This window comes from Pseudomonas sp. HP_08 (assembly GCF_055284095.1).
On sequence record NZ_JBTOQC010000003.1, the window covers coordinates 1 to 57,215 of the forward strand.

At 63.3% G+C, this 57,215-nt stretch carries 49 protein-coding genes (1 of these 49 running past the window's edge); 23 read left to right on the top strand and 26 right to left on the bottom strand.

Annotated features, from left to right (window positions below; translation table 11 throughout):
• Positions 1-277 precede the first annotated feature (277 nt).
• Complete coding sequence (locus ACYAS9_RS04055) at positions 278-2,551, bottom strand: molybdopterin guanine dinucleotide-containing S/N-oxide reductase (protein WP_463567035.1); 2,274 nt, start codon at positions 2,549-2,551, stop codon at positions 278-280.
• 194 nt (positions 2,552-2,745) lie between these two features.
• Between ACYAS9_RS04055 and ACYAS9_RS04060 the strand changes: the two genes are divergently transcribed.
• Positions 2,746-3,981: an OprD family outer membrane porin gene (locus ACYAS9_RS04060; protein WP_463567036.1), complete on the top strand. Its 1,236-nt coding sequence runs from the start codon at positions 2,746-2,748 to the stop codon at positions 3,979-3,981.
• A gap of 8 nt (positions 3,982-3,989) precedes the next feature.
• Here the strand turns inward: ACYAS9_RS04060 and ACYAS9_RS04065 are convergent, their stop codons facing one another.
• Complete coding sequence (locus ACYAS9_RS04065) at positions 3,990-4,889, bottom strand: LysR family transcriptional regulator (RefSeq protein ID WP_463567037.1); 900 nt, start codon at positions 4,887-4,889, stop codon at positions 3,990-3,992.
• A 148-nt stretch (positions 4,890-5,037) separates the two neighbouring features.
• Between ACYAS9_RS04065 and ACYAS9_RS04070 the strand changes: the two genes are divergently transcribed.
• The 4 genes from ACYAS9_RS04070 to ACYAS9_RS04085 all read left to right on the top strand — a co-directional run bounded on the left by ACYAS9_RS04070 (position 5,038) and on the right by ACYAS9_RS04085 (position 11,095).
• Positions 5,038-6,057, top strand: a complete 1,020-nt coding sequence (locus ACYAS9_RS04070; protein WP_463567038.1) for an alpha/beta hydrolase — start codon at positions 5,038-5,040, stop codon at positions 6,055-6,057.
• A 76-nt stretch (positions 6,058-6,133) separates the two neighbouring features.
• Positions 6,134-7,564: a mechanosensitive ion channel domain-containing protein gene (locus tag ACYAS9_RS04075; RefSeq protein ID WP_463567039.1), complete on the top strand. Its 1,431-nt coding sequence runs from the start codon at positions 6,134-6,136 to the stop codon at positions 7,562-7,564.
• A 207-nt stretch (positions 7,565-7,771) separates the two neighbouring features.
• Positions 7,772-8,227 (top strand): helix-turn-helix domain-containing protein, encoded by a 456-nt coding sequence (locus ACYAS9_RS04080; protein WP_463567040.1) that lies wholly within the window; start codon positions 7,772-7,774, stop codon positions 8,225-8,227.
• Between the two features lie 36 nt (positions 8,228-8,263).
• Positions 8,264-11,095 carry an ATP-binding protein gene (locus tag ACYAS9_RS04085; RefSeq protein WP_463567041.1) on the top strand — a complete coding sequence of 944 codons (2,832 nt, stop codon included), beginning with the start codon at positions 8,264-8,266 and terminating at the stop codon, positions 11,093-11,095.
• Here the strand turns inward: ACYAS9_RS04085 and ACYAS9_RS04090 are convergent.
• From ACYAS9_RS04090 to ACYAS9_RS04105, 4 genes are all read right to left on the bottom strand, one after another.
• Positions 11,012-12,403 (bottom strand): ATP-binding protein, encoded by a 1,392-nt coding sequence (locus ACYAS9_RS04090; protein ID WP_463567042.1) that lies wholly within the window; start codon positions 12,401-12,403, stop codon positions 11,012-11,014. The genes ACYAS9_RS04085 and ACYAS9_RS04090 overlap by 84 nt on opposite strands.
• Positions 12,404-12,552: 149 nt before the next feature.
• Positions 12,553-13,212 carry a hypothetical protein gene (locus ACYAS9_RS04095; RefSeq protein WP_463567043.1) on the bottom strand — a complete coding sequence of 220 codons (660 nt, stop codon included), beginning with the start codon at positions 13,210-13,212 and terminating at the stop codon, positions 12,553-12,555.
• On the bottom strand, positions 13,209-14,528 hold the full coding sequence (locus tag ACYAS9_RS04100) for an AAA family ATPase (protein ID WP_463567044.1): 1,320 nt from the start codon (positions 14,526-14,528) through the stop codon (positions 13,209-13,211). The genes ACYAS9_RS04095 and ACYAS9_RS04100 overlap by 4 nt, the downstream gene beginning before the upstream one ends.
• A gap of 124 nt (positions 14,529-14,652) precedes the next feature.
• On the bottom strand, positions 14,653-15,603 hold the full coding sequence (locus ACYAS9_RS04105; protein WP_463567045.1) for a GlxA family transcriptional regulator: 951 nt from the start codon (positions 15,601-15,603) through the stop codon (positions 14,653-14,655).
• A gap of 207 nt (positions 15,604-15,810) precedes the next feature.
• Here ACYAS9_RS04105 and ACYAS9_RS04110 point away from each other — a divergent pair, with 207 nt between their 5' ends.
• The 3 genes from ACYAS9_RS04110 to ACYAS9_RS04120 all read left to right on the top strand — a co-directional run bounded on the left by ACYAS9_RS04110 (position 15,811) and on the right by ACYAS9_RS04120 (position 21,259).
• A complete protein-coding gene (locus tag ACYAS9_RS04110; protein ID WP_463567046.1) occupies positions 15,811-16,533 on the top strand; it encodes a pirin family protein in 723 nt (240 codons plus the stop codon).
• A 176-nt stretch (positions 16,534-16,709) separates the two neighbouring features.
• Positions 16,710-18,761 (top strand): hybrid sensor histidine kinase/response regulator, encoded by a 2,052-nt coding sequence (locus ACYAS9_RS04115; RefSeq protein WP_463567047.1) that lies wholly within the window; start codon positions 16,710-16,712, stop codon positions 18,759-18,761.
• 95 nt (positions 18,762-18,856) lie between these two features.
• Positions 18,857-21,259, top strand: a complete 2,403-nt coding sequence (locus ACYAS9_RS04120; RefSeq protein WP_463567048.1) for a DUF3772 domain-containing protein — start codon at positions 18,857-18,859, stop codon at positions 21,257-21,259.
• On the opposite strand, the gene ACYAS9_RS04125 is transcribed toward ACYAS9_RS04120, so the two are convergent.
• A complete protein-coding gene (locus ACYAS9_RS04125) occupies positions 21,222-22,067 on the bottom strand; it encodes an alpha/beta fold hydrolase (RefSeq protein ID WP_463567049.1) in 846 nt (281 codons plus the stop codon). The two genes, ACYAS9_RS04120 and ACYAS9_RS04125, sit on opposite strands and share 38 nt — an antisense overlap.
• A gap of 78 nt (positions 22,068-22,145) precedes the next feature.
• Here ACYAS9_RS04125 and ACYAS9_RS04130 point away from each other — a divergent pair, with 78 nt between their 5' ends.
• Genes ACYAS9_RS04130 through ACYAS9_RS04140 form a run of 3 tightly spaced genes read left to right on the top strand, consistent with a single transcriptional unit; the run spans position 22,146 to position 23,677 of the window.
• Positions 22,146-22,442, top strand: a complete 297-nt coding sequence (locus ACYAS9_RS04130; RefSeq protein WP_463567050.1) for an ArsR/SmtB family transcription factor — start codon at positions 22,146-22,148, stop codon at positions 22,440-22,442.
• The gene (locus ACYAS9_RS04135) at positions 22,439-22,954 is read left to right on the top strand and encodes an SUKH-4 family immunity protein (RefSeq protein ID WP_463567051.1); all 516 of its coding nucleotides are present in this window, start codon (positions 22,439-22,441) and stop codon (positions 22,952-22,954) included. Before ACYAS9_RS04130 ends, ACYAS9_RS04135 begins: the two co-directional genes overlap by 4 nt.
• A gap of 42 nt (positions 22,955-22,996) precedes the next feature.
• Positions 22,997-23,677: a phytanoyl-CoA dioxygenase family protein gene (locus ACYAS9_RS04140; protein ID WP_463567231.1), complete on the top strand. Its 681-nt coding sequence runs from the start codon at positions 22,997-22,999 to the stop codon at positions 23,675-23,677.
• Here the strand turns inward: ACYAS9_RS04140 and ACYAS9_RS04145 are convergent.
• From ACYAS9_RS04145 to ACYAS9_RS04155, 3 genes are all read right to left on the bottom strand, one after another.
• A complete protein-coding gene (locus ACYAS9_RS04145; RefSeq protein ID WP_463567052.1) occupies positions 23,674-24,420 on the bottom strand; it encodes a substrate-binding periplasmic protein in 747 nt (248 codons plus the stop codon). The two genes, ACYAS9_RS04140 and ACYAS9_RS04145, sit on opposite strands and share 4 nt — an antisense overlap.
• Positions 24,421-24,515: 95 nt before the next feature.
• Entirely contained in the window at positions 24,516-25,982 is a 1,467-nt protein-coding gene (locus tag ACYAS9_RS04150) for an ATP-binding protein (protein ID WP_463567053.1), read from the bottom strand.
• The gene (locus tag ACYAS9_RS04155) at positions 25,982-26,698 is read right to left on the bottom strand and encodes a response regulator transcription factor (protein WP_463567054.1); all 717 of its coding nucleotides are present in this window, start codon (positions 26,696-26,698) and stop codon (positions 25,982-25,984) included. Before ACYAS9_RS04155 ends, ACYAS9_RS04150 begins: the two co-directional genes overlap by 1 nt.
• 191 nt (positions 26,699-26,889) lie before the next feature.
• On the opposite strand from ACYAS9_RS04155, the gene msrB reads away from it, so the two are divergent.
• The 6 genes from msrB to ACYAS9_RS04185 all read left to right on the top strand — a co-directional run bounded on the left by msrB (position 26,890) and on the right by ACYAS9_RS04185 (position 34,811).
• On the top strand, positions 26,890-27,408 hold the full coding sequence (gene msrB / locus ACYAS9_RS04160) for a peptide-methionine (R)-S-oxide reductase MsrB (protein WP_463567055.1): 519 nt from the start codon (positions 26,890-26,892) through the stop codon (positions 27,406-27,408).
• A gap of 11 nt (positions 27,409-27,419) precedes the next feature.
• The gene (locus ACYAS9_RS04165; RefSeq protein ID WP_463567056.1) at positions 27,420-29,159 is read left to right on the top strand and encodes a cytochrome c biogenesis protein DipZ; all 1,740 of its coding nucleotides are present in this window, start codon (positions 27,420-27,422) and stop codon (positions 29,157-29,159) included.
• Positions 29,160-29,177: 18 nt separating this feature from the next.
• Positions 29,178-29,885, top strand: a complete 708-nt coding sequence (gene msrA, locus ACYAS9_RS04170; protein ID WP_463567057.1) for a peptide-methionine (S)-S-oxide reductase MsrA — start codon at positions 29,178-29,180, stop codon at positions 29,883-29,885.
• A gap of 905 nt (positions 29,886-30,790) precedes the next feature.
• Complete coding sequence (locus ACYAS9_RS04175; protein ID WP_463567058.1) at positions 30,791-31,309, top strand: sigma-70 family RNA polymerase sigma factor; 519 nt, start codon at positions 30,791-30,793, stop codon at positions 31,307-31,309.
• Entirely contained in the window at positions 31,306-32,247 is a 942-nt protein-coding gene (locus ACYAS9_RS04180) for a FecR domain-containing protein (protein WP_463567059.1), read from the top strand. The genes ACYAS9_RS04175 and ACYAS9_RS04180 overlap by 4 nt, the downstream gene beginning before the upstream one ends.
• A 215-nt stretch (positions 32,248-32,462) precedes the next feature.
• A complete protein-coding gene (locus ACYAS9_RS04185; RefSeq protein WP_463567060.1) occupies positions 32,463-34,811 on the top strand; it encodes a TonB-dependent siderophore receptor in 2,349 nt (782 codons plus the stop codon).
• Positions 34,812-34,829: 18 nt separating this feature from the next.
• Here ACYAS9_RS04185 and ACYAS9_RS04190 read toward each other — a convergent pair whose 3' ends face one another.
• Complete coding sequence (locus tag ACYAS9_RS04190) at positions 34,830-35,606, bottom strand: substrate-binding periplasmic protein (RefSeq protein ID WP_463567061.1); 777 nt, start codon at positions 35,604-35,606, stop codon at positions 34,830-34,832.
• Positions 35,607-35,727: 121 nt separating this feature from the next.
• Here ACYAS9_RS04190 and ACYAS9_RS04195 point away from each other — a divergent pair, with 121 nt between their 5' ends.
• Both ACYAS9_RS04195 and ACYAS9_RS04200 read left to right on the top strand, forming a co-directional pair.
• Positions 35,728-36,204, top strand: coding sequence for a cysteine hydrolase family protein (locus ACYAS9_RS04195; RefSeq protein ID WP_463567062.1), 477 nt, complete (start codon positions 35,728-35,730; stop codon positions 36,202-36,204).
• A 127-nt stretch (positions 36,205-36,331) separates the two neighbouring features.
• Positions 36,332-36,586, top strand: a complete 255-nt coding sequence (locus tag ACYAS9_RS04200) for a hypothetical protein (protein WP_463567063.1) — start codon at positions 36,332-36,334, stop codon at positions 36,584-36,586.
• Between the two features lie 3 nt (positions 36,587-36,589).
• Here ACYAS9_RS04200 and ACYAS9_RS04205 read toward each other — a convergent pair whose 3' ends face one another.
• From ACYAS9_RS04205 to ACYAS9_RS04270, 14 genes are all read right to left on the bottom strand, one after another.
• Positions 36,590-37,558 carry a Bug family tripartite tricarboxylate transporter substrate binding protein gene (locus ACYAS9_RS04205; protein ID WP_463567064.1) on the bottom strand — a complete coding sequence of 323 codons (969 nt, stop codon included), beginning with the start codon at positions 37,556-37,558 and terminating at the stop codon, positions 36,590-36,592.
• A gap of 52 nt (positions 37,559-37,610) precedes the next feature.
• Complete coding sequence (locus ACYAS9_RS04210) at positions 37,611-39,113, bottom strand: tripartite tricarboxylate transporter permease (protein ID WP_463567066.1); 1,503 nt, start codon at positions 39,111-39,113, stop codon at positions 37,611-37,613.
• Positions 39,114-39,122: 9 nt separating this feature from the next.
• Positions 39,123-39,590: a tripartite tricarboxylate transporter TctB family protein gene (locus ACYAS9_RS04215; RefSeq protein ID WP_463567067.1), complete on the bottom strand. Its 468-nt coding sequence runs from the start codon at positions 39,588-39,590 to the stop codon at positions 39,123-39,125.
• Positions 39,587-40,561, bottom strand: a complete 975-nt coding sequence (locus ACYAS9_RS04220; RefSeq protein ID WP_463567068.1) for an ABC transporter substrate-binding protein — start codon at positions 40,559-40,561, stop codon at positions 39,587-39,589. Before ACYAS9_RS04220 ends, ACYAS9_RS04215 begins: the two co-directional genes overlap by 4 nt.
• A gap of 96 nt (positions 40,562-40,657) precedes the next feature.
• Positions 40,658-41,728, bottom strand: coding sequence for an LLM class flavin-dependent oxidoreductase (locus tag ACYAS9_RS04225; RefSeq protein ID WP_463567069.1), 1,071 nt, complete (start codon positions 41,726-41,728; stop codon positions 40,658-40,660).
• 304 nt (positions 41,729-42,032) lie between these two features.
• Entirely contained in the window at positions 42,033-44,732 is a 2,700-nt protein-coding gene (gene metC / locus ACYAS9_RS04230) for a cystathionine beta-lyase (RefSeq protein WP_463567070.1), read from the bottom strand.
• A gap of 212 nt (positions 44,733-44,944) precedes the next feature.
• The gene (locus ACYAS9_RS04235) at positions 44,945-45,535 is read right to left on the bottom strand and encodes a cysteine dioxygenase family protein (protein WP_463567071.1); all 591 of its coding nucleotides are present in this window, start codon (positions 45,533-45,535) and stop codon (positions 44,945-44,947) included.
• 44 nt (positions 45,536-45,579) lie between these two features.
• Entirely contained in the window at positions 45,580-46,398 is an 819-nt protein-coding gene (locus tag ACYAS9_RS04240; protein WP_463567072.1) for an amino acid ABC transporter ATP-binding protein, read from the bottom strand.
• The gene (locus tag ACYAS9_RS04245; RefSeq protein WP_463567073.1) at positions 46,388-47,083 is read right to left on the bottom strand and encodes an amino acid ABC transporter permease; all 696 of its coding nucleotides are present in this window, start codon (positions 47,081-47,083) and stop codon (positions 46,388-46,390) included. The genes ACYAS9_RS04240 and ACYAS9_RS04245 overlap by 11 nt, the downstream gene beginning before the upstream one ends.
• On the bottom strand, positions 47,073-47,798 hold the full coding sequence (locus ACYAS9_RS04250; RefSeq protein ID WP_463567074.1) for an amino acid ABC transporter permease: 726 nt from the start codon (positions 47,796-47,798) through the stop codon (positions 47,073-47,075). The genes ACYAS9_RS04245 and ACYAS9_RS04250 overlap by 11 nt, the downstream gene beginning before the upstream one ends.
• A complete protein-coding gene (locus ACYAS9_RS04255; RefSeq protein WP_463567075.1) occupies positions 47,795-49,006 on the bottom strand; it encodes an aminotransferase class I/II-fold pyridoxal phosphate-dependent enzyme in 1,212 nt (403 codons plus the stop codon). Before ACYAS9_RS04255 ends, ACYAS9_RS04250 begins: the two co-directional genes overlap by 4 nt.
• A complete protein-coding gene (locus ACYAS9_RS04260) occupies positions 49,003-50,406 on the bottom strand; it encodes an FAD-binding oxidoreductase (protein ID WP_463567232.1) in 1,404 nt (467 codons plus the stop codon). Before ACYAS9_RS04260 ends, ACYAS9_RS04255 begins: the two co-directional genes overlap by 4 nt.
• A 26-nt stretch (positions 50,407-50,432) precedes the next feature.
• On the bottom strand, positions 50,433-51,281 hold the full coding sequence (locus tag ACYAS9_RS04265) for a transporter substrate-binding domain-containing protein (RefSeq protein WP_463567076.1): 849 nt from the start codon (positions 51,279-51,281) through the stop codon (positions 50,433-50,435).
• A 27-nt stretch (positions 51,282-51,308) separates the two neighbouring features.
• Positions 51,309-52,148 (bottom strand): transporter substrate-binding domain-containing protein, encoded by an 840-nt coding sequence (locus ACYAS9_RS04270; RefSeq protein ID WP_463567077.1) that lies wholly within the window; start codon positions 52,146-52,148, stop codon positions 51,309-51,311.
• A 241-nt stretch (positions 52,149-52,389) separates the two neighbouring features.
• On the opposite strand from ACYAS9_RS04270, the gene ACYAS9_RS04275 reads away from it, so the two are divergent.
• Positions 52,390-53,253 carry a LysR substrate-binding domain-containing protein gene (locus ACYAS9_RS04275; protein WP_463567078.1) on the top strand — a complete coding sequence of 288 codons (864 nt, stop codon included), beginning with the start codon at positions 52,390-52,392 and terminating at the stop codon, positions 53,251-53,253.
• Between the two features lie 24 nt (positions 53,254-53,277).
• Here ACYAS9_RS04275 and ACYAS9_RS04280 read toward each other — a convergent pair whose 3' ends face one another.
• The gene (locus ACYAS9_RS04280; protein WP_463567079.1) at positions 53,278-54,051 is read right to left on the bottom strand and encodes a PAS domain-containing protein; all 774 of its coding nucleotides are present in this window, start codon (positions 54,049-54,051) and stop codon (positions 53,278-53,280) included.
• Between the two features lie 155 nt (positions 54,052-54,206).
• On the opposite strand from ACYAS9_RS04280, the gene ACYAS9_RS04285 reads away from it, so the two are divergent.
• The 3 genes in view from ACYAS9_RS04285 to ACYAS9_RS04295 are tightly spaced (at most 40 nt apart) and all read left to right on the top strand, a layout consistent with a single transcriptional unit that may run on beyond the window.
• On the top strand, positions 54,207-55,133 hold the full coding sequence (locus tag ACYAS9_RS04285) for a 4-hydroxyproline epimerase (RefSeq protein WP_463567080.1): 927 nt from the start codon (positions 54,207-54,209) through the stop codon (positions 55,131-55,133).
• 40 nt (positions 55,134-55,173) lie between these two features.
• Positions 55,174-56,121, top strand: coding sequence for a dihydrodipicolinate synthase family protein (locus tag ACYAS9_RS04290; protein ID WP_463567081.1), 948 nt, complete (start codon positions 55,174-55,176; stop codon positions 56,119-56,121).
• Between the two features lie 30 nt (positions 56,122-56,151).
• Positions 56,152-57,215: the 5' portion of an NAD(P)/FAD-dependent oxidoreductase gene (locus ACYAS9_RS04295; protein WP_463567082.1), read on the top strand. It continues 205 nt past the right edge of the window; the window shows 1,064 of its 1,269 coding nt (coding positions 1-1,064); its start codon is at positions 56,152-56,154; its stop codon lies off the right edge, out of view.

Here is a 57,215-nt window from a genome sequence, read left to right on the forward strand (position 1 = left end):
GGCGCAAGGCCGAGTGGAGGCGACACGGAGTCGGGGAGCGAGGCATGGATGCCGAGCCAGCGCCGCTGGGCCAGGGACGGCCCATCGGCGCGGCCCGATGGAGTGGCGCCGCAAGGAGGGAACCCGAAGGGCCCAGCCAGGAGCAATGGTTTTGGTTACTTTGGCCGCGGACGCAGTGGAACCAAAGTAACCCGGCCCGAAGAGGGTCGGAACCTCTCTGACAGACCACAAAAGCAACCCCACACAACCCGATCCTGCGTGCCAGACCCAGGCACGCTCACCGGGCCTCGAACAACGGCGGCTCGAAGGCGGTGACCGGTGGCAGCTCGCCGTGCCATTTGACCACCTCCACCGACGCAGTCTGCGCCGAGCAGCCTTGCGACAGGCTGGAGGCGCCGATGTCGGCGGTGATCACATTGGGGTTGCCGTGCTTTTCCAGGCTGCCCTGCTGGCCATGCACCAACGGGTCGTACCAGGCGCCAGTGGCGATCTGCACGACACCCGCACGGATGCTGTCCGACACAATCACCCCGGCCAGAAACGCCCCGCGCTCGTTGAACACCTTGACCACATCACCGTCGCTGATACCGCGGGCCTGGGCGTCCAGTGGATTAAGGGTCAGCGGCTCGCGGCCCTGAATTTTCGAGGCGCGGCTGTAGGCGCCATGGTCGTACTGGCTGTGCAGGCGGGTGCGCGGCTGGTTGGAGAGCAAGTGCAGCGCATGGGTCGGCGCCGGCTTGTCGAGCCACACCGGATGCCCCGGACAGTCGGCATAGGCAAAGCCTGCAATGCGCTCGGAGAAAATCTCGATACGCCCCGACGGCGTGGTCAGCGGATGCGCCTCGGGGTCTTCGCGAAACTCTTTGAGCAACACGGTATCGCTGACCGGCCGCTGCACTTCGAATACACCATCGCGCCAGAACTGCTCGTAGTCGGGCAGCTGGATGTCGAACTCGCCCGCCCTGCCCCGAGATTCTTCGTAGATGTTGCGCAGCCAGGCATCGCTGTCGCGGCCTTCGGTAAAGGCCTGCTCCACACCCAGGCGCTGCGCCAGCGCGGCGAGAATCGCGTAGTCGTCGCGCGACTCGCCGACCGGGTCGATGACCTGTTGCATGGCAATCATGAAACGGTCGGACGCCGCGCTGCCGATGTCGTTGCGCTCCAGCGCCGTGGTCGCCGGCAAGACGATGTCGGCGTACTTGGCCTGGGCGGTCCAGTATTGCTCATGCACCACAATGGTCTGCGGCTTCTGCCAGGCCTCAAGCAGGCGGTTGAGGTCCTGATGGTGGTGAAAGATATTGCCGCCGGCCCAGTACACCAGGCGAATGTCCGGGTAATGACGCTGCTGGCCGTTGTAGTCGAAGGGCGCGCCGGGGTTGAGCAGCATGTCGGTGACCCGCGCCACCGGAATGAAATCCTTGACCGGGTTACTGCCTTGGGAAAAGCGCGGCCCGGAAAACGCCTTGCGCCCGCTGCCGGTGTTGTTCATGCAGCCATAGCCCAGGCCGAAGCCGCCACCGGGCAGGCCGATCTGGCCGAGCAAGGCGGCCAGGGTCACGGTCATCCAGAACGGCTGCTCGCCATGCACCGAACGCTGCAACGAATAGGCGATGTTGATCATGGTGCGCTTGCGGCCCATGCGCCGCGCCAGTTCGGTGATCTGTGCGGCCGGAATATCCGTCAGTGCCGCCGCCCATTGCGGGGTCTTGGGCTGGCCGTCGAGTTCGCCCAGCAAGTACTGACGAAAGCGCTCGAAGCCGACCGTGCAGCGCGCCAGAAAGGTTTCGTCGTGCAGGTTTTCGCTGACCAGCACCCAGGCCAGCGCCAGCATCAACGCGGTATCGCTGCCGGGGCGGATGGGCAGCCATTCGTTGTGCGCAGGCCCGGTGAGATCGTCGCGCAACGGGCTGACATTGACGAACTCGACACCGGCGGCCGACAGGTTGTGCAGCGCCTCGCTGAGCAAGTGATCGCTGGCGCCACCGGGGCTGGTCTGGGCGTTCTTGTGCGGCAGCCCGCCGAACGCGATAAACAGCTCGCAGTGCTCGGCCAGGTTGCTCCACGAGGTGTGCCGCGCCAGCAGCCAGTCCATGTTGCCGACGATGTGCGGCATCAATACCCGCCCCGCACCGAGGCTGTAACTGTCGGTGCTGAACACATAGCCGCCAATGCAATTGAGGAAGCGGTGCAGCTGGCTCTGCGCATGGTGGAAACGCCCGGCGCTGCCCCAGCCGTAACTGCCGCCGAAAATCGCCTGGTTGCCATGATCGCGGCGCACCCGTTGCAGCTCGCCCGTCACCAGGTCCAGCGCCTGTTTCCAGCTCACTTCGACGAACGGCTCCTGGCCGCGCCGCTCCGGGCGGCCCTCGCCATTCAGAAAGCTGCGGCGTACGGCCGGGCGCAGGATGCGGCTGGGTGAGGTGATGGCGTCGGCAATCGAGTCGCCGATCGGCGACGGGTCCTTGTCCCACTCCACCGGCAGCATGCCCTGTAACTTGCCATCGACCACCTGCGGTCGATAGGCGCCCCAATGCAGTGAGGTAAAGCTCATGAGTTCATGTCTCCCGAGGGATCTGGCGCGGTAGCGAATGCCAGCGACCGTAGCACGCAGGCAAAAATCAGCAAAAGTGATTTTCAGTCTAGCCTTATATGCAAATCGGTCATTAAAAGCATTGGACACAGGCTTACAAGCTATAGCGCAGTCCAGACGTCATAGTCGGCTTTTCGATGCGGGGCTGATCTGGCATGCGTGGTTTTCTTCTATTTTCCGGCCTGGCCTTGAGCACTGTGGCGCACAACGCTGTCGCCGCCGAAGCCTCGGTGCTGATGCGCAATTACTTTCTACACAACGATGACCGCAACGACCGGGTGCGTGAGCAAGGTTATAAACAGGAATGGGCGCAGGGCTTTATTGGCCGCTTCGATTCGGGCTACACGCCAGGCTGGTTCGGGGCCGGCGCCGAGGCGCACGGTTTTGTCGGCCTGCGCCTGGACAGCGGCCGAGGCACGGCCGGCACCGGGTTGCTGCCACTGGACAGCAACGGCCGCGCCGAACCCGAATACTCATCGGCGGGCGCGGCCCTGAAACTGCGGCTGGGCGAGACGCAGTTGAAAGTCGGCGAAATGGAAGTCGAGACCCCGGTGTTCGACACCGCCGATAAACGCCTGCAACCCGAATACGCCAGCGGCTGGCTGCTCGACAGCCTTGAAGTGCCCGGCGTGCGTCTGGTGGCCGGGCATTTCACTGCGTTCAAGAACCAGGACCAGTCCAGCGCTCATGATGATTTCGAAGGTTATGGGGTCAGCACCGCCGGCCACAGCGTCAGCCTGGCCGGCGTCGAAAGCCGCCGTGATGTGCCCGTCAACGGCTCGCTGTACATCGGCGAACTGAGCGACACCTGGCGCCAGTACTACGCCAACCTGCACGGCACGCACTCGCTGGGCAGCGACACCCGATTGTTGTGGGACGCCAACCTGTATCGCACCCTGGGCACCGGCCATGAGAACAGCAGCTTCAGCGGCGGCGCGATTGCGACCACGGCATCCAGCCTGATGCTCAAGCTGCGCCATCAATTGCAGACCTTCGGCCTGGGTTATCAGAAAGTGCATGGCGAGACGCCGTTCGATTTTGTCGGCGGCGATTCGATCTATCTGGCCAACTCGATCAAGTACAACGACTTCAACGGCGCCGGCGAGCAGTCCTGGCAAGTGCGCTACGACCGTGACCTGGCCCCGCTGTGGCCGGGTTTGAGCATGATGGGCCGCTATGTGCGCGGCAGCGGCATCCAGACCCGAAATGGCGAAGGCAGGCACTGGGAACGCGACCTGACCCTGGCCTATACCGCCCCGTCCGGGCCCGCCAAAGACCTGTCGCTGGAACTGTCGTACGTGACCCATCGCGGCAATGCTGCCCAAGGCAATAACGACCTGGACCGGGTGTACATCATCGTGCAGTACCCATGGGACATCACCGGGCGGTAGCCGTGTTTTTACAACCCCGCTTCGATGCTGCCTTCGAGCCGTTCGCGCAGGAATTCGATAAAGGCCTGCACAGGCCGCGAGGTCTGCCGATGCTGCGGGTACACCGCCGACAGGGTCAGCGGCGCCGGGCGCAGGTCGTCGAGCACGCGCACCAGGCTGCCGGCACGCAGCGCGGCACCGACGATAAAGGTTGGCAGGTAGGTGATGCCCAGCGCCGCAATTGCCGCGTCGCGCAGCAGGTCGCCGTTGTTGACGCGCATGCGCCCGGTGACGTTGAGGGTGGTCGGTTTGCCCGGCCCTTCAAAGCGCCATTGCACCTGGCGGCTGTGGCCGTAGGGCAGGCAGTCGTGGTCGAGCAAATCTTCCGGGCAGCCCGGATGGCCGCGCTCGGCCAGGTACACGGGGCTGGCGCAGTACACCCGTTCGATGGTCGCGATGCGCCGCGCCACCAGGGAGGAGTCTTCCAGCGTGCCGATGCGCAACACCAGGTCGTAGCCTTCGCTGATCAGGTCCACCGGGCGGTCGCTGAGGTCGATTTCCATCGACACCTCGCGATGGCGCTGCAAGAACAACGGCACCAGACACCCCAGGTGCGCGATGGCAAACGACAGCGGCGCACTGACGCGGATGGTGCCGCGCGGCTCGCTGTTCTGCCCGGCAATGCCCTGCTCGACCTGCTCCACTTCACTGAGCAGGCGCAACGACGATTCGTAATAACTCTGGCCCAGCGGCGTGACATCCAGGCGCCGCGTCGAGCGGTTGAGCAGGCGCACGCCCAGGCGCTCTTCGAGCTGCATCAGGCGCCGGCTGACGAACTGCTTCGACAGGCCAAGCTTCTCGGAAGCGGCGGTAAAGCTGCCCGACTCCATGACCTGGCAAAAGATACGCATGTCTTCAAACGGGTTCATTGTCTCGTCCAGATTGACAGTTAAACGCTTTATAACCGCTTTTTCTCATTTCAGCATCAAATTAATCTGTGTCCACGGTGCAGCTGAGGCCACAGGCCAGCAGCCCTACCGACTTTTTATTACCCCATTAATGCGTAAGGAAATGACCATGAACCTGATCCAGAAGACCCTCGCCGCCAGCCTCCTCGCCCTGTCCGTCAACAGCGCTTTCGCCGCCGGCAGCCCAGGCGTCGAACAAGACACCCAGGCGTTTCTCGAAGCACTGGCCGCAGGCGGCGGCAAGCCGCTGGAACAACTGAGCCCCAAGGACGCCCGCGCGGTGCTGACAGGTGCCCAGGCGTCGGTGAAGGTCGACCTGTCAGGCATCGAGGTCAGCCAGCGCACCATCAAGGCCGACGGCCAGGACATCAAGCTGCAAATCGTGCGCCCGGCCAAGGTCAAGGGTGACCTGCCGGTGTTCATGTTCTTCCACGGCGGCGGCTGGGTGCTGGGCGACTTTGCCACTCACCAGCGACTGATCCGCGACCTGGTGGTCGGCTCCGGTGCCGTGGCGGTGTATGTCGATTACACCCCGTCGCCGGAAGCGCAGTACCCGACCGCGATCAACCAGGCCTACGCCGCGACCCGTTGGGTGGCCGAGAACGGCAAGCAGATCGGCGTCGACGGCAAGCGCCTGGCGGTGGCCGGCAACAGCGTCGGCGGCAACATGGCGGCGGTGGTAGCGCTGATGGCCAAAGAACAGAAAACCCCGGCCCTGCGCTTCCAGTTGCTGCTGTGGCCGGTGACCGACGCGACGTTCGATGACGCCTCGTACGGCCAGTTTGCCGAAGGCCATTTCCTGACCCGCAACATGATGAAGTGGTTCTGGGACAACTACACCACCAACCCGGCCGAGCGCGCGCAGGTGCATGCCTCGCCGTTGCAGGCCACCGCCGAGCAACTGCGCGGCCTGCCGCCGGCGCTGGTGCAGACCGCCGAGTTCGATGTGCTGCGCGACGAAGGCGAAGCCTATGCCCGCAAGCTCGATGCCGCCGGCGTGCCCGTCACCAGCGTGCGCTACAACGGCATGATCCACGACTACGGCCTGCTCAACCCGCTCAGCCATGTGCCGCAAGTACGCACCGCGCTGCGCCAGGCGGCCGAAGAACTCAAGACCCACCTCAACTGATAGCAACAGCCCAGGCCAGCCGGTGACTTCGCCGCCTGGCCTTTGTCGATACGGCCCGTTCATGGAGAACCCCATCATGTCCCTGTTGCTCAATCACCCGCTGCTGTGGAGCGCCGTGCTCCTGTTCGTCGACGTCGCGTGCTGGTACCTGATCCCGCTGCACTTACGCGTGGCGCGGGTCGCCCTGCGCCTGGCGCTGTTCATGGCCTACAGCAGCCTGTTGATCAACTCGGGCATCAGCCCGCTGCTGGCACCGGCCTGGGGCGATGACAGCGTGATGCAACTGGGTGCCACGGCACTGGCGATCATCTGGTGGCTGTATGCGGCGCGGGTCATGACCGTGTTGATCGGCCTGGCGCTGATGCGCCGCATCGGCCAGAGCGGGCGCTTGCTGCAAGACGTGTTTGGCGCGCTGATCTTTCTGATCTGCGCCGTAGCGGCCGCCGGCTATGTGCTGGAATTACCGGTCAAGGGCCTGCTGGCAACTTCGGGCGCGGTGGCGATCATCGTCGGTCTGGCGTTGCAGAGCACGCTGAGCGATGTCTTCAGCGGCATCGTGCTCAACACCACCAAGCCGTATCAGGTCGATGACTGGGTCAGCATCGACGGCGTCGAAGGCAAGGTCATGGACATCGACTGGCGCGCCACGCATTTGCAGACCAGCGCCGGCACCACCGCCGTGGTGCCCAACTCGGTGGCGGCCAAGGCCAAGATCGTCAACCTCAGCCGGCCCAGCAATATGCACGGCGTGTCGATCAGTATTCAGGTGCCCAAGCACATTCGCCCGCGTCGGGTGCTCGATGCCCTGAACCGTGCCCTGCAAGGCAGCGACAGCCTGCTGCTGACCCCGGCGCCCAAGGTGGTGCTCAAGGAGTCCGGCGAAAGCATGGCCGAATACGTGGCCAGCGGCTTCATCGCCGAACTGTCGCGCAAGGGTGAAGTGCGCAATCAACTCTTCGATTTGGCACACCGACACCTGGAAGCCGCCGGCATCATTCGCCAGAGCGAAGGCAACGCCGCACCGATTTCCCGGGCCCGTGCCCTGCTCGACGAGGTGAAAGTGTTCCGCTCGCTGAGCGAGGAAGAGCGCGACCGCCTGGCCGAGTCGATGACCGCCGAACAGTTTGTCGCAGGACAGGTGGTACTGGACCTCAACGAGGTGTCCGAGTCGCTGTTCGTGATCGGCACAGGCGTGGTCAGCGCTGCGGTGCAAGACGGTGAGCAGCGCATCGAAGCCGGGCGCATGGGCCCCACCGAGATCATGGGCGAACAAGGCATTCTCGCCGACACGCCGTCCGAAGCCTGCTTCACGGCGATGACCTCCAGCATCATTTACCGCATCGACAAAGAGGTCGCCCGCGCCTCGCTGGAGCAGTGCAAACAGGTCACTCGTGCCTTCAACAAACTCCAGGCCGTGCGCCAGAACAACAGCCACGGCGTGCTGCTGGCACGACCGGCACCGGTCAGGAAAGGCGGCTTTCTGGGTTGGTTGCAACGCCGTAGCTGAATCAGCGACCGCTCTATCTCAGGCATTGCACAGCCGGTGCAGCAAGCACAACGCCATCACCGGCCCTTAACAAAATTAACAACGATTAACTCGTCAGTCCTGCTTGCTAGCCCAAGAATGGCCTTCTCAGTGCAGACCTTTGCCGATGGAGCGTGCAAGCCCTGTTCAAGGCTGGATTAGCCTTCCCGAGATTAAAGGACATTCGCCATGATTCAAAATTCCCGCCCGTTGCCGCATCACCCTTGCCAGACCTGTGAACGCATACACAGCCGCGAACATTCAGCGCCGGCCTCCAGCGGTGGTCTGACACCCTGGCGTGAGAAGCGGGCCAAGCAATTGATTCTGGACAATCTCGGCGAGAACATTGAGGTCACCGAACTGGCCCGCGCCTGCGCCTTGTCGCGCAGCTATTTTTCCAGGGCGTTCAAATGCAGCACCGGCCTGTCGCCGCAAGAATGGATTCGTGAACAACGCATCCTGCGCGCCAAGTGCCTGATCGCCCACACCGGTATGACCCTGACCCAGATCAGCCAGGAATGCGGCTTTTGCGACCAGTCGCACTTTTCCCACATTTTCTCGCGCAGCGAAGGCATTACGCCCTTGACCTGGCGCGGCCATGCGCTCAAAAAGCATCAGGGTCTCGACATGCACGTTGCCATTTGACCCCCGTTATCTCTTTTCCAGGACAGGAATCCGGCGTTGACGCCCATCCCCGAACAGGCCCTGCAATTCGGCCCTTACCGCATCTACCCCGAACAGCGCCTGGTGCTGGATGCCGACCAGCCGCTGCGCCTGGGCAGCCGCGCCCTGGATATTCTGCTGGTGCTGCTTGAACAACCCGGTGAAGTGATCAGCCGCCAGACGTTGATGAGCCGGGTCTGGCCGACCAGCGTGGTCGAAGACAGCAACCTGCGGGTACACATGGCCGCCTTGCGCAAGGCGCTCGGCGATGGCCAGACCGGCCAGCGCTACATCGTCACCGTGGCGCAGCGCGGCTACAGCCTGGTGGCGCCGGTGACGCGCGTGCAACAGGAGGCGCCGCCACACACACAAGCGACGCCACTGCGCGCCGACCACAACCTGCCACTGCGCCGGGCGCGGATGATCGGCCGCCAGCCACTGGTCGACGCCCTGGTGCAAACCCTGCACAGCCAGCGCCTGATCACCCTGACCGGCCCCGGCGGTATCGGCAAGACTTCGGTGGCGCTGCGCGTGGCCGAGCAATTGATCGGCCACTACCGCGACGGTATCCGCCTGCTGGAACTGGCGCCGCTCAGCGACCCGTTGCTGGTGCCCGCGCACCTGGCCGCGCTGTTTGACCTGGCGCCGGACGACGGCGACCCGCTCGGCCAGTTGTGCACCTGGCTGCGCGACAAACACCTGCTGCTGGTGATCGACAATTGCGAGCACCTGATCGATGCCACGGCGCTGATCTGCGAACGCCTACTGCGCAGCGCTGCCCAGGTCTGCATCCTGACCACCAGCCGTGAGCGCCTGCGCGCCGAAGGCGAATTCATCCAGCGCCTCGAAGCCCTCGACTGCCCGCCGCGCGAGCTGGACGTCGAACTGCACGCTGCGGATTTTCCGGCGCTGCAACTGTTCATCGAGCGCGCCATGAGCAGCCAGGAACAGTTCGAAAGCAACCGCGTGACGCTGGCCATGGCCGGCGATATCTGCAGGCGTCTGGACGGTATTCCGCTGGCCATCGAACTGGCCGCTGCGCAAATGGCCAGTCTCAGCCTGTCCGACTTGCAGGCCCAGTTGCAGCACAATCCGGCGCAGTTGATCGGCGCAGGCCACGAGAGCACCGATCGTCACCAGACCTTGCTGGCGACGCTGGACTGGAGCTTTCACTTGCTCGCCCCCGACGAGCAGTGCTGCCTGAGCCGGCTGTCGGTGTTCAAGAGCCGCTTCACCCTGGAGTCGGCGCTGGCCGTGGCGGGTGATGCGACGATGCCGGTCGCGGCGCTGTACACCGCCATCAGCCAACTGGTCGCCAAGTCGTTGCTCAATGTCGAGGCCGGCGATGAGCAGGTGTTCTATCGCCTGCTCGACACCACCCGCCATTACGCCCTGGAAAGACTGCGCCAGTACGGCGAATTGCCGGCCACCCTGAAGCGCCACGCCGAGCATTGCCTGGCGCTGATGCAACAAGCGCGTGAAGACTGGGAACAACTGCCGACCCGGCAGTGGCTGGAACGCTATACCCGCAGCCTCAAGGATGTGCGCGAAGTGCTCGACTGGGGCCTGAACGGTGAAGGCCCGCAAGCACTGGCCATTTCGCTGGTGGCTCATTCGGCGCCGCTGTGGCAGGAACTGTCGCGGCTCAAGGAGCACGGCGTGTATGTGCGCAAGGCGCTGCTGGGTTTGCAGCATGCCGGGCATCAGAACCCTGTGCTGGAAATGCAGTTGCGCCTGGCGCTGGGCAGCTTCAGCTATCACAGCCGTGGCCCGACCCTGGAAACCATGGACGCCTTTATCGACGCCCTGCGCCTGGCCGAACAGGTCGATGATGCAGCCGGTCGGTTGCGGGCGATCTCCGGGCAGATGACGGTCTATCTATGCCGTGGCGACTATCCGGCGGCGCGGCTGCAGAGCCGCCGGTTCGACCGCCTCGGCCTGGGCCTGGATCCGGAGGTCAATCTCAGCGCCCATCGTCTGCGCCTGTTGACGCTGCACTACGAAGGCCATCAGGTCGAGGCCCGGCAACAGGCCGAAAACGTCTTGCAGCGCCTGGCCCAAAGCGGCCAGCACAACCGCTTCAGCCGTGGTTTCGGCATTCAGTACGAGCAAAGTGTGGCCACCCTCACCATTCTGGCGCGCGCCCTCTGGCTCCAGGGCCAGCCGCTGCAGGCCGAACGTGTAGCCCGGCAGGCGCTGGACATTGCCGTGCAGATCGATCACGGCCTGTCGATCTGCTACACCCTGGCGCTGGCCGGTTGTCCCATCGCGCTGTGGTCGGGAAATATGGCGCTGGCTCGCGAGCGGGTCGTCCAACTGCTGGCCCAGACGCACAAACACGGGGTGCTGCTGTTCCACACCTGGGGCCGCCACTACGCGCGACTGCTCAACCTGCCGAACGAACCGTCAGGGCCGGCGACCGGACTGCTCAGCGATATGTTGCTGACCCTGCGCGACAGCGAGATCGACCCGTCTCAACTGGAGCGCGCACAACAGGGCGAAGCGGGCTGGTGCTGCGCCGAAATCCTGCGCTGCCGGGCGCAAAACCTGCAGGCTTCGGGCGACGGCCAAGACCTGGACGCGGCTGAAAAACTACTGTGTCAGGCACTGGCTGTGGCCCGTGAACAAGGCGCGCTGGCGTGGGAACTGCGCAGCGCGGTACGCCTGGCAAGCTGGCGGCCTGAGCGCAGCCGCGAGTTATTGGTGCCTTTACTGGAAAGGTTCGAGCCAGGCAGCCAGACCCCGGATGTGCTTGAGGCTGAACAGTTATTGGCTCTGGCCGTGCAAGCGCACGGTATTGAACAACCGGTAGCGCGCCTCGCCGGCACTGAACACCGCGACCAGCAGTGACTTGTCTTCCAGGCGGCGCACATCATTGCGCAGCCTGTCGATGGCATAGTCGCGATCACACACCACACGGGCTGCCGCTTCCAGCGAGAAATCCAGCGCAAAGATCGCCAGGCGCCGCAACAGGTTGCATTCCTGTTCGCTCAAACGCGCATGGCGCCAGTCCAGTGCCGCCGCCAGCGATTGATGCCGCGCCACCGCCGTGCGCCGGGTCAGGTTCAGCAACCATTGGCTATTGCCCAGTTGCGCCTGCAAGCCCTGCACGGCAAACACCTCCAGTTGCGCCGCAAGCAGTTCGATGGCCAGTGGCAGGCCGTCGAGCTGCCGGCAGATTTCGCTCACCGCCGGCAGGTCCTGTTCGCGCAGCACATAGTCCTGCTGACACGCCCGGGCACAGCTGATCCATAACTGCACCGCCGCACACGCCATGCCCTGGCGAGGATCACGCATTTGCGCGCGTGAAGGCAGCGCAAGGCCCGGCAGCCGTTGCAGCCATTCACCGCGGGCATACAACGGCTGGCGACTGGTGGCCAGCACCGCCAGTTGCGGCGCGGCGTCCATTAACTGCTCGATCCACTGACGACAGGCCTGCGGCAGGCATTCGGCGCTGTCGATCAACAGCAAACACTGGCGCCCGGCCAGCGCCTGACGCAATACCTCCAGGGGCGGCTGGCCATCCGCTGACAGTTGCAAGAGCGATAACAGCGTTTGCAGCACCTGCCGTGGATCACCGCTGCTGCAATCGACCAGCCAGACACCGTCGCGGTATTGCCCGCTCAAGCATTCGGCGACCCGGCAGGCCAACCGGGTTTTGCCAACCCCGGCCGGCCCCATCAAGGTCACGAAACGCTGCGTCGAAAAGCGTTGCACCAACCCGGCCACCGCCTCGTCCCGACCGATCAAAGGCGTCACCGCTGCCGGCAGGTTATGCCGGGTGACCACCCCTTCAACTGTCGGGCCGGCCACACGCGGCGCTTGCGTGACCTCGGCCACAAAGCTGTAGCCACGGTGCGTGACCGTGGCGATATAACGCTGCCCGTCGCGCCCGTCACCCAGGGCACGGCGCAAGGCGGCGATGTGTACCCGCAGGTTGACCGCCTCGACCACCGAATCCGGCCAGACCTGCTCGATCACCTGCTCCTTGCTGACCACGGACCCGGCACGCTCGACCAGCACCTGAAGAATGTCCAGCGCCCGCCCACCCATCGGCACCGCACGCCCGTTGCGCAACACCTGACGCTGGCGCACATGAAAGGCATAAGGCCCGAACAGCAGCACCCGTTCTGCGAAGGTATTGACCAGTCCGTTCATCCACACCCCCACGCCCTGCGCGGGGGTTGCCCGGTCAGCGCATGACTTTCAAGAAAGAAGAGTGTTTATCTTCGCAGCCACGGGTGTCGAAACAACCGTGGCGGGGGACGCGATACGGTCAATGCGGTGCGCAATACGGACACCGGGGGTTACCAGGCGTCACCCGCATTCAATCGGCCCTGGCGATGAAGCTCATAGGCTACAAAGGGTGACTCCAGCTTCAGAATCCTGAACGAGTAGTCATTGTCCCAGTAACGCTCGGCATCTTGCTCACGCTCGCGTCGGAAGTCGTTCAGTTTCAGGGTATCGATTGTACTCTGGACCTGTTCAACCTCATAAGCGGGCAAGCGGTGATCAGGGATAACCTGAAAGCCTACAAGCTCAAGTTGAAACCAGCCTTGCTGAACCTTGAAGGGGTCTAACACGCCTACCAGATCACTCTTGCGCGCATTCATCCGGCTGCAGCACAGCCTGTAATTCAGCCATTTATAGACTTCGCGCCAATGTTGCGATTTGGGTGCAAAGTGATCGGCAGAGCGCGCTCCCGTTACAGGATGAATGCGAAAGCAGGAATAAGCACAGAGCTGCTGATAGGCGCTCATCATCTCGTCCAGTACATCAGTCCAATAGGCAGGAAACTTTTCTGCCGGGATATCGCGCTCTCGATTGGCAATTTTATTGAATGGCTTGCCCGCCTTGCGAGGATGAATTGGCAGCTTGCCGACCATTTCAGCAATGGCCCGCAACCCTGGCCGGGAAACCTTTTCATCAAAGGTCTGGGGTTTTCGAGCCTTGGCGACCGGAATCACTTTTTCTTCGCTCTATTGCCGGCATCAAGAGACTCTCTGAATGCTGTCCATCGAACCCAGAAACGATCAGTGTCCCCCAGCGCAGCCCGAAGCAGACTGTCCACATGCTCGATATCATCGGGCGCAGGCACTGCCTGCTTGCACAGCACAAGCGCCTCGCGCATCGCGACCTCAGCCTCAATAGAACGAGGCTCCCCAAGATCGAAAGCTTCACTGGTCAACCAGTTCCCGACTTCCCCTTTGCGGACAAAGGGACGGTTGCGCAAAATGACTTCGCTGTCCTCAAAGTCGATATCAAACCAGGCGTCCTGCTCAGAATCGAAAAGCGGCTCTACAGAAGCCAGTGCCAAGGGCGAATGCGTGGCCGCAATCAACTGGACCCTGGCATCCTTGTCATTGGTCAGTGTCTGCATGACTTTAAGTAACGCCGGAATAACTGCACGTTGCCAGCGCGGATGAAGATGAGCCTCGATTTCGTCAAACAGCAATACGATACGCGATGACGGATCCTGGCCAAGTTGAGCCGAAGCCACCAGGTGCTCACGCCAGGCCCAAGACAGCATGTAAGCCAGCGCAGTAATGCGACGAACACCCAGGGATGCATACAGGATGGGAACATCCCGACCGTAGCCCATGCGGATGGTTGGAATATCGCGTGCATCATCAAGCGACAGCCGCGCAAAACTTTCTCCGGGTTTCAAGCTGTCAGCACCGCTGGAAGGCGCCAATACCTCAAGTACTGCAGCCATTCGCCTGGCGTCTTCGCCTCGCTCGCGTATCCAGGAAGCCCAGTCGGCAACCAGACCGTTGCTCACTTGCGTAAGTTTGTCGTCAATCGGTATACGCAAACCGTCCCAGACATCTTTGGAACTGAAGACATAGGCCGGCACCCGGTCCTGAATGTCGACGTTACCTTTCTTTTTCCAATAGTTGCGAGCAGGGTCCCAAACGGCAAACCCGCCGTCGGCCAACGCATAGACAACCAGCCCGGGATTCCAGGGACGTCCGGCCTTACCGACCCAGGACTGGTCCTTGGGGGCATACGTACTGGCGTAATCGACATGCCCGGTCTTGCTCTCGAGCTGAAACTCGATGGTCGATTTTCGGGTGATGTCCGTGGGACGTGCGCCATAACCCGACGTCAGGTTCGAGTTGAGATCCTGAGGCCATTTTCGAGTGAGTGCCCACCAGGCGACATCGATCAAGAAACTTTTGCCAAGCCCATTGTCGCCCGTGATCAAGTTAAGCCGTGGCGCAAGCTCCATCCGCATCTCAGGCGCAGGGCCGACATTTTTAAGATGAAGCGACTTGAGCATTGGTTTTTCCCGTCCGGAACGTTTTGACTGCGCAGGCCTGGCTGTTCCAACTTCACAGTCGGGATTTCGCAGGAGCAAGCCATTTTTCAGCCTGGTGATGTTACCTCGTTAGCCCTTCAACTGCTCAACTGAACTGCTCACGGTACTGCACAGGCGTCAGCCCCAGCCGTGCCGTGAATAGAAAGCGCATGTGCCGCACGCTGCCAAAGCCGCTTTTATAAGCAATGGTCTTGAGCGGCAACTCGGTGGTTTCGAGCAGGCTGCGGGCGCGGTCGATGCGGGCGTTTTGCACAAACTCCATGGGCGTTATCTGCACTTCACGCATGAACAGCCGCGAGAAATGCCGGGCGCTCATGTTCGCCAGCGCGGCCATGCGTTCGACCGTGAGCGGATCGTCCAGATGCTCCAGCACATGGTTCTGCACCCGCGTCACCGCGCTTTCCTGCGGTGCTACTGCCGCCATCAAGGGGCTGAACTGCGCCTGGCCGCCCTGGCGCTTCATGACCACCAGCAACACCTTGGCCACATCCTGGGCGATTTTCTTGCTGTGATCGCTGGCCACCACCGCCAGCGCCAGGTCGATACCGGCCGTGACCCCGCCAGAGGTCAGCAGGTTGCCGTCCTGAATGAAGATCTGGTCGGTTTCCACCAATGCCTTGGGGCAGCGCTTGATCAGCCGCTCGGTGTAATGCCAGTGCGTGGTGACCCGAAAGCCGTCGAGCAGGCCCGCTTCGCCAAGAATGAAAGCGCCGGTGCAGATCGAGCCATAGCAATGGGCGCGCGGCACCGCTTCACGCAGCCAGCGCTGTACGTCTGGCATGGCGCCGTCGTAGGCACCTGGCCCGCCGGGGATCAACACCAGGTCATAAGCCTCGGTAGCCTGTTCCAGGGTGATATCGGCCTGCACCGCCACGCCGTTGGAGGCGCGCAACAAGCCAGGCTCGGAGCCGATGGTGATGATCCGGTACTGCGCCTCGGGCGGCAGATAACGGTTGGCGATGGAGAACACCTCCAGCGGCCCGGACATGTCCAGCAGCAACAGGTCGGGAAACAGCAACATGGCCACGGTTTTCATGCTGGGTCTTTACGCATGGGAAAGCACACTTGCTATTTGAAAGGGTGAGGCTGTTATACCCGCCAGCAACCTGCCACACAACTGTCAACTTCAAAGAGACAGTCATTCATGATTGAGCTACTTATTGCGACAGTGTTAACGCGATAACCTTGTTCTCACTTGCTCGACACCTGAATGCACAGGGTCGAAACCGAATGGAGAACCACCATGATCACTCTTCGCAAAGCTTCCGAACGTGGCGCCGCCGACCATGGCTGGCTGAACTCGCACCACACCTTTTCTTTCGCCAGCTACCACAACCCGCAGGAAATGGGTTTCTCCGACCTGCTGGTGATCAACGACGACCGCGTGCAGGCCGGCAAAGGCTTTGGCCAGCACCCGCACCGCGACATGGAGATTTTCTCCTATGTGCTCGAAGGCGCGCTGGAACACAAGGACACGCTGGGCACCGGCTCGGTGATCCGCCCCGGTGACGTGCAACTGATGAGTGCCGGCAGCGGCGTGGCGCACAGCGAGTTCAACCACTCGCATGAAGAAGGCGTGCACTTCCTGCAAATCTGGATCGTGCCCAACGTCGGCGGCGCCACCCCGAACTACCAGCAACAGCACTTCAGCGCCGAAGACAAACGCGGCCGCCTGAAACTGATCATCGCCCCCGACGGTCAGGACGGCGCGTTGCAGGTGCGCCAGGACGCCAGGGTGTATGCCGGGTTGTTCGACGGCGATGAGTCTGCCGAACTGACGCTCGACGCCGACCGCTACGCCTACGTGCATGTGGCCCGCGGCAGTGTGGTGCTGAACGGTCAGGCTCTGGGCGCAGGCGATGGTGTGAAAGTGCGCAATGAGCAACGCCTGCAACTGAGCCAGGGCGTGGATGCCGAGGTGCTGGTGTTTGATCTTCGTCCACAAGAGCGGCCACAACGTCCTTGAAAGCCGTTGCAGGCAATAAGCGGCAAGCCACAAGTACACGCATGAGGGATGCGCTGGCTTGTGGCTTTTTTGTTTAGGGGCAGCCGCTTGAACTGAAGGAGCTATACAGCCATTATTCGACACCCTGACACATGAATGTTTCAGGGTCGGCCAGCTCTTAACCAGTCGATGCCTCTATGAAAGCTCCCCCAGACCAGCCCCCTTCTGCGCCCTCAGGCCCGCTGTCATTGTCATCCGGCGATGCAACGGAGCGACTGCAACTGGCGCTGGAGGCCGGGGCGATTGTCGGGACCTGGGTGTGGGATATCCCCGCCGATCACTTTGTCGCCGATGAACGCTTTGCGCGGTCTTTCGGGTTGCCCGAGCAATTGTGCCGGGATGGGCTGGCCATCGATCAAGTGACCGAGTCCATTCATCCCGACGACCGGGAGCGGGTCGAAGCCGCCGTCGCCGAAGCCATGGCACGCGGCGGCCCTTATCGGTGCGAGTATCGGGTCCGTCAAATCGATGGTGTTTACCGCTGGATCGAAGCCAACGGCCGCGCCGAACTGGATGCTCAAGGGCGTGCCGTGCGCTTTCCCGGTGTGCTGATGGACATCGAGTCACGCCGGGTCGCGGAAGCCGAACGCGACCGGATGGCGGTGCTGCTGCGCACCTTTACCGCCGCGGTGCCCGGTGTGGTTTATGCCAAGGACCTGGAGGGCCGGATGCTGGTGGCCAATCAGGGGACCACTGACCTGATCGGCAAACCGCCTTCGTTCTACCTGGGCAAGACCGACCTTGAGTTTCTCGCCGATGAACGCCAGGCTCGCCAGATCATGGACAACGATCAGCGCGTCATGCACGGCGGCAAGGCGGTGCAGTTCGAAGAGCAGGTCGATATGCCGGATGGCTCCGAGGCGACCTGGCTGTCTCTCAAGGCGCCGCTGCTCAACGCCGCAGGCGAGGTCATCGGCCTGATCGGTTCCTCGGTCGATGTCACCGACCGCAAGAAGGCCGAGCGGGCGCTGCTGGAGCTCAACCTCACGCTGGAAGACCGGGTGGCCGCCGCCATCGCCGAGCGCGAAGTCGCCGAAGCCGCGCTGCGCCAGTCGCAAAAGATGGAAGCGGTCGGACAACTGACCGGCGGCATTGCCCACGACTTCAACAACCTGCTGGCCGGTATCAGCGGCAGCCATGAGTTGATCAGCTCGCGTCTTGAGCAAGGACGCTTGAGCGACGTGAAGCGCTATCTGGCCATCGCACAAGGTGCAACGCAACGCGCCGCCGCACTCACTCACCGTTTACTGGCGTTCTCCCGACGCCAGACGCTGGCCTCGGTGCCCACCGATGTCAACGCGCTGGTCAACGGTATGCGGGAACTGGTCAGCCGCTCGGTCGGGCCGTCCATCGAAGTCGAGATACAGCTTGAGCCCGAACTCTGGACCGCCTTGATCGATCCTGCGCAACTGGAAAGCGCACTGCTCAACCTGTGCATCAACTCGCGCGATGCCATGCCCGAGGGCGGCAAGATCTGCATCGACACGCTGAACACGCGGGTGACCGAAGACACAGGCCTGGATCACACGATTGCACATGGCAAATACCTGGTGGTTTCGGTGTCGGACTCTGGCATGGGCATGTCTGCCGAGACCATCTCCAAGGCGTTCGAGCCTTTCTTCACCACCAAACCCGTAGGCGCCGGCACCGGGCTGGGCCTGTCCATGGTTTACGGGTTCGCGCGCCAGTCTGGCGGCGATGTGCAGATTCATTCGACTGAGGGCCAGGGAACGCGGGTTGACGTTTACTTGCCGCGTCATCTGCATGAGCCGGTCGAACCCTGCGTGGCGCCTTCTTTGCCAGATTGCGCGCCGGTCGTTTCAGGCAAGACGGTCCTGGTGGTCGACGATGAACCCTCCGTGCGCCTGCTGGTCAGTGACGTGCTGAACCACCTCGGCTACACCGTTCTGCAAGCTGCCGACAGCAGGACCGGGCTGCAAATCCTGGAGTCTGCGGTGTCTATCGATGTGCTGGTTTCGGATGTCGGCCTGCCTGGCGGATTGAATGGCCGGCAGATGGCCGACAAAGGACGACGTTGCCGGCCTGGCTTGCCGGTGCTGTTTATCACCGGCTACGCAGAGGCCAATGTACTGGACCATGATTATCTGGAGCCTTGTACGGCGGTGCTGACCAAGCCGTTTGCCCTGGAGGCGCTGGCTTCACAGGTGAATGCGTTGCTCAAAGCCTGACCGGACAGAAATCGCCAATTTCCATTCATTGATCATTAATGCCGACGCCACTGCATGCCGGTGGTTGTCGAACCGTTATCAAAAGAGAACCGAGAATGCAGCAAGTCATGCTGAATCGCTTTTTCACGGCACTGCTCGCGCTGATGCTGCTAAGCGTCGTCGTGCCCGCCGTTGCCCAGGCAAAACCTGCGGCCCAGACCGTCAGCCCTAGCACGCTACCGGTCATAGTCGACGGCGCGAGCCTGGATGAGTTGAGTGAGCAACTGGATCTGATCCGGCAAAGGGTTTCAGTCAACGCCAACGATGACTTGCTCGCCAGCTTGCGCCAGGCGGCATTACAGGTGCAGAAACAGTCTGACAACCTGGTCTCCCGGCAAGCCGCAGACATCGATCATCTGGATGAGCAGCTCAACATTCTGGGGCCTGTACAGCCTGACGAGGCGCCGAGCCTGAGCAGCCAGCGTAAAGCGCTGACGGCGCAAAAAAACGCCTTGGCCAGCGACGAGCGCCAGACCAGCACCTTGAGCCAGTCGGCCCGGGATCTGGCCGTGCAGATCTCCAGCCTGCGCCGCAGCCTTTTCGACTCCCAGATCAGCACGCGCTCTGCGAGCCCGCTCAGTGCAACCTTCTGGACCGAGATGATTCGTCCGACCGACGACGATCTGGGGCGTTTGCGCAGTCTTTTCAAAGAAGTCGGTAGCGTCGTCGATACGGCACTGTCAGCGGAAAATCGCACTGTTTTCATCATCGTATTTTTGAGTGCACTGGTGATATGGGTGGTTGGCCGGCGCTTGCTGGAGCAGCTTCTGGTGTGGCTGATGATGAACCGGGTGCCCGAGGGCCGGCTGCGTCGAAGTGCCCTGGCGCTGGCGGTGGGCCTGGCGACCATCCTGACCATCAGCGCGGCCACGTCCCTGCTGCGCTGGGGGCTGGTGCGCAACGCGGTGCCCAGTGAAGACGTGCTTAACCTGCTCGACCAGTTGCAGACGCTGGTGCTGTTCAGCGCCTTCATTGTCGGGCTGGGCCGGGCGTTGCTGATGCTCTCTAATCCGTCCTGGCGCCTGCCGCAAATCCCCGACGAAATTGCCACGGCCATGGGCCGCTTCCCGGTGTTGCTGGCACTGGTGCTGATGATCATCGGCACGCAGGAACGCATCAACAGTGTGATCGCCAGCAGCCTGGCCCTGACCGTCGCCGTCAATGGCCTGACCGCACTGGCTGTGTCGCTGGTGTTCTTCTTCGCCCTGCTGCGCTACCGCCGGACCCGCCGTAAATTCGAGTTGCCGCGTCTTCCAGGCTTTGCCGGGCTGATTCCCTTCGTGGTTGCCGTCTGGGTAGGCCTGAGCCTCATCGCGTTGTTGAGCGGCTACCTGACGCTGGCCTACTTCCTTGCCGTAAAACTGATGTGGATGAGTGTGGTCGCCGCCACCGCCTATCTGCTGATCGCCTGCTTTGGCGATCTTTGCGAAACCCTGCTCTCGCCCAATCAACCCGGCGGATTGGCGTTTGGCTCCGCCATGGGCTTGTCGACCCGGCATCAGGCTCAGGCAAGCACGGTGCTTGCAGGCATCGGACGCACCCTGTTGCTGTTCACCGCGATACTGCTTGCCCTGCTGCCGTCCGGTTCCAGCCCCGGCGACATTCTGGAAAGCTTTACCCAACTGGATATCAGCAACCGCCCATTGGGCGGTCTGAACATCGTACCCGCCGATATCTTGCTGGCCCTGGTGCTTTTGGTCGTTGGTCTGCTGGGCGTTCGCGTCGTCAAAGACTGGCTGGGTGAACGGCTTCTACCGGAAACCAACATGGACGCCGGCATGCGCGCCTCCCTGGTGACGCTGGTCGGCTACATCGGCTTTATCGTGGTCGCGGCCACGGTGATGTCGACCCTGCATATCAGCCTGACCAACCTGACGTGGGTCGTCAGTGCCCTGTCGGTGGGTATCGGCTTCGGCCTGCAAGCGATTGTGCAGAACTTTATCTCCGGCCTGATCCTGCTCACGGAGCGCCCGGTCAAGGTCGGCGACTGGGTCAGCCTGGCGGGTGTCGAAGGTGATATCCGCCGCATCAATGTGCGTGCCACGGAAATCCAGATGTCGGACCGCTCGACCGTGATCGTGCCGAACTCGCAGTTCATCACCCAGAACGTACGCAACGTGACCATGGGCAATGCGCTGGGGGTGGTCGGCATCACCCTGACCTTGCCGCTGGACACCGATGTGCTGCAGATCCGCGAACTGCTGCTGCAAGCCTTCACCGAGCATGAAGCCATACTCGACACACCGGCGCCGTCGGTATCGTTCAAGGACCTGACCAACACAGGCGTGATCATCAGCGCCAGCGGCTACGTCAACAGCCCGCGTTCGGTTGGCGGAGCCCGAAGTGATCTGCTGTTCACCGTTCTGGGCCGCCTGCGTGACGTGGGTATCGCCCTGTCATCGCCGCAAAGCATGGTGCTGATTAACGAACTGCCCGAGAAGACGCGGCCGCAAGAGTAACAATCGTCTTCAACACCGCTGCCACAATCGCTTCGGGGCAATCCTCCTGAACCAGATGGCCGGCGTTTTCGACAGCCATGCATGGCTGGCCGGAAATCAGCCCGGCCAGCGCCTCGCCCTTTGCATAGGGGATCCATTCATCATGGCGTCCCCACAGCACAGTCACCGGGCAGTCGAGCCGGCCGTACAGGCCCTCGATTTCATCGGTATACACCTGGTCCATCTGGGCGATCTGCCGGTAGAAGGCGGGTTGCCCCACCGGCCCGGTCAAGGGCGCGCTGTAGATGTCCATGGCCTGTTCGGACAGCGGCTGATGCGCCGCCGATTGCAGGTAGGCTTTCAAGAGTGCGCGATGCATGTAATCGGGCATGCCCGCGAACGCCTGCTCATGCTGGCGCACGTGCTGCACGAAGGGTGAACCCCAGGGCGCCAGCGCCACCGCATCGAAAATCGTCAGCGAGGCATAGCGCAAACCGTTCAGGTAATAGCCGCGCAGGGCCGTCGCCCCACCAAAGTCATGCGCCAGCACATCGGGGCGCTCAAGGCCCCATTCCTGAAAAAGTGCGTGAAGCACTCTGTTCTGCACCGCCAGCGACACGTCCTGACCGGCGCGCTGTTCGGACTGCCCGTAACCGACCAGATCGAAATAGTAGACAGTCCGGCGGTCGATCAGATACGGCACCACCTTGCGCCAGACCTGAGAAGAAAAGGGAGTGCCGTGGATGGCCACCAACGCAGGGCCATTACCCGCTTTCCCCCAACGAACAGCGTTGCCTTCGATGATTGTGGTGTTCGGCAAATCCAGCATCGCGCTCAACCTCATATTGTCATTTAGCTATTCGACGATATGATGGCCCGCATGAACAGATCAAGACAAATTACGGCCATGGCCAGCGAGCAACGTTTGAAAATCCTTCAGTTACTCGCTGACCCGAAAAAGCACTTCAGCCAGCAGTGGTCGGCCGACGCCGTCGGGTTCGGGGTGTGTATGACGCTGATCGCACAAGCACTCGGCATCGCGCAACCCACGGCCAGCCGGCACCTGGCGATCCTCAAGGAGGCGGGATTCATTACCGTGAAAAAGCACCTGAAGTGGTCTTATTGCCAGCGCGATGAGGCCGTAATCGCCGATTATCTGCACTGGCTGGCTGAGCAGTTGCACGCTAAAAGTGAGAGAACATGAGCGAGTTTGACTTCAAAGCACGATTTATCAGCGCACTGCCCTCTGTCCCGCCCGAACTGGACCTCGGTTTCGAGGAGTTCGTGGTCTACGAGCGCAGCCGCCTTGGCGCTATCGCGCCGCAAGACGCCGATTTTCTTGTCACTCACGGCCTGCCACGGGATGCGGCGCCCTTCCTGAGCTTTGCAGCCTACAGCGAAGCGCAAATAGCCCAGCGGCTCTCGGTATTCGGGATCAGCGATAACTATTTCCCGCTCGGCCACAATGGCTCCGGAGATGTCGTGGCCATTGATCGCTTGAGCCGCGAAGTGGTTTATTTGAATCATGACGTCGATAACGCGCGCGTATTCATCAACTCCACACTGCCGTTGTTTGCACAGTGTTTATGCATCTTTCAGGAGCATCTGCGCGACAACCGCCTGCAATGGTGCCTGACCGAGATCGAGCGGGTTGATTCTGCGGCGGCGATGCCTGGGACGATGTGGGCCGAGGCGGTCAATGAGGAGTTTGGTTGAACTGAGGCAATGCGCGCGATGAACAAGGATGACCAACACCCCATGACCGACCACCCACACCTGCACCGCGACGGCTATGCCCTGCTCCGCCAGGCAATTCCCAGCGGCTGGCTGGCAGACCTGCGCAGCGCCTTCGATACCCACGTAAAACCCTCCGATCAGTGGCCTGTGCCGCGCGGTCCGGGCTGGCGTCACTCGATGCTCGATTGCGATCCGGCCATTCAGGCGGTATGCCGCCTGCCGCAGGTGCTGGCGGTCGTCGGTGCATTGATTGGCGAGCGCTTCTTCCTCACCCAGGTCGAGGGTCGGGAACCCGTTGCCGGCGGTGGGCATCAGCGATTGCACCGCGATTTGTCGGCGCAGCGGCCCGGCGATACGGTGGGCGTCATGGCTTTTTTCGACGACTACGGTCCCGAGAATGGTGCAACCCGAATTGTGCCCGGCAGCCATCGACCGGACGCTGCAGCGCCGCCGTTTGATTTCGCTGACGAATCCGGGTCGGTGCAGCTTTCAGGCAAGGCGGGGGACATTCTGGTCTTCGATGTCGACCTGGTGCACGCGGGCAGCCTGAACATTGGCGGTGCTCGCCGTCGTTCGATTCTGATCGGTTATGCCTCAGAGCATCTGTACGCCACCTACCAGCAAACCGCGCAGCTGCGTAATGTGCGGATGGACACGAGCGAGCGGTTCGAGCCCGCGGACTTTGTCTTCGACAGGGGCTAAGGCTGTACCGGTTGCTCGTACCGATCCTGGATCCGTTGCAACTCGCCCGAGTCACGCAATTGCTCAAGCGCGTGGTTCCAGGCAGCCACGACTTCATCGTCACAGTCACGGCTGAAGGCGATGTACAGCGATGAGCGATACAGCTCGACCGGGATCTTGCGCAATGTGCCGGCAGCGATATCCAACTGGCGACTGTAGTACGCAACGCCTGCATCGGTGTCGCCAACGATGACGGTGGTGCGTCCGGCCAGCAGCATGCGGTACAGCTGGCGGTTATCAGCGGCACTGGTATCCAGATTATTGAAGCCCCGCGCCTTTAGCCGGTCGGGCACCAAGCCTGCGTGGCGTGTGGTGATTTGCGCCGCAGCCTGCAATTGCTCCAGGGTGTCCAGCGGCGGCGCGCTGGTCAGTTGCCAGGCGTGAATGGACTCTTCGACAATCGGGCCAACCCACTTGTACAACGGCTCGCGTTCCGGGGTGCGAAACATCGAGTACATGATCGTTCTGGGCCGGTGTTTCAAGACATAGCTGGCGCGCATGCTCGGCAACAGCAGCATCTCGAAGTCATCGCCGGTGAGCGCCATGATGGCCCGGACAATCTCGGTGGTCATGCCGGAGAGCTGATCATTGCGCTGGAAATTGTACGGTGCCCATTCTTCAGTCACGACCTGATAGGGCGCGGCATTGACCTGAATACCGTGCGACAGGCAAAGCAGTGCTGCAACAAGGGTCGGATACTTCATGAGCGCTGCCTGGCAAACGGCTGGGTGTTCAAGGGGGCTCCTGTTCAAGGGGCAAGGCAAGCATAGACCTTAACGGCGGCGCTCAGTGCACCACGCTATAGCTGCACCGGCAACCCGAACCGAAAGGTCGCGCCCTGCCCCGGCCTGTCCAGCAGTTCAATCGTCACCCCGTGCAATTGCAGAATCTGATAGACGATGCGCAAGCCCAGGCCGCCATCGCGACGTGCCCCACCAATGGTGAACGGCCGCAAAAACAGGCCTTCGCGCAGTTCGGCGGCAATGCCGGGGCCGGTATCGGCGACGATGAAACTGACTCGCTCACCCAGCGCTTCCAGTTGCAACGTCACCGTGCCGTGCTCTGGCGTATGGCGCAGGGCGTTGTCCAGCAGGTTGGTCAGCACGCGCTCGATCAGGCCCAGGTCGGCATACACATCCTGTACCCGGCCGGGCATCTTCGCGTCGAGGCTGATGTGCCGGGTTTCGGCGCTCAGTTCGAATTTTTGCAGCACGTCCTGAATCAGGTCCAGCGGCGAGAAGCGTTCGATCACCGGCTTGACGAAGCCGTGCTCCAGGCGCACCAGCTCCAGCAACGCCTGGGCCAGGCCGCCGACCTTGCGGCTCTGGTCCAGCGCGGTGGCCAGGTAGCGCTGGCGCTCCTCGGCACTCAGGCGCTCGCCCTTGATCGACAGCACTTCCAGATAACCATGCAAGGACGCCAGCGGTGTGCGCAGGTCGTGGGAAATATTCGCCACCAGCTCGCGGCGCTCTTGCTCCTGACGGTTGAGGGCGCGCAGTTGCTCGGCCAGCCGGGTCTGCATCTGGACGAAGGTGCTTTGCAGCGCACCGATTTCATCACCGCGACTGCCGTGCTCCACCAGCGGCGCAGGCTCGACGCTGGCATCGATGTCGAAGCGTTCCAGTGCTTCGGTCAGGCGCCGCAGCGGGCGGGTGATCCAGGCAAATGCGGCAAGACCGGCCAGCAGGCACAGCGTGGCGATCAGGCCGATGGCCCAGACCGCCGTGGTCAGCGCCTCGCTGGTGGCCCCGCGCTCGGCGAAGCGGTCGTGGGCTTCGCCCAGCAGCACGACATACAGAAAGCCGGCACGCTGCCCGGCGACCATCAAGGGCGCCACGCTGAACACCTTGCGCGCCTCAAGGCTGCGCGGGTCGTCGCCGGTGATCGGCAGCGGATCGCCGGCGAGAAAGCGCTGGATCGGCGCCAGATCGACATGGTCGCGCAGCAGCCGATTACGCGGCGCGGCGTCACCGATGATGCGCCCGTCGACATCCAGCAAGTACACCTCGACGCTGGGGTTGACCAGCATCAACTGGCTGAACAGCTCACGCAGCGCACCGGGCATCAGACCGTTGGCGTCCATCAGTTGCGTGTCGCTGGCAATGTGTCGGGCCAGATCGCGGGACAGCTCTTGCACCACCTCCAGTTCATGCATGCGACTGGAGCGCATCTGCAACCAGATCGAGGAGCCGCAACACACCAGCAACAGCAACGCGAACACCAGCGCCAAGCGCCGGGTCAGGCTCAGGGTGAAGGCCTTTTTCATCAGGACACCTCTCCTGACCCGGCAAATTTATAGCCACGGCCCCACACCGTAAGGATGCGCGCAGGGCTCGACGGATCGGCTTCGATCTTGGCCCGCAGCCGGTTGATGTGGGTATTGACCGTGTGCTCATACCCTTCGTGGCTATAACCCCACACCGCATCGAGCAGTTGCATGCGCGAGAACACCGTGCCCGGCTGGCGGGCGAAGAAGTACAACAGGTCGAATTCGCGCGGGGTCAGGTCCAGCGCCGCGCCGTTGAGTGCAGCCTCGCGGCTGATCGGGTCGATGGCCAGCCCGGCCACCTCAAGGCGGCCGCTGTCCAGGCGCAGGTTACGCGCCATGGCCTCGACCCGGCGCAGCAGCGCCTTGACCCGCGCCACCAGTTCCATCATCGAGAACGGCTTGGCGAGGTAATCGTCGGCGCCCAGTTCCAGGCCGAGGATGCGGTGCATTTCGCTGGAGCGGGCACTGGTGATGATGATCGGTGTATAGCGGGTCATGGCGCGGGCGCGCCGGCAGATTTCCAGGCCATCGACGCCGGGCAGCATCAGGTCGAGAATCAGCGCATCCCAGCCGCCCTGCTCCAGCAGGCGCAGGCCTTGCTCGCCATCGGCGCTGTGCACCACCTCGAAACGCTCATCGCGCAGGTGCAGGCAGATCAGGTCGGCGATGTGCACATCGTCCTCGACCACCAGCACGCGTTTGACCTGCTCCATTGGATTCGATGCTCTGATAATGATTTGCCCGATGCCGGCTCGTAGGAGCGGCTTTAGCCGCGAACCGCAGCACCGCCATTCTCACACACGCTGATAGAGGCAGTTATCACGAATTGTTTAACTCTGCGTGAGGATTTGGCGAGTGGCCAGCGCGTAGTCTGATCCCATCACTAAAAGGGACGGACACGATCATGTTCTCAAGACGACAACTGTTGCTCAGTGCCGGCACGCTTGGCGTGGCGGCCACCGCCTTCAGCGTGCTGCCGCGTTGGGCCGATAGCCGCGATCAGCGACCTGAAGACGACGCCGTGGGCAGCTTCGAGGTCAGCCATACCGATGCCGAATGGCGCCAGCAGCTGAACGACGAGCAGTACCGCGTCTTGCGTCAGGAAGGCACCGAACGTCCCTGGAGCAGCCCGCTCAACGAAGAACACCGCGCCGGCACCTTTGCCTGCGCCGGCTGCCAGTTGCCGCTGTTCGCCTCTGAAACCAAATTCGACAGCCACACCGGCTGGCCGAGTTTCTGGCAACCGCTGGAGCAAGCCGTAGGCCAGCGCACCGACCGCGCCTACGGCATGCTGCGCGCAGAAGTGCATTGCCGGCGTTGCGGCGGCCATCTGGGCCATGTGTTCGATGACGGCCCGCGCCCCACCGGCCTGCGTTATTGCATGAATGGCGCCGCCATGACCTTCACTGCCAAGGCTGCCTGAGAGAACCCGCCATGTTGCTGATCATCCTTGCCTATCTGGGCGGCCTGCTGACCATTCTCAGCCCGTGCATCCTGCCGGTGCTGCCGTTTGTCTTCGCCCGCGGAGGGCGTCCGTTTCTGCGTAACGGCCTGCCATTGCTGGCCGGCATGGCCCTGACCTTTGCGCTGGTGGCGACCCTGGCGGCGGTCGGTGGCGGCTGGGTGGTGCGCCTGAACCAGTACGGTCGCTGGCTGGCGCTGGCGTTTATCGCCCTGTTCGCCCTGACGCTGCTATTGCCGGGGCTGGCCGATCGTTTGACCCGGCCTTTGGTAGCCGCCGGTAACCGGCTTAACAGTGCGGCCGGGCAGACAAGCCAGCCACATGCCGGCACCTCGTTGCTGATCGGCATCGCCACCGGCCTGCTATGGGCACCGTGCGCCGGGCCGATTCTCGGCCTGGTGCTGACGGGCGCTGCGTTGCAAGGCGCCAGTGTCGGCAGCAGCCTGCTGTTGCTGGCCTATGCCGCCGGCGCTACCACTTCGCTGGCCCTGGCGTTGCTGGTGGGCGGCAAACTGTTTGCGCTCATGAAGCGCACGCTCGGTGCCGGCCAATGGCTGCGGCGCGCGCTGGGCGCGGTGATGCTGGCCGGCGTGGCGGCCATTGCGCTGGGCCTGGACACCGGCCTGCTGACCCGCCTGTCGACCGCCAGCACGGGCAGTCTTGAGCAGCGGCTGGTCGATGGCCTGACCGAACAGCCCGACAGCGGCGCGATGATGATGGCCGCCAAGCCAGGCAACGCCCCGAGTCTTGCGGTCGAAGGCACCCTGCCCGCGCTGGACGGCGCCGTGCAATGGCTTAATTCGCCGCCGCTGAGCGCGCAGGCGCTGAAAGGCAAGGTGGTGCTGGTCGATTTCTGGACCTACTCGTGCATCAACTGCCTGCGCAGCCTGCCCTATGTCAAAGCCTGGGCCGAAAAATACCGCGATCAGGGCCTGGTGGTGATCGGCGTGCACGCCCCGGAATTCGCCTTCGAGCGCGACATCGATAACGTTAAAAAGGCCAGTCGCGACCTGGGCGTGAACTACCCCGTGGCCATCGACAATGACTACGCCATCTGGCGGGCCTTCAACAATCAATACTGGCCCGCGCATTACTTCATCGATGCCAAGGGCAACATCCGCTATCACCATTTTGGCGAGGGCAAGTATGAGGAGTCGGAGCGGGTCATCCAGCAATTGCTGCGCGAGGCCGGCCACAACGAGGTTGACGCGGGCATGGTCAACGTCGATGCCAGCGGCGCACAACAGGCGGCCACCCAGGGCCTGCGCTCGCCGGAAACGTACCTGGGCCATGAGCGCGCCGAGCGTTTCGTTTCACCGCAAGGCCTGCAAGCCGACCGCGTGGCGGACTACAGCCTGCCGGGCAGCCTGAAACTCAACGACTGGGGCCTGGCTGGCCAGTGGCAGGTCAATGATGAGAGCGCCGTGCTGAAGGCGGCCGGTGGACACATCACTTACCGCTTCAAGGCCCGCGATGTGCATCTGGTGCTGGGGCCCTCCGCCGACGGCAAACCGGTGCGTTTCAAGATCACGATGGACGGCCAGTTACCGGCCGACGCCCACGGCGTTGACGTGAATGCCGACGGCAGTGGCACGGTCACCGGACAACGCCTGTACCAATTGCTGCGCCAGCCGGACAGCGTCGGCGAACACACTTTCGACATCGAATTTCTCGACCCTGGCGTACACGCCTACGCCTTTACCTTCGGCTGATTGAGCCTGGAGTTTGCCATGCGTTTATTGACTCGTTTCACCTTCAAGCGCCTGATGCCCGCCCTCGCCGGGCTGGCCTTCCTGCAGATCAACGCGTGCTCGATGGCCGCCGAAGAGGCCGTGGTCATCCCGCCACCGGCCCACGACCTGGCCAGCCACAACGCCAACAGCGCCACGGCAGTATTCGCCGGCGGCTGCTTCTGGGGTGTGCAAGGCGTATTCCAGCATGTGCGCGGCGTCAGCCAGGCGGTGTCGGGCTATGCTGGCGGCAGCGCCCAAACCGCCCATTACGAACAGGTCGGCGGCGGCGACACCGGGCATGCCGAAGCGGTGCAGATCACCTACGACCCGCAGCAGGTCAGCTATGGCACGCTGCTGCAAGTGTTCTTCTCGGTGGCCCACGACCCGACCCAACTCAACCGCCAGGGCCCGGATAGCGGTACGCAATACCGCTCGGCAATCTTTGTTCAGGACGACGCCCAGAAAGCCGTGGCCCAGAACTACATCGCCCAGCTGGATGCCGCGCACGTGTATGCCAAACCGATCGTCACCCGCCTTGAACCGTTGGCAGGCTTTTATGCGGCGGAGGATTACCACCAGAACTTTCTGACCAACCACCCGAACCATGGCTACATCGTGGTCAACGACCTGCCCAAGGTGCGCAATCTAGAGGCGATGTTTGGTGACAGGTATGTGCGTGAGCCGGTGCTGGTGAACGTCAAGTAGAAGCTTGCGGACAGCGATTCGTCTCGTTGCGTTAGCAGTCATAAACTTTCAGCGCCTCATGGATTTCCATGAGCGCTTGGCGCTCAATCGCCAGCAGAGCTGCCTTCCACGGACTGCGTCGACTCACCATTCAGCGGCTGACACCTGACCTGTGGGAGGCTGCATTGCAGGCGAAGACTCAGTCTGGGCACTGAATATGTGTCGGATGTACCGCCCCTTTCGCCAGCAAAGCTGCCTCCCACGGACTGCGTCGACTCACCATTCAGCGGCTGACACATGACCTGTGGGAGGCTGCTTTGCAGGCGATGACTGAGCCTGGGCACTGAATATGTGTCGGATGTACCGGCCCTTTCGCCAGCAGAGCTGCCTCCCACGGACTGCGTCGGCTCACCATTCAGCGGCTGACACATGACCTGTGGGAGGCTGCTTTGCAGGCGATGACTGAGCCTGGGCACGGAATATGTGTCGGATGTACCGACCCTTTCGCCAGCAGAGCTGCCTCCCACGGACTGCGTCGACTCACCATTCAGCGGCTGACACATGACCTGTGGGAGGCTGCCTTGCAGGCGAAGACTGAGTCCGGGCACGGAATATGTGTCGGATGTACCGGCCCTTTCGCCAGCAGAGCTGCCTCCCACGGACTGCGTCGGCTCACCATTCAGCGGCTGACACTGGACCTGTGGGAGGCTGCCTTGCAGGCGAAGACTGAGTCCGGGCACTGAATATGTGTCGGATGTACCGACCCTTTCGCCAGCAGAGCTGACTCGTGCAAGATCGGCGGAACTCTGTGCAAGGAGTCGGTTTACAACGTACCGCCAGGCCACTCCTTATGTTTGATACCTTGCAATACGGCGACAACATTGCCACCATTGCGAATAAGTGTCATTCGCTAAAGGTCAGCCACCTTGATTGCCAGCCATTCCCCTGATTCCCCGTCCCGCCAGCAGATTCTGCACCGCCTGTTTGGGGATCATCACGGCTGGCTGCTCGACCGTCTGCGTTTGCGCCTGAATTGTCGCGAGGATGCCGCCGACCTGGCGTCGGAGACGTTCGCCCAGGTGGTGGCGATGCCCGACCCGCAGAGCATCCGTGAGCCTCGGGCCTTGTTGAGTACCATCGGCAAGCGGCTGATCTTTGCCCGCTGGCGGCGCAACGATATCGAGCAGGCTTACCTCGAGGCGCTGGCGACGCTGCCGGAGGCCACCGCGCCATCGCCGCAGGAGCACTGGCTGGTGATGGAGGCGTTGATGGAGATCGACCGCTTGCTCGACGGCCTTTCTTCCAAGGCGCGGTCGGCGTTTCTGTCCAGCCAGCTCGACGGTTTGACCTATGCACAGATCGCCGCCGACCTCGGCGTGTCGGTGACGCGCGTGCATCAGTATGTGGTGCAGGGCCTGACCGCCTGTTATCGGGCGGCCCCTTGAGCGGCTTGCCGCCGGCGGTGGCGCAGGCCATCGAATGGTATGCGCGACGCTCGTCAGGCGCCTTCGATGATGTTTCGCAGCGTCAGTTGCAAGGCTGGCTGGACGCCGATGCCAGCCATCGCCAGGCCTGGCTGGCCTTGCAGCAGCAGCTGAACCGCACGCTCAGTCCCTTGGCGCAACAACCCGGTTCGACTCATGCCTTGCGTCACAGTGGCCACACCCGCCGGCGGGTGTTGCGCGGTGCGCTGGGGCTGGGCGCGGTGGCGGTGGGCACGCACTTGCTGAGCCGGCAAAGCAGCCCGTTGTATGCGCGCTGGGGTGCCGACTTGCGCACAACCACCGCGCAGCGTCGCGCGTTTACGCTGGACGATGGCTCGACCCTGCTGCTGAATGCCGAAAGCTCGGTCGACCTGGACTTCAACGCCAGCCAGCGCCGCGTGCAACTGCTGCGCGGTGCGGTGCTGGCCGAGGTGCGCAGCGAGCCGGGACGGCCGTTCGTGCTGGCCTGCCCGTGGGGTGAAGCCTGGCTGGAAGGCGGCAGTTGCCTGCTGTCGCGCCAGGACAATCAGGCGCAGCTGTGGGCCATGAGCGGCCAGTTGCAATTGCGTACCGCGCAGCAACGCCAGACGCTGAACGCCGGCGAAGGCCTGGCATTCGATGGCAACCGCTGGCAGGCAATCGCCGCGCAGCACACCAACGAGCGCAGTTGGACACGCGGCCTGCTGGAGGTTCACGACCAGTCGCTGGGCAATGTCATCGAGCACCTTGTGCCTTATCACCGTGGCGTGTTGCAGGTTTCGGACAAAGCCGCCGCGCTACGCATTTCCGGCGTGTTCACGCTGGATGACAGCCAGGGCGCGCTGGCTGCGCTGAAGGATGTACTGCCCTTGCGGATCGAAAACTACCTGGGCCTGTGGACGCGAATCGACACAGTCTGATTTTTTGGACTACGTCTGCGTAGGAGCTGCTTCAGTTGCGAAGGGCATAACCGGTGTCGTGCCCTTCCCGACTAAAGTCGGTCCTACGGTATGCAATACACAATACAAATATGATTTTTTTCATATTGCCCCTGAAAAATTTCCAGGCTCGCGTCACATACCAGGCAGTACCGCGTTATTCGCGTCCCGCAGAACCCTTTGTCGAGCCCTCCTTCATGCATACAACTACCCCATTCGCGCTGGTGATCAGCGGGTGCCTGGCCAGCTTCAGCACCTTTGCCGCCGACGCCGTCTATGACTTCAACGTGGCCGCCGGGCCCTTGGCCAACACGCTGATCAGCATCGGTCAGGTCAGTGGCCGCCAGGTGCTGTTCGTGCCGGCCGATGTCGAAGGTCGTCAGGCGCGTGCGCTGCGTGGTCAGCTCAGTTCTCAGGAAGCGGTGCGCCAGAGCCTGCAAGGTACCGGCCTGAGCCTGCGGGTCACCGCCAGTGGTGCGCTGAGCGTGCAGCCGGTGAATGGCGACGGTTTGACCCTGGATGCCACGGTGATCGACGCCTCGCGCCAGGGCGCGCTGGCCGATGGCAGCAATGAGTACGCTGCACGCCGCGCCCCGGCTGCGAGCACTACACGCCTAGGCCTGAGCAACAAGGAAACGCCGCAGGCGATCAGCACCGTGACCGCCCAGCAGATCGAAGACTTCAAGCTCACCAGCGTCAAGGATGCGCTGCGCAGCGCGCCGACGGTCACTGTCGAGCAGTTTGAAACCGACCGCACCGCGTTCACTTCGCGCGGTTTCACCATCGACAACTTCGAATACGACGGCATGGGCATGCCGTTCTCGTCCGGCGTATTGCTGGGCGATCAGGACCTGGCCGAATTCGAGCAGATCGATGTGCTGCACGGCGCCAACGGCCTGATGAGCGGCGCCGGCAACCCGTCGGCCACGGTCAACGCGGTGCGCAAACGCCCGACCGACACGTTCGAGGCGAAGATCAACACCAGCGCAGGCTCCTGGGACAACCGCCGCCTGGACGTCGATGTCGGCGGCCCGCTGACCGACAGCGGCAATGTGCGCGGGCGCTTTATCTATGCGCACGACAAGGGCAATTCTTACATGGACCGCTACAGCCACGAGATCAATGTGGCGGCGGGCTTGCTGGCCTTCGATCTGTCGGATGCCGACACCCTGACCGTCGGCTACTCCGACCAGAAGAGCAATTCCAACGGCAGCACCTGGGGCGCCCTGCCGATTGCCGACTACGCCGGCAACCGCATTCACTACAGCAGCCGCAGCTCGAGCATCGGCCAGCCGTGGACTTACTGGAATATCCACACCCAGCGTGCCTTCGCCGAGCTGGCGCACGACTTTGGCAATGGCTGGAAGAGCACCCTCACCGTCACCGGCGTCAATCAGCATCAGGACACCCAGATGCTGTATGCCATCCCGGCCACGGCCAGCGATGTCTACGCCTACATCAACCGCACCACCAGCACCGAACACCAGATCACTGGCGAGGCGCAGTTGTCGGGGCCTTTCAGCCTGTTCGGCCGTGAGCACGACTTTACCGTGGGCGCCAACTACGGCCGCAGTCGCCACGATGAACGCGGGCATTATCGCGATGCGTCCGGCAACCAGATTGTCAGCCTCGCCGACGCCCTGGCCGGCACGGTGATCGAGCCTGCACTGACCTACACCGACGACCTCAACACCCAGCACTTCACCGACCGGCAGAAAAGCCTGTTCAGCGGCGCGCGTTTCAGCCTGACCGACGACCTGCACTGGATCGTCGGCGCGCGCATGCTCAGCGCCGACGGCGAAGGCATGGGCTATGGCTCGCCGCACGACACCCGCGTACACGGCAAGGTGACGCCCTACACCGGCGTGGTCTACGACCTGACTCCGCAGTGGAGCCTGTACGCCAGCTGGACCGAGATCTTCAAGCCGCAATACCTGCGCAGCACCGCCGGTGGCGTGATCGAACCGCTGGAAGGCAAAAGCACCGAAGCCGGTATCAAGGGCAGCCTGCTGGATGACCGCCTGAGCCTGACCGCGGCGGTGTTCAAGACCGAGCAGCAAAACGTCGCCGAAACCACCGGCGAGATCATCAACGGTCAGTACGCCTACCGTGGCGTGGACTTCAAGAGCCGTGGCGTCGAGCTGGAAGCTTCAGGCGAAGCACTGCCGGGCCTGGAACTGGCCGCCGGCTACACCTATGTGCGCATCGAAGACAACGAAGGCGACAAGGCGCGTCGCTATGTGCCCAACCATACCGTGCGCGGCAGCGTGACCTACCGCCTGCCCGGCCTGCCGCAAGCCAAGGTCGGCACCCGCGTGCAATGGCAAAGCGCGACCGAAGCCGACTCCAACCGCCGGGTCAGCCAGGACGCCTACGCACTGGTCGATTTGATGACCAGCTACGACTTCAACGAGCACTGGAGCACCTCGCTGAACCTGAACAACGTCTTTGACCAGAAATACCTGCTGTCGCTGTACCAGACCGCAGGCTCCAGCAACTACGGCGCCCCGCGCAATGTCATGGCCTCGGTGAGCTGGAAGTACTGATCGGCGATCCGTCGGGTTTTACTGCAGATCGCCGACATACCCATCGACAATCCGCTTGATCGTGCCGTCGCCGCGCAAGGTGTCGACGGCCTTTCTGAAACGCTGAATCATCGTTTCGTTGCAGGTTTTCGAGCACGCCAAGTACAGGTCGGTGGTCATCAGCACCGGGCTCATCAGCAATGGTTTGCTGGAAACGCCGCGCCAGATATAGCGGCTTTCCGGTACGCCGTTGAACCACGCATCCACACGTCCCAACAACAGCATCTGCGCCGGGTTGTCGCCGATTTTCAACGAATAGATCTGCTCGTCGCTGAAGCCTTCGTCGCGCAGCTTCTGCTCTTGGGCGCTGCCCATGCCGACGGCGATCCGGGTATAGGTGTTGCGCGCCTGCTCGAAGGTTTCGACCCGTTTGTCCAGGCTGAAAAACGCCCGGTCCATGCTCATGACCGGCGCGATCCAGGTGTATTTCGTTTCCCGGTCCGGGGTGCGCGACAACGGGATGATCAGCAGGTCCTCCCCGAGCTGCACGGTGCGCTGGCCGCGCGACCAGGGCAAGTTGACCAGGCGCAGGTCATAGCCCGCCAAGGCGGCGGCTTGCAGGGTCGCGTCGCCGACAATGCCGTGGCGACCGTCCGGCCCTGGCATGGTCAGAGGCGGCGCATCGGGAAAATAGACATCAATGGCGCTGGCCGCGGCCACGCCTGCCGAACCGAACAGCGCGGCAGCAAGCGCTGCCCTGAGCAGGTTAAAGACTCGTGCATGCAGGCTGCGCGAACGTCTGGTCAAAAGACCCATCAAGGTGATCCGGTAAAAAGGTGGCAATCAGGCATGAGACCACAGCAGCATAGATCGAAACACGAAGCAGCGCCTGCTGGCGATATACTCCGCACCTTTCAAATCCGTCCGGGAGACGTTCATGGAGCAGGTTTTGCTCATCGTTGACATGCAGTCCACCTTCAGCCCGCCGGAATGGCTCATCGACCGTATCCGCTTTGTCTCAGCGAAGATTCCCACCGTCGCCTCGATCGAGCTGCACGACGAACAGGTCACCCCATTTGCAAAACAACTCGGCTGGCATCCTGCAGCCGAGGATGAAAGCCTGATCGAAGCTGATGAAGTTTTCGTGAAACACGGCTACGGACAAACACCCGAGACCCTCGAGTACCTCAAGCGTCTGGGCGTCGAGCGGGTGCTGGTGTGTGGACTGCAGACCGAAACCTGCGTGCTGGCGGCAGGTTTTGCGCTGTTCGATGCGGGGCTGAACCCGACGCTGGTGACCGACATGACCATAGGCTCATCGCTCGACCGGTCGGGGAAGATGGGCATCGAGTTGTGGAAGCATCATTTTGGGCAAGTGACCACGGCGGCCGAGGTGCTGGCCGGGCTCGCATGAATCCGGGTGTGTGTGAATTACGCCAAAGAGCGTACTTACACGCAGGTTTTGCTGGCAGCAGCAGGATCACAAACACGTTCAGTGCCGACAATCTGTAATTCACACACGCTTGCCAAGGCCGCCGCCAATGCTTGATAACGACCTGATCAGAATCCACAGCATCACCCACAGCGACTGGATCGCGTTGCGCGATCACCTGGCGTCGAACGGCTGGACATTAAGCAAGGGCGGCGGACTCGATCACTCCTGGGCCACCTTGAGGCAAGGCGAGTTGCTGATCGAGATGGAATACGACCGCTGGGATGACGGCGATATTGCCTATGAGCGTACGCAGGCAGCGCGCATTGAAGCGCTGCTGCCTGCGGGTATGCTGGGCGGCTAGCGCTTATTCGATCTTCACCTTCGCCGCACGAATCACCTCGCCCCAGCGCTTGTGGTCATCGGCAATCAACTGGCCGAATTCGGCCGGCGTGCTTTTTTCCAGAGTGATGCCGTTCTGGGCGAAACGCTCGGCGGTTTGTGGCTCGTCGGCGATGACCTTGATCGCGCTGCTCAGGCGTTCGACCACCGCGGGCGGCGCGTCTTTTGGCAGGACGATGCCGAACCAGCCGGAGGCCACAAAACCTGGCAGGCCGGCTTGCAATGCACCCGGCACGCCCGGCAGCAGCGGCGAAGGCTCGGCGCTGCTGAGCACCAGGCCTTTGAGTTTGCCGGCCTTGATCTGTGGCGCCAGCACGGTCACGGTGTCGACCGCAACATCCACTTCGCCGCCCAGCAGGCCGGTCACGGCCGGTGCGCTGCCTTTGTAGGGCACGTGCAGCAGGTCGATGCCAGCGAGGTTTTTCAACAGTTCACCCGACAAGTGGCACAAGGTGCCGTTGCCGCACGACGAGTAGCTGAGGGCGCCGGGACGTGCCTTGGCTTCGCTGATCAGCTCTTGCAGGGTGTTGATCTTGCTGCTGGCGTTGACCGCGACGACGTTGGGCACCGAGGCCAGCACCGCGACCGGGGTGAAGTCTTTCAGCGCATCGAAGCGCAGGTCGCTTTGCAGGTTCGGCAGAATGGTCAGTTGCCCGGCAGTGGCCAGCGACAGGATGTAGCCGTCGGGCTTGGCCTTGGCCGCGTATTCGGCGGCGATGGCGGTGCCGGCGCCGGGTTTGTTTTCAACCACCACCGGCTGGCCGAGCGAGGTCGACAGTTGCTCGGCGTAGTAGCGCCCGACGGTGTCGGCCGCGCCGCCTGGCGGGAACGGCACGATCAGGGTGACCGGGCGGCTTGGGTACGTATCGGCCTGGGCCAGGCTGGCCATAACGCCCAGAGCGAGGCCGGCGAGTATTGCGGTGGTCTTTTTCATGTACGGCTCGTTGTTCAGGATGGAAGAAAATCAGGGTTGAAAAGAAAAGGGCTCAGTCTTCGCTGAAGGCCACCTGGCGAGTGGCGCGAAAGCGCGGCAGCAGCATCAGCGCGATGATCACAGCGGTCACGATCAGCAGGGTCAGGCTCAGCGGGCGCTGGAAAAACACCAGCGGGTCGCCACGCGACAGCAACATGGCGCGGCGCAGGTTTTCTTCCATCATGGGGCCGAGGATGTAGCCCAGCAGCAGCGGCGCCGGCTCGCAGCGCAGCTTGATGAACAGGTAGCCGAGCAGGCCGAACCCCACGGTCAGCAGCACGTCGAACAGGCTGTTGTTGACGCTGTACACGCCGATGCAGCAGAACAGCAGAATCGCCGGGTACAGCAGGCGGTACGGCACCGACAGCAGGCGCACCCAGATGCCGACCAGCGGCAGGTTGAGCACCAGCAGCAACAGGTTGCCGATCCACATGCTGACGATCAGGCCCCAGAACAGCTCGGGGCGTTCTTCGATCACCTGCGGGCCGGGCACGATGCCGTGGATCATCATCGCGCCGGCCATCAGCGCCATGACCGCATTCGACGGCAGGCCCATGACCAGCATCGGAATGAACGAGGTCTGCGCCCCGGCGTTATTGGCCGACTCGGGGCCGGCCACGCCTTCGATGGCGCCCTGGCCGAAGCGCTCGGGCTCCTTGGCCAGGCGCTTTTCGATCATGTACGAGGCAAACGAGCCGAGCATCGCGCCGCCGCCGGGCAGGATGCCCAATAACGAACCGAGCCCGGTGCCGCGCAGAATCGGCTTCCATGAGCGGCGGTAGTCGTCGCGGCTGGGCAGCAGGCGCCCGACACGGGCGATTTTCTGCTGACCGGTGTGATCACGCTCCAGGTTGGCGATGATCTCGGCGATGCCGAAGATGCCCATCGAGATCACCACGAAGCTGATGCCGTCGCTCAGTTGCGGCAGGCCGAAGGTAAAGCGCTCGACCCCGGAGTTCACATCCGTACCGACCATGCCCAGCAACAGGCCGAGAATGGTCATCGCCAAGGCGCGCAGCACATCGCCTTGCGCCAGCACAATCGCCGCCACCAGCCCCAGCAGCATCAACGAGAAATAATCGGCCGGGCCGAACTGCAAGGCAAAGGCTGCCAGTGGCGTAGCCGCTGCGGCCAGCAGCAGAATGGCCAGGCTGCCGGCGATGAACGAGCCAATGGCAGCGATGGCCAGCGCCGCGCCCGCCCTGCCCTGTCGCGCCATGGCGTGGCCGTCGATGCAGGTGACCACCGAGGACGATTCGCCGGGCAGATTGACCAGAATGGCGGTGGTCGAGCCGCCGTATTGCGCGCCGTAATAGATGCCCGAGAGCATGATCAGCGCCGCCGACGGCGTCAGCCCGTAGGTGATCGGCAACAGCATGGCAATGGTCGCCACCGGCCCCAGCCCCGGCAAGACGCCGACCAGCGTGCCGAGGGTCACACCCAGCAGGCAATACAGCAGGTTCTGGACGGTGAAGGCCGCGTCCAGGCCCATGCTCAGGTGTGCGAGCAGCTCCATGATCAATCCTCAGACCGGCAGCACAGGCAGGTTCAGGCCCAAGGCCCAGGCAAACACCAGCGCACTGAAACCACCGAGCACGCTGCCCAGCACGGTCAGTTCGGTGAAACTGGCCTTGCGCCGCGCCAGGCCGCTGAGCAAGGTCATCGCCAGGGTCGCCAGTGCCAGGCCGAGGCTCGGCAGCAACACGGCAAACGCCACCACGCTGCCGATGATCGACAGCCCCGGACGCCAGGTGAACAAGCCGCCCAGCCCGACCTGCTCTTCGGAAAACGCCAGGCCGCGCAGCAGAATGAACGCACCCAGGGCACTGAGCAGCGCGCCGATCAGCAGCGGAAAGTAGCCGGCGCCCATGCGCATCACCGTGCCGATGCTGTACTCGCCGGCCAGCGCTAATGCCACGCCGCCAAAGCCCAGAAACAGCAACCCTGCACAGACATCACGGGCATCGCTGACCCGCGCGTGCCAGCGCTTCACGGTTGCACCGTGGCGCTGGCTGAAGTCGCCGCGACCTTGGGTTGCAAGGCGGCCGAGAACGACTGGTCGAACAGGTTGGCCGCAGGATATGCCTTGACCACGCCCAGGCCGCCGAAGAAATCGATGGTCTGTTGCGCACCGCTGATCACGCTGGCATCCAGCGGGCCGAGGTCGGTGCGGGCACGGCCGAACCAGCTTCGGGCAATGTCGCCGTCGGCGCGGGTGCGCTGGGCCCAGGCGTCAGCGTATTGCTCGGTGTGCGCCGGGTCCTGGCGCGCCCATTCGCGGGCTTTTTTCAGGCGCTGGAGAAAGTCTTCGATGGCCGCGCGCTTCTCGGCGATGGCCTTGTCGTTGGCGACCACATAGCTCTGCGCCGGAATCAGGTCCTTGGCGGTGGCAATCACGCGCGCGCCCTGGCGTTCCTGCTGGGTCACGTAGGGTTCCCAGGTGGCGATCACGTCCACCGAGCCGCCATCCAGCGCATGCGAGGAATCCAGCGCGCTGAGGTAGCGCACATCCAGCGAGTCACGCGGCACGCCGGCCTTGTCCAGCGCGGTGAGCAGCAGTTGCTGGCTCCACGAGCCTTTCCAGATCGCTGCACGCTGGCCGCGCAGGTCGGCCACGGTTTTCACCGGCGAGTCCTTGCGCACCAGAATCGCGATGCCGTCGAGGCTCTGCCGGCTCACGGCAACGACCTTGATCGGCGCACCGAGGGCGCCCAGAAACAGCGCCGGCGCATCGCCGAGCAGGCCCACATCGAGGCTGCCGACATTCAGGGCTTCGGCCACCGGCGCACCGGCGGTGAACTGCTTGAATTCCAGGGTGTACGGCAGGTTGTCGAGCACCTTGGCCGCTTCCATCACGGCCTGGGCGTTGTAACTCTGGTCGCCGACATTCAGGGTCAGCGCCGAGGCTGAAAAGCTCAAGGCAGCAGCGAGCAGGCCGACGGCCAGTTGCAGGGGTTTACGCACGATAAGTCTCCACGGGCCGCAGCGGCCTGGAATGGGGAGCCCGATCCGCGTATGCGGTCTCGTGACTGCCTGAGTCGATTCAGGAAAGGATGGGGGTCAGCCCTGACGGGCCGCAATTTTGGCGCGGGTCAGCGGCAGCAGTTCGCGGCCATAGTCCCGGGCGTCTTCGATCGGGTCGAAGCCACGGATCAGGAAAGTGGTCACGCCCAGTTCGTAGTAGGCGACGAAGGCATCGGCCACTTGCTCGGGCGTACCGACCAGTGCGGTGGAGTTATGGCCGCCGCCGACCAGCCCGGCAATGCCGGTCCACAGCCGCTCGTCGACGCGATCACCCTTGGCCACCGTGTCACGCAGGCGCTGGGCGCCGACGCTTTGTGGCTTGTGGGCGATCACGGGACCGGCCTGTTCGATGCGCTCGCGGGCAACGGTCAGAATCTGGTCGGCCTTGGCCCAGGCCGCGTCTTCGGTGGCGGCGATGATCGGCCGGAACGACACGCTGAACTGCACCTCACGACCGTGACGAGCCGCCTCGGCGCGAACCCTTTCGATGGTCTCGCGGGTCTGCTCCAGCGACTCGCCCCACAAGGCGAAGACATCGGCGTGCTTGCCGGCCACCTGCAAGGCGGCCTCGGACGAGCCGCCGAAATACACCGGCACATGCGGCTGTTGCAGCGGCTTGAGCGCCGAGAACGCGCCTTGTGCCTGGTAAAAGGTGCCCTGGTGATCGAAGGGTTTTTCTTCGGTCCAGACCCGGCGTACCACCTCGAGGAATTCATCGCTGCGGGCGTAGCGCTGGTCGTGGTCGAGGTAGTCGCCGTCCTTGCGCTGCTCGGCATCGCTGCCGCCGCTGATGATGTGCACCGCCAGGCGGCCGTCGAGCAAATGGTCCAGCGTCGCCAGCTTGCGCGCCGCCAGGGTCGGCGAGACGAAACCCGGACGATGGGCGAGCAGGAAATTGATTTTCGAAGTGGCCTGGCCGGCCAGCGCAGTGACCAGGAAACCATCCGGCTGATCGGACCAGTAGCCGACCAGAATACGGTCGAAGCCTGCCTGTTCGTGGGCTTGGGCGCTGTCGACGATAAAGGCTTTGTCGAAGACGGGACCGGCCGGGGCCAGCGTTTCCGAAGACAGTCGATGACCGATCATGCCGATGAATTGAACGCTCATAGGGGTCTCCTTGATAGCGAACCGTGCATTAGCGGTTATAAATTAACCGTTGCTAAAAACCTTTTCGCATAAGCTATCGAGAAGCGTGGCGCTTGTGAAATGCAATTTAGTCATAACCTAATATGAAAAAGATGCAAAAGAATTTTGATAACGATTGAACGTGCATAAACTTCAAACGAAGCGCAACTGCCTGCGCAGGAGCGAGCGCAGAGCTCGCGAAAGGGCCTGCACAGGCGACAGATTTTCCGCCTGACACGACGCCTTCGCGAGCTGGCGCTCGCTCCTACGGATTTGTGTTTTAGTGTCAAAGGGTGAGGTGTGCGAGCGCTGTGCTCAGGTCGGCCTTGAGCGAGCGTACGTCCTCCAGGCCGATATGCAGGCGGATGATTGCGTCGCGCGGGTAGTCGCCGAACTGGCGTTCGCTCAGTTCTGCCACGGTCACCAGGCTTTCATGCCCGCCCCACGAGGCGCCGAGCCCAAACAGTTTCAGGCTGTCGATAAACGTCGTCAGCCGCTCAGGCCCGGGTTCTGCCAGTTCGAATGACAATAAGCCGTTGCTGCCGCTGAAATCGCGCAGCCACAGGTCATGGCCCGGATGCTCCGGCAAGGCCGGGTGAAAGACCCGTGCCACTTCCGGGCGTTGCTGCAGCCACAGGGCGATGTCCAGCGCCTGGCGTTCGTGGACATCCATGCGCGTGGCCAGGGTGCGGGCACCGCGCAGCACCAGCCAGGCATCGTCGGGGCTGACGTTGCAACCCAGGGTGTCGCTCATCCGCGCCAGCGGCGCAAACACCGCCTCGGTGGTACAGACGCTGCCCATCACCACATCGCTGTGGCCGGCCAGGTACTTGGTCAGCGCGGTGATGGAAATGTCGGCGCCCAGCGCCAGCGGCCGGTACAGATAGCCCGCGCCCCAGGTGTTGTCCACCGCCAGCAGCACGTTACGCGCCTTGCACTGCGCGGCGATGACCGGCAGGTCGAGGATTTCATACAGCAGCGAGCTGGGCGATTCGGCGTAGACCATGCGCGTGTTGGGCTTGAACGCTGCATGCAGGTCCTGGCCGTCGGCGCGGTAGTACTGCACCTCGATGCCGAACGGTTCCAGCAGTTCCCTGGCCATGCGCCGCACCGGACCGTAGACGCCATCGGTGAGCAACAGGTGATCGCCGGGGCGCAGGTAAGCCAGGAAGGTCTGCGCAACCGCGGCCAGGCCGGTGGCGAACAGTTTGCTGCGGTGCCCGCCTTCCAGTTCGGTGACCAGGTCTTCCAGGGCAAAGGCGGTCGGATTGCCGCGTGCGCCGTAGCTGAGCAGGCGTTCGTGGTCGCGGCGCGAGCGGATGTCACGCATCTGCGCGAGGTTATCGAACAGCACAGTGCTCAGCCGGGTGATCGACGGATTGACCACCCGCACGCCTTCGACCTTCGGCCCGCGACCGGCGTGAATCAACCGGGTGCGCAGCGGTTCGCTGACCTGCAGCGGCTTGAGGCTGGCGATTTCCTGTTCGGTCATCTGCGCCATCAGGCCGGTTTCCCAGGCCAGGTATTGGCGGGCAGCCTCTTTATTGCCGTCATGGCGATCATGCACAAAGAACAGAAAGTCGATGCACTGCGCCTGGCTCAACGAAGCATCGTTTTCGATTTGCGGCAGCGCGTGCCAGGCCGTCAGCAGGCGCACGCCTTCGCGCTGTTCGGGCGGCAATTCGCTGGCGGCCAGCTGCGCCACCTGTGCGTCATCGGCCAGTAACACCAGGGGCCGCTGTTCGCCACGCACCTGTTCGGCCAGCAACGAGCGGATCGACCATTCGGCGTTCTGCGCGTGCTGCTTGCGGTAGCTCATGCTTGGACGCAGGTCGATCAGGCGTGCGCCGTGCAGTTCATCGACACCGGCGACGGGCACATCGACCGACACCGCCGCCCGTGCAGGCAAGGCCAGGCCGCTGTTCAGGCCGTCCTTGAGCACATACACCTCATGGCCCAACTGGCGCAGCCAGCTGGCCACGATCGGTGCACGCACGCCTTCGCTGTCGAAGACCACGACCCGCGCCTTGCGCACGCCGATGTACAGGTCGGTGCCCTGAATCAACTGGCCGCCCGGTGCAGGCTGCGCGCCGGGCAGACTGCCGGCGGCGAATTCTTCAGGGGTGCGCACATCGCATAGAAACAGGCTGCGCTGCGGGTCTTGAGCCCAGGCCTGGACCTGGGCGGCGTCGACCGTGCGCGCGCCGGCCTGCTCGGCCAGACGCTGGGCGCGTTGCACTTGCTCGATCAGCGGCGCGCGGCCTTCACGAGGCGGGTAATGCACCTGGCTGCCGTGCTCCAGCGGCTGGTCGACCAGGAACCAGCCCTGCGTACCGTTTTCCAGCGCGTACACCGGGTTGGGCACGCCCAGATTGATCAGGGTCTGCGCACCGATGATGCTGCGCGTGCGCCCGGCGCAATTGATCACGATCGGCGTCTGGCTGTCGCTGACCAGGTCTTCCAGGCGCAAGCCCAGTTCACCGTTGGGGCAGCACACGGCGCCGGGAATGCTCATCTTGCGAAACTCGCTCAACGGCCTGCCGTCGAGGACCACCAGCGGCCGGCCGTCGCGCTGCCAGCCGGCCAGCTCTTGGGCGGTCACCCGTGGCGTATGGCAGGCGTGCTCGACCAGTTCGCCGAAGGCCTTGGACGGCAGGTGCACACCGGCAAACAACTCGTTGCCCTCCTCCCGCCAGGCATCGCTGCCACCGGCCAGCCAATGGCCGTTGGCATAGCCCAGCGTCTGCAAGCGTTGCAGGGCGCGTTGCGCCAGTGCGCCGCCGTCCTGGTCATAGACCACCAGGCGCACAGCGGGATTGGGCGCCAGGCGCGGCGCTTCGATTTCCAGGCGGCTGTACGGCAGGTTCACCGCATGAAACAGGTGCGCCTCACCATACTGGCCGTGTTCGCGCACATCGAACAGCGCGATTTCCTGACCGTCGAACAGCCAGAGCTTGAGTTGCGCGGGGGTAACAGAGTGACTCATGAGCGAGTGCCGGTCCTTGAGTGGGGTGCGGTGAATAACAGAGGCATGCTGATCAGTAGGAGCGCGCTCTGCCCGCGATTGAGTGCGAAGCGCTCATAAAATCTCGGAAACGCTGAAATTTTATGATTGTGAAATTTTGGAAACGCTGAAAATTTACGACTGCTAACGCAGCCGGTCGCGGGCAGAGCGCGCTCCTGCTGGGGTGCCGTGAATTACAGGCCGTAGGCTTCGATCGAAGGCGTCATCTGCGACTTGTTGTAATTGATCACGCTGCCGTCTTCGCGCACGCCGTAGCGGTTTTCCAGCGACTCCAGCGGGCGGCCGTAAAGGTGAAAGTGCAGGGTCGGCTGGTCGCCTTCGACGTGGATGCCGTGCAGGTCTTCACCGAGAAAACCGATCGGGGTGCCGGGTTGCACGACCACGTCCTTTTCCAGTTCCAGCAGCGCACGCGCAGGGTCGCTGCCATCATCGCCGCGGCGGTACACGCGGTTGAGTTCCTGGCCTTGCACGGCAACGATCACCGCCCAGGTTTCGTGGTTGTGCGGCAGGGTGCTTTTGCCCGGCAGCAAGGAATTGAGGTACAGCGTCGGGCCTTCGCCGTCGTCGTTGAGGCGGTAGCGGAACTGGGTGTTGCCCTCGCCTGGCGTCGGCGCCGGGAAGCGTTCGAAGTTGAACAGGTCGCGGCGGGCAGTCAGGTCTTCGAGCAGGCTGATGATTTCAGTCAGCGCGGCGCGGTCGACGCCGCGTTCATGAATGGCGCGTACGGCGTGCAAAAAGGGCTGAATCACGGATTCGGTGGTCATAACGGCTTCTCTCTTATGGGCAGGTCTTGCAGCCAGGTTCGGGGTCAGACAGAAATGCTGTAGCGGCTCAGGTTGCTCAACACATCCGGCGCAGGTTTTGCCGGGCGCCGGCCGCTGTCGTGCAGGGCGTGGCGCAGGAATTCACGGGTGCGTTCGTTTTGCGGGTCGCGGAAAATCTGCTCGCTGCTGCCGTGTTCGGCGATCAGGCCGTTCTCGGTGAAATACACCACGTCGCTGATGTCCTCGGCGAAGCGCATTTCATGGGTCACCAGCACACAGGTCATGCCCTCCTCGGTCAGTTCGCGGATCACGGTCAGCACCTCGCCGACGGTTTCCGGGTCTAGCGCCGAAGTCACTTCATCGAACAGGATCAGCTCGGGACGCATCGCCAGCGCACGGGCAATTGCCACGCGCTGCTGCTGGCCACCGGACAATTCGCCGGGGTAGGCATGCGCCTTGTGCTCCATGCGCACCTTGGTCAACAGCTCCAGCGCCTGGCGCTCGGCTTCGGCGCGCTCGCGGCCCATGACCTTGCGCGGCGCAATGACCAGGTTTTCCAGCACCGACAAGTGCGGAAACAGGTTGAACTGCTGAAACACAAAGCCGACGCGCTTGCGCAAGGCGATCAACTGGGCTTCGGTGTGCAAGGCACTGACATCGGTGTCGCCCACGCGGATCGAGCCGCTTTGCGGGCGCAGCAGGCCGGTGATGCAGCGCAGGATGGTCGACTTGCCCGAGCCCGACGGGCCGATGATCGACACCGCCTGGCCCTTGTGCACATCAAGGTCGATGCCCTTGAGCACGCGGTTGTCGCCGAACGCCAGGTGCACGTCGCGCAGGCTGATCAAGGGTTCAGAAGGCATAACGGCGCTCCAGGCGTTGGGTGAGTCGGGAAATCGGGTAGCAATACAGGAAGAACAGCGCCAGCACGCTGAAGTAGATCAGCACGGTGAAACCGGTCAGGTTGACGGTGTTGCTGGCGATCTGCGCGGTGTCGATCAGGTCGTGTACACCGACCAGCGAAGCCAGCGCGGTGCCCATGGTCACCACCGCATAGAGGTTCATCCACGGCGGCAGCATGCGCTTGAAGCACTGCGGCAGGATGATCGAGGTGAAGATCTGCCCACGGGTAAACGCCAGCGAACGCGCCGCTTCCCACTGGGTGCTGGGGATCGAGCCGATGGCGCCGCGGAAGATCTCCGCCACGTTGGCGCTGGCCGGCAGCGCCAGGCCCACGGTGACCTTGAGCCAGTCGGGAAACGGCAGGTAATGCTTGCCCAGCTGGATCTCGAACGGGAACACATAGGTGGTGAAGTAGATCAGCACCAGCCACGGCGCGTTGCGAAACACCTGCACCCAGACTCGCGCCAGGCCGCGCAACGGCGCCACCGGCGACAAGGCCAGCGCGCCGACCAGCAGGCCCAGCACGGTGCCCAGGGCAATGGCGGTGACGCTGATCAGAATGTTCTGCAACAGGCCCACGCCCAGCGCCGGCGTCCATTGCCAGAGCGCGGCAAACACTTGCGTCAGCATCGATTCAGTGGCCATAGCCGGGCATCCTCAGGCGCGCTTCCAGGGCGCGGCCAGCCAGGTTGACGAGGTAACTCAGAAGGCCGAAGAAGCTCAGCATCAGGATCATCAGTTCAATGACGTTATCGCTCTGGGTCCAGATCATGATCGAGGCGTAGGTGATGTCGTTGACCGCAATGGCCGACCCCACGGCGGTCATCTTCACCAGGTCGATCAGGTTGTTGACCAGCGCCGGCAGGGCAAAGCGCAGCGCCAGCGGCAACTGCACGTTCCACAGCAACTGGCGCTTGTTGAAGGCCAGCGAACTGGCGGCCTCCAGCGTCACGGCCGGCACCGCCTCGATGCCGGCGCGCAGCGACTCGGCATGAAAGGCGCCCTTGTGCAGCGAGATCACGATCACCACCCAGGCAAACGGCGTCAGCGGGTTGGCAGCGCCCACCGCCTGGGTCAGCAGCATGTTCAACACCAGGAACGCGCAATACAGCTGCACCAGCGTCGGCGTGTTGCGCGTGACCTCGACGAAGATCCGCGCCGGCACCACCAGCCAGCGGCGGCCGCTGGTCAACGCTGCCGCGGTCAGCACGCCGACCAGCAGGCTGCCGATGATGGTCAACACACAGAGCAGCACGGTGGTCAGCGCACCGTCGATCAATGTGCCGCGCTGGTAGCCGTCGAGCAGAAAGTTATAGTCCAGCCCCAGACGGGCCAGCCAATCGACAAGGTGCTGGCTCATGCCGCCTCACTCAACTGCGCACAGGCAGCGGCAATGCGCCGGCCGGCTTCGATCACGCTGCTTGTGGCCGCCGCAATCGTCACCCGGAACCAGGGCGAAGCCCCATAAGCGCTGCCGGCGATCACCGCCACGCCTTGTTCGAGCAACCACTCCACCAGATCAGCGTCGCTGTCGATGCGCTGGCCGTCCGGCCGATACGTGCCGAGCAACCCGGCGCAGCGCACGAACACAAAGAAGCCGCCTTCAGGCACCAGCACGTCAAGCCCCGCGACCTCATGCAAGGCGGTCACCAGCGCATCGCGGCGTTGCTGATAGGCAGCCACTTGCGGGCGCAGAAATTCCAGGCCGCCATCGAAGGCGCTCACCGCAGCGGCTTGTGCCACCGACGACGCCCCCGAAGCGCTTTGCGACTGCACCACGGTCATGGCCTGGGTCAGCGCGCGCGGGCCGGCGCCGAAGCCGATGCGCCAGCCGGTCATGGCGTAGGTCTTGGAGACGCCGCCCACCAGCAGGCAGCGCTCTTTCAGATCCGGGGCGACATTGAGCAGGTTCAGCGGCGGCTGGCCGTCGAAACGAATGTGTTCGTACAGCTCGTCGAGCAGCACCAGCACCTGCGGATGCCGACGCAGCACCTCGGCCAGCGCCTGCAATTCGAGGGCGCTGTACAACGCACCGCTGGGATTGTTCGGGCTATTGATGATCAGCCAGCGGGTGCGCTCGCCAATCGATGCTTCCAGCTGCTGCGGGGTCAGCTTGCAGCCCTGTTCCAGCGGGCAGTTCAGCAACACCGCATGGCCGCCGTTGAAACGCACGCTGTCGGGAAAGGTCGGCCAGTACGGCACCGGCACCAGCACTTCGTCGCCGTCATCGAGGGTCGCGGCAAAGGCATTGAAGATGATGCCCTTGGCGCCGTTGCCGACGACGATTTCTGCCAGGTCGTAATCGAGGCGGTTTTCAGCCTGCAGTTTGCGCTGGATGGCCTGGCGCAAGGCGCGGGTGCCGGGGGTCGCGGTGTATTTGGTTTCGCCACGGGCCAATGCGGCCACGGCGGCCTGCTTGATGTGCTCGGGGGTGTCGAAGTCGGGCTCGCCGGTGGTCAGGTCGAGGATATCCAGGCCCGACTCACGCAGTTCGGTGACCCGGGATTTGGCGGCGGCATTGGCCGAGAGCGTAACGCGCCGCACCCGTTGGGACAATTGCAGGTTCATGGCGCCTCCGTGGGCAGGACTTTTCCGGGGTTGAGCAGCCCGCGCGGGTCGAGGGCGTGCTTGATGCGGCGCATCAGGTCCAGCTCGACCGCGCTCTTGTAGCGCGGCAGCAACTCGCGCTTGCGCTGGCCAATGCCGTGTTCGGCACTGATCGAGCCGCCATGGGCGTGCACGCTGTCGTGCACCAGCTCGCTCAAGGCGGTGTAGTTGGCCATGTGCGCCTCGACGCTTTGGTCCAGTGGATGAGCGACGTTGTAATGCAGGTTGCCGTCGCCCAGATGGCCGAAGGTGAAGTGCCGCACACCGGGAAAATGCGCCTGTAGCAAGGCGCCGGTGTGCTCGACGAATTCATTGATGCGCGACACCGGCAGCGAGATGTCGTGCTTCATGTTGCGCCCGGCGCGGCCTTGCGCCTCGCTCATGTTTTCGCGCAGCTGCCACATGGCCTCGCTGTGCGCCAGGCTCTGGGCGATGACCGCATCGCTGATCAGCTGCGCTTCGAATGCGCTGCCCAGCACGGCTTCGAACAGGCTGCGGGCCTGCGCTTCGTCCTGCGGGGACGACAGTTCGATCAGCGCATACCAGGGCTGATCCAGCGTGGCGAACGGCAGGACCGACTCGGCAAACTGCACCTTGAGCAGTTCCAGGCATTCACGCGACAGCAGCTCGAAACCGGTGAGGCTGGCGGCAAAGCCTGCGCGGGCGTGCGAGAGCATGCGCACCGCATCGGCCAGCGTCGGGAACGCCACATAGGCGGTGCAGCGCGATTGCGGCAGCGGGAACAGCTTGAGGGTCGCGGCGGTAATAATGCCCAGCGTGCCTTCGCTGCCGATGAACAGATCGCGCAGGTCGTAGCCGGTATTGTCCTTGCGCAGACCGCGCAGGCCATGCCAGACCTGCCCCTCGGCGGTGACCACTTCCAGGCCCAGGGTCAGCTCGCGGACATTGCCGTAACGCAGCACCGCAGTGCCGCCGGCGTTGGTGGCCAGGTTGCCACCCAGCGTGCAACTGCCTTCGGCGCCGAGGCTGAGCGGAAACAGCCGCCCGGCCTCACGGGCCGCCTGCTGGACATGCGCCAGGATGCAGCCGGCCTCGACGGTCAATGTGTCGTTGTCGGTGTCGACTTCACGCACGCGGTTCATGCGGTCGAGCAACATCAGCACCGAGCGGCCGCTGGCATCGGGCGTGGCGCCGGCCATCAGCCCGGTATTGCCGCCCTGCACCACCACCGGCGCCTCGAACTCGCCGCACACGCGCACGATGGCCGCGACCTCGGCGGTGGACGCCGGGTGGACGATGGCCTGCACCTGGCCGTGATACTGGCGGTGCTTGTCGCTGAGCTGCGGCGCAGAACCCGCCGCGCCGTGCTGGACGTGACGCTCGCCGACGATGCGGCACAGCGCGCCGAATACTGAGTCAGCCAAGGTCACTGCGCCGCCTGCAATGGCGCTTCGTTCTTGTACTTCTCATGCAAGTCGCGCAGCACTTGCGAAGGGTGCATGCCGGTACGCTCGCCCAGCTCGATCAGCCAGCCACTGCGGTGCCAGTCACGCACGATGGCGTCGATGCGCGCCTGGGTGTCGTCTTCGCCCTTGCGCAGCCAGATCACCGAGTCCGACGGAATCAGGTCATTGGCCAACGGAATGGCGTAGTCGGCCCATTCGTTATTGTCGAGCAGGCTGTGCATGGTCGGGCTGACGTGCACGGCGGCGACGCAACCGTTGCCGCGCAATGACAACAGCGACTCGGACTGGCTGCGGAACGCCTTGATCTCGGCGCCGTAGGTCTGCTGCAACGGCTCGATGAAGTTGCTGCCTTGCGACACGCACACCGGCTTGCCGCGCAGGTCTTCCCAGGACTTGATCCCGGCGTCCTTGCGCATCAACGCGGCGCCGCCGACCTGTTCATACGGGGTCGGCACATAGCTCAACTGCTTGGCGCGTTCATCGGTGTATTGCATGTTGGCGATCAGCGCATCGACCTTGCCCTGCTGCAAGAACTGCACGCGGTTGGGCGCCAGCACCGAGACAGTCTCGACCTCGACGTTCAGGGCTTTGCCCAAGGCCTTGGCCAGCTCGACGTTATAGCCTTGATGCTCGCGGGTCTGCGGGTCGATGGTGCCAAACGGCGCGCCGGTGAGCATCACGCCGATGCTGATCTTGTGGCGTTGCTGAATCTTGTCCAGGGTCGCATCGGCGTGGGCCAGGCCTGCACAGGCGACAAACAGGGGCGCTATCAGCACAGACAGCGCGCGCACGGAAAAACCAGTCTTCATGGTCGAAACCCTTATCGAGAAAGAACGTCAGGCGCCGCTGGCGCTGGCTTCTTGCTGCAAGCGCAGCAAGGCAGGCGATGCGGGAGTGATGTTGTTGGCTTTCTCGCGCTCGATCAGCCAGCCGCTGCGGTGCCAGCCCTTGACGATGCCGTCGAGCTTGCCCTGGATATCGGTTTCGCCGGTGCGGGTCCAGATCACCGATGGCGCCGGGTTGAGTTCCGGGCTGATCGCGCGGTAATTGGCCCACTCGCCGCCCTTGGCCAGCAACGGGTTGATCAGCGTGGCGTCATGCACGGCGGCGACGCAGTTGCTGCCGCGCAGGGCCAGCAACGATTCGGCCGAGCTCTTGAAGGCCTTGAGCTGTACGCCGAGCTGGATCAGCGGCTGGGTGTAACTGCTGCCCTGCGAGGTGCAGACCGGCTGGTCCTTGAGCTGTTCCCAAGTGGTGATCGGGCTGTCCTTGGCCAGTACGGCGGTGCCGCCGACCATGTAAAACGGCGTCGGCACATGACCCAGTTGTTTGTCGCGGTCGGTGTTCCATTCCATGTTGGCGATCAGCAGGTCGACCTTGCCCTGTTGCAGAAACTGCACGCGGTTGGCCGGCAATACCGAGACCAGCTCGACCTCGACGCCCAGTTGCCGGGCCAGGTCTTTGGCCATGTCAACGTTGAGGCCCACCGGCTGCTGGTTGGCCGGGTCGAGTGCGCCGAACGGCCCGCCCGACAGCATGACGCCGACCACCACACGGCTGCGCTGCTGGATCTTGTCCAGCGTGGCATCGGCATACGCCGACACCGCAGCGGTGCTGCCAACGGCTGCCAACACTGCACACACCAGCCGCTTTCGAGCCTTGAACAACAATGACATAGCAATTTCTCGTCTACGGCCGGGGCATCCAGCCAACTGGGCGGCATGCTAGGCAGTCCTATGCCGGAACGGAAATTCAAATATCTAATATTGTTATAACTTAAAAATCACGCTCTTAATTCCAAGCGTATAAATCCCCGTATTTACTGATACCTATCAATATCAGGCCGATGCTTTACGACGATATACATAATGATATCTAATCAATTACAACGTCCTGCTTATATGAAACAGCCCTGACATGAGCGAATCGACCCTCGATCTGGAACTGCTGCGCACCTTTGTGGCGGTGGCCGATCACCCAAGTTTTGCCGAGGCCGGCCAGTCGCTGGCGCGCACGCAATCATCGGTCACCCAACACATGCAGCGCCTGGAGCAACAGGTGGGCGTCAGCCTGTTTCACAAGCAGGGCCGGCAGAAAGCCCTGACCGATTCAGGCCGGCAGCTGTTGCGCCACGCCCGGCAGATGCTCGCGCTCAACGACGATGCGCTGAATGCCCTGCGCGACAACACCTTGAGCGGCGTGCTGCGCATCGGCTCGCCACACGACATCGCCGACACAATCCTGCCGCCGATCCTCAGCCACATCGCCCGTTCGGCGCCTAATCTGCGCCTGGAAATCGATGTGGGCCGCAGCCCGTTCCTGATGGAAGACCTGCACCGTGGCAAGGTCGACATGGTCATCTCGACACGCACCGACCCGGCCCTGCAAGGCTTTGCCCTGCGCACCTCGCCGGTGTGGTGGATCTGTGCGGCGCATTACCAGCACGACCCGCTGCAACCCTTGCCGCTGGTGCTGGTCGACGAACCGAGCATCTATCGGCGTATTGCCTTGCAGGCGCTGGAGCAGGCCGACATTGCCTGGCGCCAGGCGTACCTGGCCTCCAACCTGATCGGCATCAAGGCGGCGGTGCGCGCAGGCCTGGGCATCACCGCGCGGAGCATGGAAATGGTCGGCCCCGACATGCGCGTACTCGGCGAAAGCGACGGCCTGCCACGCTTGCCGGACGTGACGTACTACCTGTGGATACGGCCCAATGCCGTCAACCCGATCGTCCGCCAGGCCTATGGCCTGATCCGCAGGAGCGCGCTTGCCCGTGATTGAGTGCGGCCCAGGATAAACGCGCACCTACAGGGCCGACGCCTGCCGATACTGGCGCGGGGTAAAGCCGGTCAGGGTCTTGAACTGGCGGCTGAAGGCGCTGTGGTCGGTGTAGCCGCATTGCAGGGCAACGTCGGTGATCGGCAGGTCGGTGTGCAGCAGCCGGTGGGCATGTTCCAGGCGCACCTTGTGGATCATCTGTCGCGGCGTGAGGTGGAACACCCGTTTGCAGTAGCGCTCCAGTTGCGCCACGGAGATGCCGGCCAGAGCGGTCAATTCACTCAGGCTGATGGGGCGCTGAAAGTGCTTGCGGATGTAGTCGTCCACCGCGGCCAGGCGCTGGTAGGCCGGGTGGCGGTCGCTGGCCGATTGCAGGTCCACCGAAATGCCCACCAGGCCGATGATTTCATCGCGGCGGTTGTACAAGGGCCGCTTGTGGGTCAGGCACCAGCCGGGCTGGCGGCTGCCGTACAGGTGCAGCTCCAGCTGGTCTTCCAGCACCTGGCCTTTTTCCAGCACCCGTTTGTCCTGCTCGGTGTAGCCGCTGCCCAACTGTGCCGGAAACACCTCGGCACTGGTCTTGCCCAGCAACGGCGCCAGGTGCTTGAAGCCACAGCGCTGCACCAGCGTGTGATTGGCCAGCAGATAACGCGCCTGCACGTCCTTGATGAAAATCACCGCATTGGGAATCACATCGAGCATGGGCAACAGCGCCAGGGCGCCGGCCAGTAACTGGTCGAGGGTTTCCGGACGCTGCGAGGGGTTTTCCTGAGCCAGTGCTGCCAGTGCCGATTGCATCATGGGTTTTCCCTCCCGGGCATTCAGACATCGAAGCGCAGATTGCCAGACTGTGCCGATTTCGTCATCGAACCCGGTGAAAACCCTCAAGCGCCGCACCGTCGATGAGCGCACTGTAGAACCACGTCTTCCCCGCCAACCCTGCAAGGGATAAAAGCATGAAACAGGTCCGGGTCATTGATTCGCACACCGGCGGCGAGCCCACGCGCCTGGTGCTCGACGGTTTTCCTGCGCTGGCCGGCGCAAGCATCGCCGAGCAACGCGATGCACTGCGCGACACGCACGATCAGTGGCGCCGCGCCTGCCTGCTGGAGCCGCGCGGCAACGATGTGCTGGTCGGCGCGCTGCTGTGCGCACCAGTGACACCCGGCGCAGTGTGCGGGGTGATTTTCTTCAATAACGCCGGGTATCTGGGCATGTGCGGCCACGGCACCATCGGCCTGATCGCCTCCTTGCAGCATCTGGGCAAAATCGGTCCCGGCGAGCACCGCATCGACACGCCGGTCGGGTTAGTGACCGCAACCTTGCATGACAACGGCGAGGTGACCATCGGCAACGTGGCATCGTACCGCCACCGCCAGCAGGTCGCAGTGGAGGTGCCCGGCTACGGACTGTTTCACGGCGACATTGCCTGGGGCGGCAACTGGTTCTTTCTGGTCAGCGAACACGGCGAGGTGCTGGACTTGAGCCATGCCGAGCGCTTGACCGACCTGACCTGGAAGATGCTCCAGGCCCTGCAGGATCAAGGCATTCATGGCGCCGACGGCGCGCCGATCGACCATATCGAGCTGTTTGCCGACGACGATCAGGCCGACAGCCGCAACTTTGTCATGTGCCCCGGCAAGGCCTACGACCGCTCACCGTGCGGCACCGGCACCAGCGCCAAGCTGGCGTGCCTGGCCGCCGACGGCACGCTGGCGCCCGGTGAGCGCTGGGTGCAGGCGAGCATCACCGGCAGCCGTTTCGAAGGCCGCTATGAATGGGATGGCGAGCGCGTGCGGCCGTTTATCACCGGCCGCGCCCACATGACCGCCGACAGCACGCTGCTGATCGATGAACAGGATCCATTTGCCTGGGGCATCTGATTTCCCCCTTCTCTACTCCGAATCGAATCGAGGAATCGCAATGAACAGCAACCCGTTTACCGGCACCCTGCCCGCCCTGATGACCCCGTGCACGGCCGAGCGTAAACCGGACTTCGACGCGCTGGTGCGCAAGGGCCGCGAGTTGATCGATATCGGCATGAGCGCCGTGGTGTATTGCGGCTCGATGGGCGACTGGCCGTTGCTCACCGAGGCCGAGCGTCAGGAAGGCGTGGCGCGCCTGGTGGCCGCCGGCGTGCCGACCGTGGTCGGCACCGGTGCGGTCAACAGTCGAGAAGCGGTGGCGCATGCCGCCCATGCTGCCAAGGTCGGCGCCCATGGCCTGATGGTCATCCCGCGGGTGCTGTCGCGCGGTTCGTCGGCGGCGGCGCAGAAAGCCCACTTTGCGGCGATTCTGGACGCGGCGCCGAACCTGCCGGCGGTGATCTACAACAGCCCGTACTACGGCTTTGCGACCCGCGCCGAGCTGTTTTTCGAGCTGCGCCGCGAGCACCCGAACCTGATCGGCTTCAAGGAATTCGGTGGCGCAACCGACCTGCGCTACGCCGCCGAGCACATCACTTCAGGCGACGAGGCAGTAACGCTGATGGTCGGCGTCGACACACAAGTGGTGCATGGTTTCGTCAATTGCAATGCCAGCGGCGCCATCACCGGCATCGGCAACGCCCTGCCGCGTGAAGTGCTGCAACTGGTGAGCCTGAGCAAGCAGGCCGCCCTTGGCGATGCCAGAGCGTGGCGCCAGGCGCAGGAGCTGGAATCGGCGCTGGCGGTGCTGTCGTCGTTCGATGAAGGCGCCGACCTGGTGCTGTATTACAAACACCTGATGGTGCTCAACGGCGACCTCGAATACACCCTGCACTTCAACGAGACCGACACGCTCAGCAAGGCCCAGCGCGGTTATGCCGAACAGCAGTACATGCTGTTTCGCCACTGGTACGCGCAATGGTCGGCCGAGCAAGACTTCACCTGATCGCTGCCTATCCTCACCCGCGGAGCGCCCATGCAGGCACAAGACACAGCAGACATCATCGTGGTCGGCGCCGGCATCGTCGGTGTGGCCTGCGCCCTGCAACTGGCCCGGCAGAACCTGCGCGTGCGGGTCGTCGATCGTCACGCGCCGGGCCAGGGTGCGTCGTTCGGCAATGCCGGGCACCTGGCCACCGAACAGGTGTTCCCGATTGCCGATGCGTCGATCCTCAAGCGCCTGCCGAGCATGCTCATGGACCCGATGGGGCCATTGCGCCTGGACTGGAAATACCTGCCGCACGCCCTGCCCTGGCTGACCCGCCTGTTGCTGAACCTGCGAGCGGAACCGTTCCGGCGCACCGTGGCGGGCCTTCGTGCGCTCAATGAAAGCAGCCTTTCGGCCTGGCAGCGCTTGCTCGCCAGCATCGGGCGACCGGAGCTGTTTCGCCACGAGGGCTCGCTGTTGATGTTCGAGCGCGCCGAGTCGCGGGCTGCGCTTGATGCCTTGCAGGCACGCATGCGCCAGCAACAGGTGCCGGTCGAGCACTGGCAGGCGGCGCAGGTGCGCGACAGTGTGCCGGCGTTGAGCGGGCATATTCAGGGCGGTCTGTTCTTTCCGGCCACCGGGCACTTTATCGACCCTTATCAGGTGGTCGGCGCACTGGTCGAGGCGGCCAAAGCCTGCGGCGTGGAGTTTGTGCAGCGTGATGTCTCGGGCGGGTACCTGCACCCGGATGGCGTGTGCCTGAGCACAGCGCAAGGTCCGTTACAGGCACCGCGGGTGCTGATTGCCTGCGGTGCGCATTCGGCCGGGCTGACCCAGACACTGACCGGTAAACAGGTGCCGCTGGACACCGAGCGCGGCTATCACCTGATGTTGCCCAACGAGCAACAGCGCCTGCCGTTTGCGGTCACCTCGCTGGAACGCAAGTTCATCATGACGCCCATGACCGGCGGCTTGCGGCTGGCCGGCACAGTGGAATTCGCAGGCTTGCAGCGCCCGCCCAGAATGGAGCGGGCCTGGCAGTTGCACCGGTTGAGCAAAGGCTTGTTCAGTCAGGACCTGAACGTTGAAGGCGCCACGCCGTGGATGGGCTT

Excerpts from the sequence above, each read along its gene's own strand:
- ACYAS9_RS04055 (WP_463567035.1), bottom strand. The coding sequence starts at position 2,551 with ATGAGCTTTACCTCACTGCATTGGGGCGCCTATCGACCGCAGGTGGTC.
- ACYAS9_RS04060 (WP_463567036.1), top strand. The coding sequence starts at position 2,746 with ATGCGTGGTTTTCTTCTATTTTCCGGCCTGGCCTTGAGCACTGTGGCG.
- ACYAS9_RS04065 (WP_463567037.1), bottom strand. The coding sequence starts at position 4,889 with ATGAACCCGTTTGAAGACATGCGTATCTTTTGCCAGGTCATGGAGTCG.
- ACYAS9_RS04070 (WP_463567038.1), top strand. The coding sequence starts at position 5,038 with ATGAACCTGATCCAGAAGACCCTCGCCGCCAGCCTCCTCGCCCTGTCC.
- ACYAS9_RS04075 (WP_463567039.1), top strand. The coding sequence starts at position 6,134 with ATGTCCCTGTTGCTCAATCACCCGCTGCTGTGGAGCGCCGTGCTCCTG.
- ACYAS9_RS04080 (WP_463567040.1), top strand. The coding sequence starts at position 7,772 with ATGATTCAAAATTCCCGCCCGTTGCCGCATCACCCTTGCCAGACCTGT.
- ACYAS9_RS04090 (WP_463567042.1), bottom strand. The coding sequence starts at position 12,403 with ATGAACGGACTGGTCAATACCTTCGCAGAACGGGTGCTGCTGTTCGGG.
- ACYAS9_RS04100 (WP_463567044.1), bottom strand. The coding sequence starts at position 14,528 with ATGCTCAAGTCGCTTCATCTTAAAAATGTCGGCCCTGCGCCTGAGATG.
- ACYAS9_RS04105 (WP_463567045.1), bottom strand. The coding sequence starts at position 15,603 with ATGAAAACCGTGGCCATGTTGCTGTTTCCCGACCTGTTGCTGCTGGAC.
- ACYAS9_RS04110 (WP_463567046.1), top strand. The coding sequence starts at position 15,811 with ATGATCACTCTTCGCAAAGCTTCCGAACGTGGCGCCGCCGACCATGGC.
- ACYAS9_RS04115 (WP_463567047.1), top strand. The coding sequence starts at position 16,710 with ATGAAAGCTCCCCCAGACCAGCCCCCTTCTGCGCCCTCAGGCCCGCTG.
- ACYAS9_RS04120 (WP_463567048.1), top strand. The coding sequence starts at position 18,857 with ATGCAGCAAGTCATGCTGAATCGCTTTTTCACGGCACTGCTCGCGCTG.
- ACYAS9_RS04125 (WP_463567049.1), bottom strand. The coding sequence starts at position 22,067 with ATGCTGGATTTGCCGAACACCACAATCATCGAAGGCAACGCTGTTCGT.
- ACYAS9_RS04130 (WP_463567050.1), top strand. The coding sequence starts at position 22,146 with ATGGCCAGCGAGCAACGTTTGAAAATCCTTCAGTTACTCGCTGACCCG.
- ACYAS9_RS04135 (WP_463567051.1), top strand. The coding sequence starts at position 22,439 with ATGAGCGAGTTTGACTTCAAAGCACGATTTATCAGCGCACTGCCCTCT.
- ACYAS9_RS04140 (WP_463567231.1), top strand. The coding sequence starts at position 22,997 with ATGACCGACCACCCACACCTGCACCGCGACGGCTATGCCCTGCTCCGC.
- ACYAS9_RS04145 (WP_463567052.1), bottom strand. The coding sequence starts at position 24,420 with ATGAAGTATCCGACCCTTGTTGCAGCACTGCTTTGCCTGTCGCACGGT.
- ACYAS9_RS04150 (WP_463567053.1), bottom strand. The coding sequence starts at position 25,982 with ATGAAAAAGGCCTTCACCCTGAGCCTGACCCGGCGCTTGGCGCTGGTG.
- ACYAS9_RS04155 (WP_463567054.1), bottom strand. The coding sequence starts at position 26,698 with ATGGAGCAGGTCAAACGCGTGCTGGTGGTCGAGGACGATGTGCACATC.
- msrB (WP_463567055.1), top strand. The coding sequence starts at position 26,890 with ATGTTCTCAAGACGACAACTGTTGCTCAGTGCCGGCACGCTTGGCGTG.
- ACYAS9_RS04165 (WP_463567056.1), top strand. The coding sequence starts at position 27,420 with ATGTTGCTGATCATCCTTGCCTATCTGGGCGGCCTGCTGACCATTCTC.
- msrA (WP_463567057.1), top strand. The coding sequence starts at position 29,178 with ATGCGTTTATTGACTCGTTTCACCTTCAAGCGCCTGATGCCCGCCCTC.
- ACYAS9_RS04185 (WP_463567060.1), top strand. The coding sequence starts at position 32,463 with ATGCATACAACTACCCCATTCGCGCTGGTGATCAGCGGGTGCCTGGCC.
- ACYAS9_RS04190 (WP_463567061.1), bottom strand. The coding sequence starts at position 35,606 with ATGGGTCTTTTGACCAGACGTTCGCGCAGCCTGCATGCACGAGTCTTT.
- ACYAS9_RS04195 (WP_463567062.1), top strand. The coding sequence starts at position 35,728 with ATGGAGCAGGTTTTGCTCATCGTTGACATGCAGTCCACCTTCAGCCCG.
- ACYAS9_RS04200 (WP_463567063.1), top strand. The coding sequence starts at position 36,332 with ATGCTTGATAACGACCTGATCAGAATCCACAGCATCACCCACAGCGAC.
- ACYAS9_RS04205 (WP_463567064.1), bottom strand. The coding sequence starts at position 37,558 with ATGAAAAAGACCACCGCAATACTCGCCGGCCTCGCTCTGGGCGTTATG.
- ACYAS9_RS04210 (WP_463567066.1), bottom strand. The coding sequence starts at position 39,113 with ATGGAGCTGCTCGCACACCTGAGCATGGGCCTGGACGCGGCCTTCACC.
- ACYAS9_RS04225 (WP_463567069.1), bottom strand. The coding sequence starts at position 41,728 with ATGAGCGTTCAATTCATCGGCATGATCGGTCATCGACTGTCTTCGGAA.
- metC (WP_463567070.1), bottom strand. The coding sequence starts at position 44,732 with ATGAGTCACTCTGTTACCCCCGCGCAACTCAAGCTCTGGCTGTTCGAC.
- ACYAS9_RS04235 (WP_463567071.1), bottom strand. The coding sequence starts at position 45,535 with ATGACCACCGAATCCGTGATTCAGCCCTTTTTGCACGCCGTACGCGCC.
- ACYAS9_RS04240 (WP_463567072.1), bottom strand. The coding sequence starts at position 46,398 with ATGCCTTCTGAACCCTTGATCAGCCTGCGCGACGTGCACCTGGCGTTC.
- ACYAS9_RS04245 (WP_463567073.1), bottom strand. The coding sequence starts at position 47,083 with ATGGCCACTGAATCGATGCTGACGCAAGTGTTTGCCGCGCTCTGGCAA.
- ACYAS9_RS04250 (WP_463567074.1), bottom strand. The coding sequence starts at position 47,798 with ATGAGCCAGCACCTTGTCGATTGGCTGGCCCGTCTGGGGCTGGACTAT.
- ACYAS9_RS04255 (WP_463567075.1), bottom strand. The coding sequence starts at position 49,006 with ATGAACCTGCAATTGTCCCAACGGGTGCGGCGCGTTACGCTCTCGGCC.
- ACYAS9_RS04265 (WP_463567076.1), bottom strand. The coding sequence starts at position 51,281 with ATGAAGACTGGTTTTTCCGTGCGCGCGCTGTCTGTGCTGATAGCGCCC.
- ACYAS9_RS04270 (WP_463567077.1), bottom strand. The coding sequence starts at position 52,148 with ATGTCATTGTTGTTCAAGGCTCGAAAGCGGCTGGTGTGTGCAGTGTTG.
- ACYAS9_RS04275 (WP_463567078.1), top strand. The coding sequence starts at position 52,390 with ATGAGCGAATCGACCCTCGATCTGGAACTGCTGCGCACCTTTGTGGCG.
- ACYAS9_RS04280 (WP_463567079.1), bottom strand. The coding sequence starts at position 54,051 with ATGATGCAATCGGCACTGGCAGCACTGGCTCAGGAAAACCCCTCGCAG.
- ACYAS9_RS04285 (WP_463567080.1), top strand. The coding sequence starts at position 54,207 with ATGAAACAGGTCCGGGTCATTGATTCGCACACCGGCGGCGAGCCCACG.
- ACYAS9_RS04290 (WP_463567081.1), top strand. The coding sequence starts at position 55,174 with ATGAACAGCAACCCGTTTACCGGCACCCTGCCCGCCCTGATGACCCCG.